Source organism: Paenibacillus ihuae (genome assembly GCF_001368795.1).
GTDB lineage: Bacteria > Bacillota > Bacilli > Paenibacillales > Paenibacillaceae > Paenibacillus_AQ > Paenibacillus_AQ ihuae.
In genome coordinates, this window is the sequence record NZ_LN831198.1 from 2,111,502 (window position 1) to 2,153,806 (window position 42,305).

Annotated in this window: 36 protein-coding genes, 3 pseudogenes and 1 riboswitch; of the genes and pseudogenes, 22 read left to right on the top strand and 17 right to left on the bottom strand. The window is 48.1% G+C overall.

What is annotated here, in order from left to right; all coding sequences use genetic code 11:
- Positions 1 to 195 precede the first annotated feature (195 nt).
- Positions 196 to 1,179, top strand: coding sequence for a diaminopimelate dehydrogenase (locus AQR02_RS09490; protein WP_054940353.1), 984 nt, complete (start codon positions 196 to 198; stop codon positions 1,177 to 1,179).
- Positions 1,180 to 1,291: 112 nt separating this feature from the next.
- Here AQR02_RS09490 and gdhA read toward each other — a convergent pair.
- A pseudogene (gene gdhA, locus AQR02_RS09495) lies at positions 1,292 to 2,666 on the bottom strand (NADP-specific glutamate dehydrogenase).
- Between the two features lie 239 nt (positions 2,667 to 2,905).
- Complete coding sequence (locus AQR02_RS09500; RefSeq protein WP_054940354.1) at positions 2,906 to 4,102, bottom strand: L-threonylcarbamoyladenylate synthase; 1,197 nt, start codon at positions 4,100 to 4,102, stop codon at positions 2,906 to 2,908.
- Positions 4,103 to 4,374: 272 nt separating this feature from the next.
- On the opposite strand from AQR02_RS09500, the gene AQR02_RS09505 reads away from it, so the two are divergent.
- Together AQR02_RS09505 and AQR02_RS09510 are read left to right on the top strand one after the other, a co-directional pair.
- Positions 4,375 to 5,856 (top strand): RCC1 domain-containing protein, encoded by a 1,482-nt coding sequence (locus AQR02_RS09505; protein ID WP_054940355.1) that lies wholly within the window; start codon positions 4,375 to 4,377, stop codon positions 5,854 to 5,856.
- Between the two features lie 76 nt (positions 5,857 to 5,932).
- Positions 5,933 to 6,044, top strand: a riboswitch (purine riboswitch).
- 82 nt (positions 6,045 to 6,126) lie between these two features.
- Positions 6,127 to 7,074, top strand: coding sequence for an EamA family transporter (locus AQR02_RS09510; protein WP_082451953.1), 948 nt, complete (start codon positions 6,127 to 6,129; stop codon positions 7,072 to 7,074).
- 78 nt (positions 7,075 to 7,152) lie between these two features.
- On the opposite strand, the gene AQR02_RS09515 is transcribed toward AQR02_RS09510, so the two are convergent.
- Positions 7,153 to 7,545: a cupin domain-containing protein gene (locus AQR02_RS09515; RefSeq protein ID WP_054940357.1), complete on the bottom strand. Its 393-nt coding sequence runs from the start codon at positions 7,543 to 7,545 to the stop codon at positions 7,153 to 7,155.
- A gap of 20 nt (positions 7,546 to 7,565) precedes the next feature.
- Complete coding sequence (locus AQR02_RS09520; RefSeq protein ID WP_054940358.1) at positions 7,566 to 7,904, bottom strand: cupin domain-containing protein; 339 nt, start codon at positions 7,902 to 7,904, stop codon at positions 7,566 to 7,568.
- 149 nt (positions 7,905 to 8,053) lie between these two features.
- Between AQR02_RS09520 and AQR02_RS09525 the strand changes: the two genes are divergently transcribed.
- Both AQR02_RS09525 and AQR02_RS09530 read left to right on the top strand, forming a co-directional pair.
- Positions 8,054 to 8,728, top strand: coding sequence for a Crp/Fnr family transcriptional regulator (locus tag AQR02_RS09525; RefSeq protein ID WP_245237267.1), 675 nt, complete (start codon positions 8,054 to 8,056; stop codon positions 8,726 to 8,728).
- Between the two features lie 330 nt (positions 8,729 to 9,058).
- Positions 9,059 to 9,973, top strand: coding sequence for a class I SAM-dependent methyltransferase (locus tag AQR02_RS09530; RefSeq protein WP_054940360.1), 915 nt, complete (start codon positions 9,059 to 9,061; stop codon positions 9,971 to 9,973).
- Positions 9,974 to 9,984: 11 nt separating this feature from the next.
- On the opposite strand, the gene AQR02_RS09535 is transcribed toward AQR02_RS09530, so the two are convergent.
- The 4 genes from AQR02_RS09535 to AQR02_RS09550 all read right to left on the bottom strand — a co-directional run bounded on the left by AQR02_RS09535 (position 9,985) and on the right by AQR02_RS09550 (position 15,205).
- Positions 9,985 to 12,327 carry an ABC transporter permease gene (locus AQR02_RS09535; RefSeq protein WP_054940361.1) on the bottom strand — a complete coding sequence of 781 codons (2,343 nt, stop codon included), beginning with the start codon at positions 12,325 to 12,327 and terminating at the stop codon, positions 9,985 to 9,987.
- Between the two features lie 2 nt (positions 12,328 to 12,329).
- Positions 12,330 to 13,103, bottom strand: a complete 774-nt coding sequence (locus AQR02_RS09540) for an ABC transporter ATP-binding protein (protein ID WP_054940362.1) — start codon at positions 13,101 to 13,103, stop codon at positions 12,330 to 12,332.
- Between the two features lie 148 nt (positions 13,104 to 13,251).
- Positions 13,252 to 14,520, bottom strand: coding sequence for a HAMP domain-containing sensor histidine kinase (locus AQR02_RS09545; RefSeq protein WP_054940363.1), 1,269 nt, complete (start codon positions 14,518 to 14,520; stop codon positions 13,252 to 13,254).
- Position 14,521: 1 nt separating this feature from the next.
- Complete coding sequence (locus AQR02_RS09550; protein WP_054940364.1) at positions 14,522 to 15,205, bottom strand: response regulator transcription factor; 684 nt, start codon at positions 15,203 to 15,205, stop codon at positions 14,522 to 14,524.
- A gap of 229 nt (positions 15,206 to 15,434) precedes the next feature.
- On the opposite strand from AQR02_RS09550, the gene AQR02_RS09555 reads away from it, so the two are divergent.
- From AQR02_RS09555 to AQR02_RS09605, 11 genes are all read left to right on the top strand, one after another.
- Entirely contained in the window at positions 15,435 to 16,397 is a 963-nt protein-coding gene (locus AQR02_RS09555; protein ID WP_054940365.1) for an ABC transporter substrate-binding protein, read from the top strand.
- 219 nt (positions 16,398 to 16,616) lie between these two features.
- On the top strand, positions 16,617 to 17,384 hold the full coding sequence (locus AQR02_RS09560; protein WP_159067719.1) for an SDR family NAD(P)-dependent oxidoreductase: 768 nt from the start codon (positions 16,617 to 16,619) through the stop codon (positions 17,382 to 17,384).
- Positions 17,385 to 17,517: 133 nt separating this feature from the next.
- A complete protein-coding gene (locus AQR02_RS09565; protein WP_054940367.1) occupies positions 17,518 to 17,877 on the top strand; it encodes a hypothetical protein in 360 nt (119 codons plus the stop codon).
- Between the two features lie 182 nt (positions 17,878 to 18,059).
- Positions 18,060 to 20,444: a polyprenyl synthetase family protein gene (locus tag AQR02_RS09570; RefSeq protein ID WP_054940368.1), complete on the top strand. Its 2,385-nt coding sequence runs from the start codon at positions 18,060 to 18,062 to the stop codon at positions 20,442 to 20,444.
- A gap of 186 nt (positions 20,445 to 20,630) precedes the next feature.
- Positions 20,631 to 21,077 (top strand): hypothetical protein, encoded by a 447-nt coding sequence (locus AQR02_RS09575; protein ID WP_054940369.1) that lies wholly within the window; start codon positions 20,631 to 20,633, stop codon positions 21,075 to 21,077.
- A 1-nt stretch (position 21,078) separates the two neighbouring features.
- Positions 21,079 to 21,318: a helix-turn-helix transcriptional regulator gene (locus tag AQR02_RS09580; protein WP_054940370.1), complete on the top strand. Its 240-nt coding sequence runs from the start codon at positions 21,079 to 21,081 to the stop codon at positions 21,316 to 21,318.
- Positions 21,319 to 21,321: 3 nt separating this feature from the next.
- Entirely contained in the window at positions 21,322 to 22,047 is a 726-nt protein-coding gene (locus AQR02_RS09585) for a DUF4386 domain-containing protein (protein WP_054940371.1), read from the top strand.
- A gap of 157 nt (positions 22,048 to 22,204) precedes the next feature.
- Positions 22,205 to 23,014, top strand: coding sequence for an alpha/beta fold hydrolase (locus tag AQR02_RS09590; protein ID WP_245237269.1), 810 nt, complete (start codon positions 22,205 to 22,207; stop codon positions 23,012 to 23,014).
- 202 nt (positions 23,015 to 23,216) lie between these two features.
- A complete protein-coding gene (locus tag AQR02_RS09595; RefSeq protein WP_159067720.1) occupies positions 23,217 to 25,130 on the top strand; it encodes a serine hydrolase domain-containing protein in 1,914 nt (637 codons plus the stop codon).
- 395 nt (positions 25,131 to 25,525) lie between these two features.
- Positions 25,526 to 26,497, top strand: coding sequence for an amidohydrolase family protein (locus tag AQR02_RS09600; protein ID WP_245237271.1), 972 nt, complete (start codon positions 25,526 to 25,528; stop codon positions 26,495 to 26,497).
- A gap of 4 nt (positions 26,498 to 26,501) precedes the next feature.
- Complete coding sequence (locus tag AQR02_RS09605) at positions 26,502 to 27,521, top strand: LacI family DNA-binding transcriptional regulator (protein ID WP_054940374.1); 1,020 nt, start codon at positions 26,502 to 26,504, stop codon at positions 27,519 to 27,521.
- Between the two features lie 113 nt (positions 27,522 to 27,634).
- Here AQR02_RS09605 and AQR02_RS09610 read toward each other — a convergent pair whose 3' ends face one another.
- From AQR02_RS09610 to AQR02_RS09635, 6 genes are all read right to left on the bottom strand, one after another.
- Positions 27,635 to 28,429, bottom strand: coding sequence for a DUF975 family protein (locus tag AQR02_RS09610; RefSeq protein ID WP_209444137.1), 795 nt, complete (start codon positions 28,427 to 28,429; stop codon positions 27,635 to 27,637).
- Positions 28,430 to 28,544: 115 nt separating this feature from the next.
- Positions 28,545 to 29,300 (bottom strand): (2Fe-2S)-binding protein, encoded by a 756-nt coding sequence (locus AQR02_RS09615; protein ID WP_054940376.1) that lies wholly within the window; start codon positions 29,298 to 29,300, stop codon positions 28,545 to 28,547.
- A 13-nt stretch (positions 29,301 to 29,313) separates the two neighbouring features.
- On the bottom strand, positions 29,314 to 30,273 hold the full coding sequence (locus AQR02_RS09620; RefSeq protein ID WP_108721992.1) for an ABC transporter substrate-binding protein: 960 nt from the start codon (positions 30,271 to 30,273) through the stop codon (positions 29,314 to 29,316).
- A gap of 120 nt (positions 30,274 to 30,393) precedes the next feature.
- On the bottom strand, positions 30,394 to 32,040 hold the full coding sequence (locus AQR02_RS09625) for an AraC family transcriptional regulator (RefSeq protein ID WP_054940377.1): 1,647 nt from the start codon (positions 32,038 to 32,040) through the stop codon (positions 30,394 to 30,396).
- A 295-nt stretch (positions 32,041 to 32,335) separates the two neighbouring features.
- Complete coding sequence (secA2, locus tag AQR02_RS09630) at positions 32,336 to 34,612, bottom strand: accessory Sec system translocase SecA2 (RefSeq protein ID WP_054940378.1); 2,277 nt, start codon at positions 34,610 to 34,612, stop codon at positions 32,336 to 32,338.
- 455 nt (positions 34,613 to 35,067) lie between these two features.
- Entirely contained in the window at positions 35,068 to 35,445 is a 378-nt protein-coding gene (locus tag AQR02_RS09635; RefSeq protein ID WP_054940379.1) for a PilZ domain-containing protein, read from the bottom strand.
- A gap of 311 nt (positions 35,446 to 35,756) precedes the next feature.
- Here AQR02_RS09635 and AQR02_RS09640 point away from each other — a divergent pair, with 311 nt between their 5' ends.
- Genes AQR02_RS09640 through AQR02_RS09660 form a run of 5 tightly spaced genes read left to right on the top strand, consistent with a single transcriptional unit; the run spans position 35,757 to position 39,088 of the window.
- Positions 35,757 to 36,341, top strand: a complete 585-nt coding sequence (locus AQR02_RS09640; protein ID WP_082451954.1) for a TetR/AcrR family transcriptional regulator — start codon at positions 35,757 to 35,759, stop codon at positions 36,339 to 36,341.
- 20 nt (positions 36,342 to 36,361) lie between these two features.
- Positions 36,362 to 37,183 (top strand): substrate-binding periplasmic protein, encoded by an 822-nt coding sequence (locus AQR02_RS09645; RefSeq protein WP_054940380.1) that lies wholly within the window; start codon positions 36,362 to 36,364, stop codon positions 37,181 to 37,183.
- Positions 37,184 to 37,225: 42 nt separating this feature from the next.
- The gene (locus tag AQR02_RS09650) at positions 37,226 to 37,870 is read left to right on the top strand and encodes an amino acid ABC transporter permease (RefSeq protein ID WP_054940381.1); all 645 of its coding nucleotides are present in this window, start codon (positions 37,226 to 37,228) and stop codon (positions 37,868 to 37,870) included.
- A 19-nt stretch (positions 37,871 to 37,889) separates the two neighbouring features.
- Positions 37,890 to 38,636, top strand: coding sequence for an amino acid ABC transporter ATP-binding protein (locus AQR02_RS09655; protein ID WP_054940382.1), 747 nt, complete (start codon positions 37,890 to 37,892; stop codon positions 38,634 to 38,636).
- Positions 38,637 to 38,653: 17 nt separating this feature from the next.
- Positions 38,654 to 39,088: an OsmC family protein gene (locus tag AQR02_RS09660; protein WP_054940383.1), complete on the top strand. Its 435-nt coding sequence runs from the start codon at positions 38,654 to 38,656 to the stop codon at positions 39,086 to 39,088.
- A gap of 332 nt (positions 39,089 to 39,420) precedes the next feature.
- Here AQR02_RS09660 and AQR02_RS35500 read toward each other — a convergent pair.
- Positions 39,421 to 39,660: pseudogene (locus tag AQR02_RS35500) on the bottom strand (preprotein translocase subunit SecA); the annotation flags it as partial.
- Between the two features lie 424 nt (positions 39,661 to 40,084).
- Between AQR02_RS35500 and AQR02_RS09670 the strand changes: the two are divergent.
- Positions 40,085 to 41,158, top strand: a complete 1,074-nt coding sequence (locus tag AQR02_RS09670; RefSeq protein WP_209444138.1) for an alpha/beta hydrolase — start codon at positions 40,085 to 40,087, stop codon at positions 41,156 to 41,158.
- Positions 41,159 to 41,451: 293 nt separating this feature from the next.
- Here AQR02_RS09670 and AQR02_RS31190 read toward each other — a convergent pair.
- Both AQR02_RS31190 and AQR02_RS33905 read right to left on the bottom strand, forming a co-directional pair.
- Positions 41,452 to 41,739: pseudogene (locus AQR02_RS31190) on the bottom strand (sulfurtransferase); the annotation flags it as partial.
- Between the two features lie 145 nt (positions 41,740 to 41,884).
- Positions 41,885 to 42,305 (bottom strand): alpha/beta fold hydrolase (locus tag AQR02_RS33905; RefSeq protein ID WP_245237272.1); only part of this gene is annotated, 421 nt, incomplete at its 5' end.

A 42,305-nucleotide genomic window follows, 5' to 3' on the forward strand; every position in this document is an offset into this window, starting at 1 on the left:
CAATTATTCCTGGAGTGACTGAATTAGGCGCTAAAAAAAGGGTTCATAGCGGATTGCATGCAGCAAGTCTGGCTTGATCTCTATTGAATTACTCATGAAGTGGCCGGAAAAATGTTTACATTTCATGTAATGTATATATACTTGTAATTTAAAGGAATATAAATCATCCGGAAGCTTCCGGCAGGGAGGATCATCATGAACAGACGTATTAGAGTAGGGATTGCAGGCTACGGCAACTTAGGTAAAGGAGTACAGCTGGCAATTAACCAGAACCCCGATATGGAGCTGGTTGCGATCTTTACGCGCAGAGACCCGGAAGGACTGGCGGAGGAAACGGGGGTAACAGTGGAGCGCCTCGATAATGCCGGGCAGTACATAAACCGGATTGATGTGATGATTCTATGCGGAGGATCGGCGACGGATCTGCCGGACCAGACACCTCAGCTGGTGAAATTATTCAATACGGTGGACAGCTTCGACACACATGCCAAAATTCCTGAATTCTATGAAAAGGTGAACGCAGCCGCTGTGGAGGGCGGGAAGGTTGGAATCATCTCTACCGGCTGGGATCCTGGCTTGTTCTCCATGAACCGGCTGCTGATGCAGGCTGTTTTGCCTCAAGGGAAAGAGTATACCTTCTGGGGAACCGGAGTCAGCCAAGGCCACTCTGATGCGATCCGCCGGGTACCCGGTGTTAAGGCTGGCGTTCAATATACAGTGCCGGTGCAGGAAGTGATAGAACGTATCCGCTCCGGTGAAACTCCAGAGCTGCCGACGCGCGAGAAACACCGCCGCAACTGCTTCGTCGTGGCGGAGGAGGGCGCGGACCAGGAAGCCATCCGCAGTACGATCACCCATATGCCGGATTACTTTGCCGATTACGATACGACGGTGACGTTCATTACGGAAGAGGAGCTTGCCAGGGAGCATTCCGGAATGCCGCACGGCGGATTCGTCATCCGCAGCGGAGTTACCGGCAACGGAAGCAAGCAGATCGCAGAGTTCGGGCTGAAGCTGGACAGCAACCCTGAATTCACGGCCAGCGTGCTGATCGCTTATGCCAGAGCAGCCTCGCGCCTCAGCGCAGAAGGGGCGGCAGGAGCCAAGACGGTGTTTGATATTCCGCTCGGCTACCTCTCGCCTAAGTCACCGGAAGAGCTTCGCCGTGAACTCCTGTAGGAATTGACTTCACATAATGTTGTTAAATAAAGAAGACGCGCCGCTGGTTGATCATCGGCGCGTCTTCTTGTGCTTATATTCAACAACGATGACGTTCTCTTCATCGGCGGTCTTAGACCACTCCCTGGGCCAGCATGGCATCAGCGACCTTCAGGAACCCGGCGATGTTCGCACCGGCGACAAGATTGCCGGGCAGGTCATAATCCTCTGCAGCAAGGACAGCACTGCGGTAAATATTCTTCATAATGAGCCGCAGCCGCTCATCTACCTCTTCGAACGACCAGGACAGGCGCATGCCGTTCTGGCTCATTTCCAGTCCTGAGACCGCTACTCCGCCTGCATTGGCTGCCTTTGCCGGAGCAAACAGGATTCCCTGCTGCAAAAAGTAATTGACCGCCGGCAGCGTGGACGGCATGTTTGCTCCTTCTCCGACAGCCAGTACTCCGCCTGACACAAGAGCACGTGCCGCTTCTTCATCAAGCTCGTTCTGTGTGGCGCAAGGCAGGGCGATTTGACAAGGGAGGTTCCAGATCCCGGAGCTTCCCTCTATATATTCCGCATGCGGATGCTCTTTGAGATATTCGCTGATCCGGCTGCGGTTCTGTTCCTTCAACCGTTTCACTGTATCCAGCTTAATGCCCTGCGGATCATGGATGAATCCCCCCCGAGTCGCTGCAGGCAATGACAAGCGCACCAAGCTGCTGTGCTTTTTCCATAGCATAAATAGACACATTGCCTGAGCCGGATACCACCACAGTCTGCCCTTGGAAGCCCTGTCCCTGTGCCGCCAGCATCTCCTGCACGAAATATACGAGGCCGTAACCCGTAGCTTCTTTTCTCGCCAGGCTTCCGCCATACAGCAGACCTTTGCCGGTCAGCACTCCAGCCTCATGTCCGCCGCGGATCCGTTTGTACTGTCCGAACATGTAGCCGATCTCCCGAGCACCAACACCAATATCTCCTGCGGGGATGTCCGTGTCAGGACCAATATGCCGGTACAGCTCTGTCATAAAGCTTTGGGCAAAAGACATGATATCCCGGTCAGACTTGCCTTTGGGATCGAAATCGGCACCGCCCTTACCGCCGCCGATGGGCAGGCCGGTTAAGGCATTTTTGAAAATTTGCTCGAAGCCCAGGAATTTAACAATCCCGGAGTAGACAGAAGGGTGGAAACGGATACCGCCTTTATACGGACCTATAGCGCTGTTGAACTGAATCCGGTAGCCGCGGTTCACACGAATGGTCCCGGAGTCATCCATCCAGGGAACACGGAAGGAGAGACTGCGCTCCGGTTCAACGAGCCGCTCCAGTATTGCATTCTCCATGTAATGAGGATGACGCGCCAGAACAGGAACTAGACATTCCAGAATTTCCTTCACAGCCTGATGGAATTCTTGTTCCAGCGGATCACGGCGTTTGACGGCTTCGAATACCTGCTGGATATAATTTTCGGCGGAAGCCGAAGCTTCTGATGAAATAGTCGACACTTGAATGAACACTCCCTGTCTGCATAATGTGGTTACCCTTAAACGAATTATTAAAATTTTACTTAAACCTGACATCAAATTGCCAATTAATTCTTTTTTGATAGCTAATCAATTAATTCTATAAAACTAACAGATAGTGTTATATTTATGCAAATGGATAACCCGGGCGGCATGATAAAAAGGCAAACGCAGCCCCATTAGGAACTTCGTTTGCCTATATGTTATGCAGAGCACCGTATTTAATCCGTACTGATGACCGAACCGCCGGCAGCCTTAAGCAGCCTGTTCATTATAGCGGAACCTAGACCCGATTCGGGGCAAGCTTCGGCCAGGATATAGGTAGCTCCGGCTTCATCAAAGCGCCGCAATGCGCCATAAAGAGTGCGCGCACCTTCCTCCAGGGCGTTGAGCGAGCCCAGTGAAACCACGCAGCCGGCGGCAGCGGCGGGATACAAGGCCAGGTGCTCCTCGAACAGTAGCAGGCCGGTCTTCTCACCGCGGGCCTGCGCTGCCTGCAGCAAGGCCGCGGCTTGGTCTGCCACACGCTGCTGGGATGACCCGCTCACGATGGTGAGCGAGCCTTGCGGCGCGTAGTGGGTGTACTTCATGCCCGGCGCACGCGGTGCCGGGCTGTTGCCGGCGGCCAGCTCCGGTCCGCCGGCTGCTTCTCCGCCAGCCGGGCTGATGGCCCCGGATGGCGGAGTAACTACAACACCGGGCACAGCCGCCAGCTGCTCGGCTGTGATCCCGCCCGGGCGGAGGATGGCGACCGTCCCGTCAGGCTGCACCTGCACGACGGTCGATTCCAATCCGACGCCGGTTGGCCCGTCATCGAGAACCCCGCCGATATACCCGGCGAGGTCTTCGCGGACATGGGCGGCTGTTGTCGGACTCGGCCGTCCCGAACGGTTGGCGCTGGGTGCCGCTACGGGGCAGGCAGCCGCTCTCAGCAGGGCCAGCGCCGTAGGATGTGCAGGCATCCGCACAGCGACTGTATCAAGCCCCGCTGTTACGCGTTCGGATAGTACGCCGGCGCGTACAGGCAGCACAAGTGACAGCGGACCTGGCCAAAAAGCATCCATCAAGGCTTCTGCTGCTGGACTTACGCCGGCCACAAATTCAACCAACTGCTCGCGGTCCGCAAAATGTACAATCAACGGATTGTCAGCGGGACGTCCTTTTGCAGCGAACACCGCTTCAACAGCTGAGGTATTACGGGCATCGGCCCCCAGGCCATAGACTGTTTCTGTCGGAAACGCTACCGTACCTCCGCCGGCTAATATTGCTGCAGCTTCCGCAATAGACTGTTTATCCTCAGCAGAATACTGCCGCTCCGCACCAGGTTCGCCGGCAGAACTGAGCTGCCAGTATTGAGTATCACTGTATTCTCCTGTCTTCCTCTGCACAGCAAAGGAAAAGTTATCAGGCTTCATCATTACATCACTAACTTTCTTAAAGAGTTTCTGCGCACCAGCGTACTGAATCCCGGATTCAGTTTATCCTGTAAATAGTAACATATCTATTTTTCAAATTGAACCCAAAAGACTAAAGAACGGGAGAGGCTGGCCCTCAGTTCAGTTTAAGCAGATGAAGCTCCATCCATCCGATAAAGGTTTATATTGCTGGAGATAATTGGTAGAATAATTAAGATTCATTTCAAAAAGGAGGCTATTGTTACAGTTTTTTCAATAATCAAGGAGGAGATCTTGTGAATAGTCATAAAGGAATTATACAGCTCTTGATAATGATGCTCTTGGCCGCGGCAATTGTTCCGTCAGGGGGCAGAGAGGTAAGCGCGGCGGCGGCGACTTATCCGGTAAGTGTATCTGGCGGTTATGCGCATGGGCTTGCTGCCTGGAGTGACGGTACGGTAACCGGCTGGGGCTATAACAAATATGGCCAGGCTGGCGATGGAACCAATATTGATCAATACATTCCGAAAAGGATTGCCGGTTTGACGGACATTGTTCAAGTGGCGGCAGGAAACAATGTTTCTTTTGCATTGAATGCTGCCGGAGAAGTGTGGGGCTGGGGTCAAACCTACGGTTCATATATCAGCGATGACCCTGCTTTGCCTCACCAGAAAAGAGGAGGCCCGGCTAAGCTGGAAGGACTCCATAATGTCTCCTTCATCACTACAGACGGTTCAGCGGGGATAGCAGTCAAAAAGGACGGCACGGCGACATTATGGTACCCGTCCTATGATGAGAATGAGAATATGCGTATGAAGGTCCGCTATCTGCCTCTGCCACGGATTACCGGAATCCGCTCTGTTGTGATCGCTGGCAATGACGCGCTGTTCCTTATTGGCGGCGGCAGTGTGAAGCAATTGAGCATTTATAACAGTATTATGGGCAGAATCCGCTGGGCAAGTGATCCGGTTACCGTGAACACGCTTGCCGAATCAGGGATTAAGCAAATGGCCCCCTCCGGGGATAACGCCTTTCTGCTGCGTGCGGATGGACAAGCCCTGCGCTGGAACAAGACGCTGAAAGTGCCGTCCGAAATATCAGGCCTTAGCAGCGTCTATAAACTTCAGACTGGCTACAATAAGCTGTATGTACTGAAGACTAACGGAACACTCTGGCAATGGAATTATAACTCCGGCCCCCTGAACAAACCGTTTCAAGTCAAAGGCGAAGAGAGTATCACCACTTTATGGGGCAGCACGGGCAGCTTCGGATTTGCACAGGATAAGAAAGGCAGGTTATTGGGCTGGGGGGAAGGATTCAATGGCGGATTAGCCACAGGCAGCGGTACGGTTACGAATGACGATACAATTGCTGTTGCTCCGGTTCAGACTCCGCTGACCTTTCTGGTGAACGGAGAGACCATTGATTTTTATGGAACGACAGGCGTTATCAACGGGAAATTGTATGTTCCTTACAGCAGTGTGTTCAAGGCGCTTGGTGTGAAGGTGAATATGACTCAGTCTAATCCCGATCCAAAGTTCAATAATTACCGCTTTAGACTCTGGTCATTCGTATATGGCAGCACGGTTATTCATATCAAAGCCAGTGATCCGGAACAGCTGTTTATTAACGGGAAGAAGACAGAGCGTGTAATTACGCTACAAGCCTTATCCGATACTACCCAGTTTCCGCTCCAGGATCTCTGCGAGCTGCTGGGAATCAGTCTGAAGTGGAACACTGTCTCTGGTGAGGTTTGGCTGGGGGATAGCGGTGAATAGGAGATAAACCACAAATTTTAAACAATTAAAGGTTGACACCATCTCACTTGCCGTGTAACATATGAAAAGTCGTCATGCTGATCATTATAAAAGTTCTCGTATAACCTCGCAGCCGTTCTGGTATTTATAGGGCGAGGGTTTCTACAGGAAGCCTATTCTTCCTAACTACGATGATAAAGACCATGTTTATGGTGTTTATCCCGGAGTTAGGATTTTTTGCGTGTAACGGCCGATACAGAAGTTTCAGGAGGCATAATAGATATGAAGGATATGAAGTACTTAATTTCGGTTCTGGTAGGAGCGATGAGCTATGGCATCTTGTCAACCATAGTTGTACTCGCATACGGACAAGGATACCAGCTGGGAGAAGTGGTCGGCACGCAGCTGATGACCGGCTGTATACTGGCTTGGATGCTGGCTCTATATACCAAAGTAAGAGAGACACGCAAGCAGCGGAAACAAGGAATTACACCGGAAGAAGCCGGACGTGTATCCCCGCGGATGACATGGAAGCACAGACTGCTGCTTATGCTTGCCGGGGCACCGACAGTCGTCACGGGCCTGCTGTATTACCAGTCTCTCCGCTACATCCCGGCATCGCTGGCGATTATCCTGCTGTTCCAGTTCACCTGGATCAGTGTGCTGATCCAGGCTGTCAGCAAACGCCAGCGTCCGGATAAAATAACCGTATTGACGTTGTTGCTGCTGTTCGGCGGAACACTGCTTGCGGCAGGGGTGCTTGGAGAGAGTACAGCTCACTTCAATTTCTTAGGCATTACACTTGGTCTGCTGTCAGCGGTAAGCTATTCGATGTTCATCATCTTTAGCGGGAAAGCCGTTCCCTCTGTACATCCGGCTTACCGGAGTGCCTGGATGGTTACAGGCGGTCTGGTGCTGCTCTGCATCCTGTTCCCGCCGTATTTCCTGTTTAACGGCTTGCTGTGGGGACAGCTGCTGTTGTTCGGATTCCTGCTCGGTTTGTTTGGAGCGTTTATTCCGCCAGTGCTGTTTGCGATTGGCGTGCCCCATATCGGAGGCGGAATGGCCGGAATTCTCGGTGCGGCTGAGCTTCCGGTGGCAGTATTGCTATCCTCGTTCGTGCTGCATGAGCAGGTGAGCGGACTGCAATGGACCGGGGTAGTTCTGGTATTGCTTGGGGTTGTCATGCCTGAGCTGTATAAACTGCGCTGGAGAAGTGCAGAGACGGTAACCTCATGAGGTTGGCCGATAATTACAATAAGTGATAAGCCATAAGCTGAAGAAGCCCGCATCTAATGCGGGCTTCTTGTTTTCTCATCATCTGTCTTGGGGAGGAAGTCTTTTTTCACCGAGCTTTACTTCTTTTTTATCCGGTTTGACGACAATCAGCAGCATTTGGAATGCCTCTGAAGCATACAGCGCGTGAGGGATATTTGCAGGTAATATAATGCTTTCCCCGGCTTGTACGCTATATTCTTTGTCCGCTATGGTGATGTGTGCCAGGCCTGACAAAATATTAACCATAGCATCACCCGGAGAAGAGTGGCCGCCAATGGATGAACCTTTATCCAGGGAGAGTAGTGTCATGGCAAGATTGGGACGCTGCACCAGGGTCAGGCTGGATACCTGCTGTTCTTCAACTGTGATGATGTTCCGTAGATCTATAACTTCCGAATGCGGCAATTTTTTGATAAATCCTGTTTGCACCATATGGAATACCTGCCTTCATTTTAAATTTTGATTTGCAGAAACTTGCAGCTGCTCTGCGCAGCGAATTCATGCCATGTATCACTCTTAACACATACCGACGCTCCTTGCGGCAGATGACACGGCATATCATCCACCAGCATATGAAGCTCACCTTCCAGTACAAAAATCAGCTTGGACTCCGGAGAAGTTTCCGAACTGATCGTTTCCCCCTGATCCATGGCATACAGCACCCATTCCGGTGCCCCAGCACGATCATCCGCTACTTCTGAAAAGTCCAGCGTTCGGCTTGCAATCCGGTTAGGTTTGATGCCGATCATTTGATCTAAATAAAATACGGTCCCTGATGTAATTCCGCTCATACGGTCCTCCTGTATCTATTGATTGATTCTTGTCCTTTGATATAATAAGACTTAACGTGAGAATCGTTCTCATTTATTGAATTGTAGCAGAGTTTCTCCCATGACTCTGTTGCCATGGCAACAGGAGGCGGATTAAATTGCAGGAATATATGGATAAAATACAAAACACGATTTTATTTAAGGGGTTCGAGAGTCAAGAAGTACAGCAGGCCTTGAGCTGCCTGCAGGGAACCATCAGGGATTTTGCGAAGAAGAAGGTTATCTTTGAGCAAGATGAGCTTCTCGATTCAGCAGGTATAATTCTTTACGGAAACGTGCTGCTGTGCAAGGAGAATGTCTCAGGCAACCGGTTTATTTTCTCTGAACTGAAAAGCGGAGAAATTCTCGGAGAAACAGCACTCCGCCTTGAACGGGAGCCCAGCGGTTATGAAGCGGTAGCAGGTTCGGAATGCCGTATTCTGTTTATCCGGATTAATAACATCGTCCGTCCAGGCCAGGTGACCTGTTATTTGAGAGGACGAATCATTGAGAATATGATGGCTTTACTGCTGGAGAACAACCGGGCGGTTTATCAAAAGCTTGATTTGGTCTCCCACAAATCGCTGCGGGAGAGAGTGCTGCATTATTTGCACCTGCAGGCTCACAAAAACAATTCGCCCCGCTTCGAAATCCCGTTCAGCCGGACCGATCTCGCAGATTATCTGACGGTTGACCGGAGCGCCCTCTCCAGAGAACTGCAGCGGATGGTGCAGGATGGCCTGATCCGCTTGTCACGCAATCAATTCGAGCTGCTGGAAATGGATGCTCAAGTGCAGCCGGACTGATGTTGTGGGATCTATTATTTTAGGGGACGGGCGTTGTTAAGACCAATTCTATTTGAGAATACACAAAAAAGGACAAAAAAAGAGAACCTGAGAGTTCTCTTTTTTTGTCCTAAAACCTATGTTTATTCACCACGGAGGATTCATCAATTCTTTCTTGAAAAAAGACTGTTTATTTTACTTTGATTGTTCAGGCATAAAAAAACGCCCTAAATGTGGCGAAAGTGTGAAACTTATAAAATTATTACCTTTATTATACCATAAAATAACAGAAAAATCAAGTATTGTTTCGCAATACGGCTGAATGGTACAACAGATGTGAGGTGATAATTAATGAAAAATAAAAGCATCACAGCGCTTGTTAGTGCATTTGCAAGAGCTTATCACGCAGAGCATAATCAGATCAAAATTTTTGATGACCGGCTCGCAAGAGAACTATTAACCAATGAAGAATACGCGAACATCTCCAGCAATATGTCGCAGGGGATAACATTCTTCCTGCCGGAATTTACCGGCACACAGGAGGAGTGCCTGCGGGCAATCGTTGATTGGCAGCTGTCGCCGTCTCCGCTGGGGAGGGCCGCCTTTGCGGAACAGGCGCTTAAGAATGCGGTCACACTAGGGGCAAGGCAATATCTGATTTTTGCCGCCGGATACGATACCTTCGCTTACCGCCAGCCGGACTTTGCAGATCATCTGCAAATCTTTGAAATCGATCACCCCGCTACGGGTGATGACAAGCAGCGGCGGATCTCTGCGCTACCTTGGCATGTACCATCCAATGTGCATTACATTCCGGCTGATTTTCTTGAACCTGACTGGCAGAAGGGAGTGCTGTCCTGTTCCGCTTATGACCCGGATCAGATCAGCTTCAGCAGCTTACTGGGCATCAGTTATTATCTGCCCAAGGATTCATTTAAACAATTATTGTCCGCCATTGTGATGCTGCTCCCTAGCGGCAGCAGCATCGTTTTTGATTATCCTGATGAGCTTACCTTTACACCACAGGCGGGTGAACGGACGCAGAAGCAGTTAATGATGGCAGCACAGGCAGGCGAGCCGATGCAGGCAAGCTACTCCTACCGGGAGCTGGAGCAGATGCTGGAGGAGCTTAATCTGCTGATCTATCAGCATTTGACGCCAGCTGAAATTACCGGACAGCTGTTCAATGCATATAATGACAGCCAGCCGGCTCATCCCATTGCGGCCTTCGATAATGTGAATTATTGCTTGGCGGTTAAGCGGTAATAATCAGAAGATTAATCCGTGATCAGCCCATATACACTAAGCTTCCGGATCCGGCTGGATACCAGCATGGAAACGATGAGGGCTGCTGAAATAATAGCTAAACTGAGGGTCATAATCTGAGGCAGACTGACAGCAAAATGAATATTGTAAACACCCAGACTGGATAGAAGCAGCACGAAGGCCCAGTTTGAGTAATAATACCCCAAAAGACTTCCGGCCAGCACACCAGTCGCGATAACCGGAAGCATGCTGAAAGTAATCTGAGTCATCAGATTGAAGGTGGTATAGCCCAGACCCCTGAGAATGCCGAATTCTCGCTTTCTTTTCAAGATCAGAGTTTTGATGACCAGATATAGAATAAGACTGACAACTAGGATCGTGACTGCCGTGATGACTGCTGTCATAGAAGATACTGCGGCATTAAAGTTACTTAGTGTACTTTGCATTATTTCTTGAACATTGGTTACAGACCACTGATCAGAATAGCTTTGCTCCAACTGCTGCAGAAAAGCACCGGGAGCACTTCCGTCCTGCAGATATACGTTGAGCGTTCCAAGAGTATAATCCGGCAGAATCCTTTGCAGACCCGCAATTGTAATAGTTGCCACCATCCCAAGCTGATTGATTTGCTGGCTAAGGCCGGTTATCAGGTAGGTACCAGTAGTCCCATTAATGCTAACTTCAATCTGGTCGCCTATAGTTTTGTGTTCCAGCTTGGCTATAATTCCTGAAACGGCAATTTCGTTATCATAGATGGGCTGCCTTCCTTTGTATACAGTCTGCGTCTCCATTTTATCAAAATCATTGGATACCTTTAGCGTAAAACCGGTATCCTGAATCGAAGCGGCGATGGAGTCCATGAAGGTTATCTTCCGTACGCCCTCCAGGTTTTTCACTTTTTCAATCATCTCGGGAGTAAGTTTTCCGCTTTTCGGTATGAGCATAAAGTCGCTCTGTTCGAACCCCACAAGCTGAAGAACGGCGGTGGTATCATCTGTGAAATTGAAATTCAGGATAGAGCAGGCGATGGATGAAAAGGTCAGTCCTGCAACAATCAAAAGAATCATCACATTTTGTTTGGCCTGAAGGACTAAGGTCTTCAAGCCCAAACCAAATTGCAGACCCAGAGGGAAGCGCTCCAGCGGAATGCGGTTTTTTTTGAAATTATGGGTCATTAAGCCGCTCTGCAGTGCAGCAATCGGAGTGATGATTCTGATCCGCTTACTGGATAAAAAGGTTACCAGCATCACCATACCTGTGATAATGGCCACGCTGAGAGCAGAACTAAGCATTCCAGATGCCGGCGGCCACATTAATCCAATGGAAGTGGATATCAAATTTCCGGCGAAAGGCATAACTAATGTTGTGGCAGCTACGCCCGGAACACCCGCTGCTAGCGTGATCCACATAAACTGTAATAACAGGGCAGAGATAATCTGCCAGGAAGTATACCCGTTAGCTTTCAGCACGCCAATATTCTGCATGTTGTCCTCAATATGCTCGAGTATCTGAAAGCGGATGACAATCAGGGAGATCACTACCATAATGAGTGCGAAGACAATCAGAATGGCAGTTAAAAAGTTAACGAATACACTGTTTCCCGCAATGCCTGATTCCGCACTCATAATGGAAAAGTTACCTTTAGTACCCGAAGCGGTAAGCTCCTCTCCCAGCAATTGGATGAGCTTTTCTGTTTTGTCGGCTTCTGTCATCGTCGCGGATAGGAAAGTGACCCGGGACGTTGTTCCGGTACTCTCCTCGAGCTCCCGGTATGAATCACCTGCAAGGAATACTTTCATCGCACCATTAGTAAAAGTTCCTGTTAACGGCTCCTCGATAAAACCGCCGATTTTATAGGTGTACACAGCTTTTTCATAGGTTATGGTAAGGGAGTCTCCGACATTATACCCTCCACCGACATGGAATATATAAGGGAGAAAGATCTGATCACTGCTGAAGGACTTGACCGGAGTGATGGTATTAAAGGGAGCCATGGTCCGCTGCTGCTCAGCATTAAGTACCAATAGCCCGGTTGTGGTCTCGCTTTGCCCGTACTTGATCTTGACCTCGGACAGCAGCAGGGCAGATTCTTTCTCCCATTGGTCGGTATACGGGTAATTGTTCACCAAAGCTTCGTACTCTTTAAGATGCTCATTGTCGGAAAAGTATGAGATCATGTCCGGAGTTTTTAGCTCAACCATTTTTTGTTCCTGAAATGAATTCAGCTTCAGCGTAACCGACAGTCCGATGTTGAGTAAAAGGACGGCTAGCAGGATTAAAAGGAACAGGGTAGCGGTGGAGCTTTTTCGTTTGCGGATATTGGACCAGGCCAGTTTTGTTTGGACGCTGCGCATCTTTACCACCCCAAATCTGCTAAAAAGGTTTGTAATTGCTCCTGCCGTTCTGGTCCGTTAGTCTCTCTGAACGGAGGCAGCTGCAGCTCGCCAACCATAATTCCATCCCGCAGATACAGAATCCGGTTACCCCGGAGTGCGGTTTTGAGATCATGAGTGACCATTATAATACTTTGCCCGCGTTCATTCAGCTCCGTCAGGACATTCAGGACGCTTGTGCCGGCTGCGCTGTTAAGCGCTCCAGTAGGTTCATCAGCGAACACGGCAGTGGGGGCATTAATTAATGCCCGGACTATTCCTGCCCGCTGTGCCTCTCCACCGGAGATCTGCGCCGGGAATTTCGTCCACTTTGAGGCATCTAAACCTACTTCCGCCAGCAGCTGCTTGGCTTTGGAAACTGCCGCCGTTCGGTTTTTTTGTACCAAAAAAGCACTGGATAACACATTGTCGAGCACACTCATGGTATCCAGTAAATGAATCTGCTGAAAGACAAACCCGCAATGCTTCCGGCGGAAGACTGCAAGCTGGTCATTGCTCATACCCGTAATATCCTGGCCGGCAAACAGAATCTCTCCCAGCGTCGGTTTATCCATCCCGGAAATGGCATAGAGCAATGTGGATTTACCTGAACCCGAGCTTCCCATTATGACTGTGAAATCTCCCTGGTACAGCGTCAGGTCCAGATTCTTCAGGACATGCTGCTGGACGCCTCCGTGTGAGAAGGTTTTGCCCAGCTTTTTTGTTTGCATTAATATGGTCTTTGCCGGTTGACTCATTGCAGAACACTCCATTTAAATTCATACTCATTATTTGGCATACCTTCTGCCGATTTAATAATGGCTGCAGTAAGCGGATAGCTTTAACTGCAAATTAATTCTACGATGAATGTTCTTAACGGGTCTTTGCGGAATCCTTAGCGGTTTCTTAATTTTTTCCGGCCAAAGGAATCAGGAGCTTCACCATGAAGCCGTTCCGGCGGTTGCAGCAGACCATATCCCCATGCATCTTCCGCAGCATGTAGCGGGATATAAATAGACCGAGTCCCGAGCCGCTCTGATGGACAGCGCCGCTTCCCCGGTAAAACTTATTGAACAGCAGCGGCAGCTCCTCCTCCGGGACACCAGGACCAAAGTCCAGGAGCTGTACCTCCAGGAAACCTTCAATGATTACACACTCAATCTCGATGGCTGTGCCGGCATATTTGTAGGAATTGTTCACGACATTATCAATAACCTGCTGCAAGCGCAGGAGATCTGCTGCAATAAGGCAATCCGGGATAGGGGCCAACGTAATCTGGCCATAGTAGTTGGCATTGTCGATTAATTCACCCAGCAGGTGGCTGTGCTCTTCCGTTACATTGACCTGGAGTTCATTCAGCTCCTCCATGGTGGCGTGGAACATATCCGTTACCAGATGATCAATCTGGTTGGCTTTGGCGTACAGCGTGTTTAGCTGTCGGCTGGTTTTGTCATCAGAGGCACTAAGGAGCATTAGCTCTGTGACTGCTTTTATCGAGGAAACAGGCGTTTTTATATCGTGGCTGAGGCTGGCAACCAGTTCTTTTTTACTCTTGTTGGCCAGATATTCACTGTGCCGTGCCGCAGCCAGCTCGTCGCGCATCATGTCAAAGCTTTCCGTAAAGGCGCCAAACATATGATTCCGGTCCATTTCCAGAGGGATATCCAGCTCCCCCTTGGCTATGTGCTTTGCGAAACGCTGCATTTTGCTGAAAGGGCGGAAGATCATCCGGTTTAAATACAGGATATAAGCGAGAAAGAGACAAGCCAGCAGCAGCAGGGAAGCCGCAAAGATAACTGAAAATTGCAGCTTCATCCGGGAAAATAAAGTGTCATAATCGTTATAAATAATAACTTTTCCTACACTAATGCCTTGAACTACTACATCGATCAGTGTATCACGATGGTAAATAGCTTCTTTCTCGGTTACTGATATGCCACTCTTTGTCTGATATACAAGTGTCTCTGACCTGTCAATAATTGCAAAATCATAAGGGATATCAACAAAGTGCTCCCCTTGGACGGTGCCCCAATTCTGCTCGGTAAGCTTTACTAGGGTATTAATAGCCACTCTGTCAGTGGATAATCCATTCTTCATATGGAGCATTGAGAGAAAATAAAAGGTACTGGCACTTGCAATGACCAGCAGCAGGGCAAGCAGCAGTTTCTTTGACATGCTATTTGTCCTCAAAGGCATAGCCGATGCCCCAAATTGTTTTTATGTACTCGGGATGGTTGGGATCCTGTTCGATCTTCTCACGCAGATGGCGGATATGTACATTTAAGGTGCCGTCGCCGGCAAAAACATCACCCCATACAGCAGCGAACAGCTCATCTTTGGGAATGACCCGGTTTTTATGAAGAATGAAGTAACTGATCAATTTATATTCCATTGTTTTTAGTTTCAGCGGGACACCATTCAGATTGACCCGTCTCAGTTCAGGATCAATCTGCACAGGACCGGCTTGAAGGATTGTGGACTCTGGCAGGGCTTCATTAGCATAGCGTTTCAATACTGCCTTGGTTTTGGCCAGTAATACCCGCAGCGTATACGGCTTATGTATGTAATCGTCCCCGCCGATATCCAGTGCAATCAGAACGTCATCCTCACTGGTCCGGGCGCTGATGAACAGGATAGGGATATCTGTCATCTGCCGCAGCTCCTTGCACAGCTGAAATCCGGATTCTCCGCCGAGGTTGATATCTAGCAGAATCAGAGATACTGTATGCTCCTTTAAGAAATTCCGGCAGGCATCAGCGCTGGTAACGAAAGCCGTCAGGACATTGAATAAATTAAAATACTCGCTGGTCGTCTCCGCCAGCTCGGTTTCATCATCTACAATTAAACAATCATATTTCATGGACCTGTCTCCACTTCAAAGGATATAGTCTTGCAGTCTATAAAACCATTTTACAACATATCAACTCAATATTAGCAAACAGAGTTACGACAGGCAGTCTGCAAGATTCTATTGGCAGATCGTCCATGTTATTTACGGAAATAATCCATGTTCAAAAGGAGCAGATTTATCTATGATAATTGTGATAATGATTCTCATTATTAATAAGATCTGAGGTGGGGTAGCAGGCATGTTAAAAGGATTAAAAGGTTTGGTATTAGCTGGTGTAATGGTTTTGGGCATCGGAACAGCTGTAGGCGTAAGCGCGGCACCGCTGAATGTTGGCAAAGCCACCACGTCGGCTACGCAGAAGATTACCTATAAAGGCAAGGTATATACGGTTCCTGCAAAGACAGATAATATTGTGATCGCCGGCGCCCTGGAGGCTCTCGAAGACGCCCTGGTGCTGAATTTCAAACCTAAGGGAGCCCTTACTGTCGGCGGTAAGTTTCCAGCGATGTTCTCCAAGATTACTTCCGGCGTAACACCGGTAGGGGAGAAGATTGAGCCTAACTTTGAGACCATCCTCAAACTTAATCCGGCCGTTATTCTTAGCAGTACCAAATTTCCGGCTGAGACCAATGAGAAGCTGGCTAAGATAGCTACAACAATTCCGGTATCTCATCTCGCAACGGATTGGATGGACAACCTTAAGCTGCTGGCAGCACTTACAGGCAAGCAGAAGGAATCGACAGCGGCCATTCTGAAGTATCAGAATGAATTGAAAGTGGCTAAAGTGAAGCTCACTCCTAAGTTCAAGAACAAGACAGTAATGGCTCTACGTATCCGGACAGGCAACCTTTTCCTGTATCCGAAGGATATCTTTTTTAACCGGTCCTTGTATGCAGATCTGGGTGCAGCCGTGCCAATGGAAGTTCAGCAGGCGAAGGCGCAGCAGAACATTTCGCTGGAGGCGTTTGCGGCGATCAACCCGGATTATCTCTTCGTCCAGTTCTCTCCGGATGAGAACAAGGATAATCCAAAAGCCCTGGAGGAACTGCAGAAGAATCCGATCTGGAAGAGTCTGAAAGCAGTCAAGAGCGGCAATGTTTATGTTAATCTGGTTGATCCGCTGGCCCAAGGCGGAACGGCTTACAGTAAATTCACATTCCTAGAAGCATTGATGAAAACTAAGCTTTATACAGGTAAATGAGTCCATATTCATATTAACCATAATAGTTCAAGAGAGCCGCAGGTCGGCTCTCTATTTTTTTGTGCTAACACTTCTTTTTGGAAAAAATGTAGTTTTTAATCATTTGGTGGTATGGTATAATTTGGTTGATATGTCGAAATTGCTCGCTTGATTAGGGAATGGGTCGAAATGAGTAATGATGCCGAACCGAAACTCTACAACAAAGAAAGTGGTGTTTTGATGAATCACAGATTTAGCGGGAAAGTAGCCATTGTAACCGGAGCGGGAAGCGGAATTGGAAGGGCTTCTGCCATCAGACTTGCCTTAGAGGGGGCTTCTGTTGTTTGTGTAACCATTTCAGACTCCGGAAAAGCTACTGCGCGGGAAATTACTGAAATGGGAGGGGAAGCGCTTTTTATTCAAGGGGATGTTTCAAAAGAAGCGGTTGTAAAGAGTATAATCAAGGATACTATTGATCATTACGGTAAAATTGATTGCCTGTACAACAATGCTGCTATTACCGGAGATAATCAACTAGTGGAAGAATATCCGGTAGAGACTTTTGAAAGAGTCATTAACACGAATCTTATCAGCCAGTTTATGATGATGAAGTACGCAATTCCGTTCATGCCGTCCGGTTCGGCCATCCTAAACTGCGCGTCCCTTCACGGTACCATTGGGATGGCCGGTGATGCTGCCTATTCTGCTAGCAAGCACGCGATTATCGGTTTAACCAAGTCTGTTGCGGCTGAAGTGGGTCCGCGCAATATCCGGGCCAATGTACTTGCGCCAGGGCCTGTACCGACAGTTATGATGGGCCGTTATGAACGGCTCCTTTCGGATGACGTAGAAGGCCTACAATCCGCAATTGCCGGCGGGACAGCGCTTAAACGCTACGGAACTCCTGATGAAATCGCGGCTTTTGTATGCTTCCTGCTAAGCGATGAAGCCGGCTTTATTACAGGCACTGTTCATCTTATAGATGGCGGATATTCCGCTACGAAATAAGCTCCCTAATTTAGCAGAAAAATGTAATTCGTAAAATACATTAATGAATTTCCTTTTTCTCTCAACTCACCGTTAAGAACAGCCGATATAAATTTGTAGGTACATATTTAAATTCATATCTGGAGGAATCAGCATGCCTTACACAATGGAAGTAAACGTACAAAAAAATCAAGTGGTTGTAAAAGCACTAGGACTTACTGAAGCGGACGTGCCTTCCTATATATCTGATTTTGAGAAAGCGATGAAGCAGCTTAAACCGGGCTTTACCGGAATAACCGATGTAACAGGTTCAGCGACAATTCTTTCACCTGAGGTTGCCGGCATGCTTGCACCTACTGGCGATATGGCTGTTGCTAAAGGTCTTGGAGGCTGGGCCTATGTTGCGAACTCTCCAATCTGGAAAATGCAGATGAAGAGACTTTTCGGAAGCTTTGCTGTGCATTATCCAACTTATGAAGAAGCGGATGCTTATCTGCAAAGCTTATCTAAATAATCCTGCTATCCTTAGAGAAGGTCCTAAACGGGCCTTCTTTTTTTGTTGACCCTTCAGATGGGTTCCGTAACCTAACCGCTTATTGTCCGTATAAGGATAAAAAGCTTGAACGAAATGCGTTGCATTCCCCCGGGTGAAATGCAGCTATGTATATCAAATAAGACGTTGAGGTTGTGCATCTTATGAATATAAATTCTACGAATCATGGTAATGAGGGCTATCAACTGGCTGAGAAGAGGGCGGCCCAGTATTTTACAACACTCTATAATCAGGTCAAGAACAAGTCTTATGTGGCAGCCCTCAAAGAGGATATTCAAATATGGAAACGGAAGCATTTGCGGGGTTATTCAGGCTTAAGCTTCTTTTCACGGGGAAAGAACAAGCCGGATACCCGGGATTACTACAGGTACATTCAATGGCTGAATTACACAGGGAAATTGGATGATTATTTGGACCGCAGTGTCTCTTACATTTATTTGAGAGATCTGGGGAAAACGCTGGATTCATCGGTCACCCAGAACCGGATTCAGAGAACTGTGACTGATTTGAACAAACACTTACTAAAGTCCGCTAACACAAACAAAAGTGAGCAGCCGGAATTTATGAATTTAGCAGGGGTGTACAGGTGGGCCCAGAAGGAAGGGACGGAAGCTGCAGTAATCTGGTTGTTCAAAAAACTAAGATCGGTAGCTTCACATATACCAGAGGGAATGAGTGCGGAGCATTCGCAGCGTAAATTGATCAAGATTATTCTGGGCGTTGTTCTGCATGTAATGGATGAGCTGGGGGATGCTGCACCGCCCGGGGAGCGTTCCCGCAGGCTTGATGAAGCGATCAGGCTTGGATATTCCTATGGTCTCACCTATCCATTTATCGATGATCTGTTGGATTCTCAGATTTTGACTCTTCAAGAGAAAGCGCAATATTCCGATCTGATTCGTTCTGCACTGCTTACCGGAGCTGTGCCTGAACTGGGGGTATGGACCGGGGAGAATGCGGAGCTGATTCATTATATCCATTCAGAGCTCACAGAGGCTTTTGAGTATATTAAGGAGCATCGGAGCCCTGACACACAGCAGATCTTTTTCGAGCAGTCCTTCGTCTTTTTTCATGCGCAGGATATCGACCGTGTAAAGGTGCTTTCACAGCCCGATTACACGAATGATGAACTGTACATCCCCGTTATCTTGAAGTCTTCATCGTCCCGGCTGATTGCGCGTTCTGTAATCAGTGCGCCTGAGGATGCCGGCTTTGAAGAGCGGACCTTCTTTTTTGGCATCTACAATCAGCTTGCCGACGATTTCGCGGATATGGAGCAGGATCTGAAGGATGGTGCGGTGACACCCTATACTTATTATTTACAATATCATGAGCAAAGACCGGATTTGATTAATCCCTTCGAATTGTATTGGGTAGTCGTTTCCAATCTCATCCGCAGCGTTTATGATTCCAATGCCAAAGTCCGTGAGGTAATACTGGACCGGGCAATTAATGGACTTAAGCGTTTCAAAGAGCGGGCTGGAGCTGAGAAGTACAACGAGACGATGGGGATGTTTGCAGCCGGCCAACCGGAACTCAATCAGCTTATCCAGAAAATGGTGCGGAAAGCGGATGATGTGGATTTTTTCGATAAGCTGCTGCGGGACCGGATGGTTGAGCATTTGAAAAATGATGCAAAGGAACAGGAAGAATTCCTCGCTACATTCAAAAGTGCCCGCAGTCTGATTAACAGCGAGCTGAAATTCACCAAACCCCAGGGGATTACGGCAATGAAGGAACAGCTGATCGATGCGGCCAATTACAGTCTGGAAGGGGACGGGAAGCGGGTTCGTCCTATTCTGACCTGGGTCATGGGCGTGAATGAATACGGATTGGAGTCTGAGGCCCTTGTTCCGCTTCTGAGATCACTCGAATATATGCATACCGCATCCCTGATCTTTGATGATCTGCCCTCACAGGATAATGCGTCTACCCGCAGAGGGCAGGCGACCTTGCATCAGGTACACAATAGTGCTACTGCCGAATTAACCGGGCTGTATTTGATTCAAAGAGCGATTGGGGAACAAGCCTCCCTAAACCGCTTCAAGGCGGAGACCGTTCTTGCCCTGATCCGTTACTCGGCTCAAAAGGCAGAAGACATGTGTATGGGGCAGGCTATGGACTTGGATTCAAAAGGCAAGAGTTTGACCCTGGAACAGCTGAATATGGTTTGCTTTTATAAAACTGGGGTGGCCTTTGAGGCATGTCTGGTTATGCCGGCTATGCTTGCAGAGGCCAGCGAAGCGGAAGTTATTGCCCTCAAAAAATTTGCCTACCATATGGGGATTGCGTTTCAGATCAAAGACGATCTGCTCGATGTGGAGGGAGATACGAATGTACTCGGCAAACCGGTCGGCAAGGATGTGGCTAACAATAATTCGAATTTCGTCTCGATTCTTGGAATCGAAGGTGCCAGTAAGGAAATGTGGGAACACTATTGTCTTGCTACGGAAGCATTACAAGCGATTCCCCGCAATATACCGTTTTTAAAACATCTGATGAATTATGTGGTGAACAGGGAGCGTTAAGCCCGTACACAGGGTGTTATTTTGTAGGAAATTCAAATCGTCATTATTCCCTATAACAAGCCCGCACAGGTTGCGGGTTATTTTTATTTGGTCTGTAATGTAAAGAATACTTGACACAGAGAATGGTTTGATATACATTGTGTATAACAAACTTAACTTATAATTATTCTATAGGAGGGGTACAGCATGACTTATCAGGAAAAAAAGAGCATCGTATCGATCATTAGCGCCATTCTCATTTTCGTATCTTTTAGCGCGTACAAGTATGTGCAGTATCCTGCGGAAGGAATGGAGCCGACAGAAATCTTTCACTATTGGGGCTCTTTTGTCCTCGTTCTGACTTTGGTTTCTATTTTTGCGCATATCGTAATCAGTATTTTTTTCAATATCGTTTTTCGGATCACGACCGGGGAGAAGGAGCCGAATTTCACGGATGAACTGGATAAACAGATCGAATTGAAGTCGCACCGAAACGGCTTCTTCGTCTTTATTCTCGGTTTCCTTCTTGCCATGGGATCACTGGTCATCGAACAGCCTGTACAGGTGATGTTTGTCATCCTGATTGTCTCGGGATTCATTTCCGATGTCACGGGCTCCGTGACGAAACTATATCACTACAGGAGAGGAGTCTAAAATGAGTAAAAATCTTGTTGGCAATCACATCCGCAAATTAAGATTCGAATATAACGAAATGACGCAGCAGCAATTAGCTGACAAGGTAGGTGTAACCCGGCAAACCATCGTGGCTCTGGAAAAGGGCAATTATTCGCCTTCGCTCGAGCTGGCTTTCCGCATCGCTCATGCATTCAGCTTGCATTTGGAAGAGGTATTTTTTTATGGGGAACAAACTCTCAAAGAAGAAGATGGAGGTTAAAACATGAAATTAGCCAATTCAGTAAATTCAGCCAAATCAGCCGGGAAAGTCGTAGGTGTTCTGTTTATCCTTGCAGCGGCATCATCAATCCTTGCGCTTATTCTTTACAGTCCGATTCTCAAAGATACAGGTTACCTGGATAATGGTGCTGCACACGCGAACCAGGTGATCCTGGGAGCGCTGATGGAATTGATCCTTGTCGTAGCGGCGGTTGGGACGTCTATTACCATGTTTCCATTCTTGCGCAGGTACAATGAAAGCATCGCGCTTGGTCATGTTCTCTTTCGGTTCATGGAAGCAGTAGTCATTACAATCGGTATCGTAAGCATCCTATCGCTGCTAACCTTAAGCCGGGATTATGTAGCTGCAGGTGCCCTGGATCCTGCCCCGTACCTGGCATCCGGCACTGTATTACAAGCCGTTCATGATTGGACCTTCATGCTTGGGCCTAACTTCATGCTGGGGATTAATACATTTATGTATAGTTACATCTTCTATCGTACCAAGCTTGTTCCTCGGTTTATTTCCATCTTAGGAATGACAGGCGGGGTCTCCGTTTTCCTTGCTTCATTGTTGGAAATGTTCGGTGTATTTTCTCAGCTTTCAGTTTGGGGCGCCTTATTCTCACTTCCTGTGGCGGCAAATGAGATGATTTTAGCGGTATATCTTATAGTCAAAGGATTTAATGAATCTGCGGTTGCACGTTTATTCAAGTCGCAGGTTGTTTGAAATGTTGAAGAGACGAGTTTGGAAAATAGCACTCTGGATGTTGGCAGCATGTGTTGCTCTGACAGCTGTCGGAGCCTGTTATCAGTGGTATTGTGCGGTTCAGGACAGGAAAACATACCAGCCGGTTGGAAGGCTGTATGAGGTCAAAGGAAATAAGATGCATCTATATTCGGATGGGGAAGGGGAAACAACCGTTGTATTTGCGTCAGGTTGGGGGACAACGAATCCATACGCTGACTTTTCGCCTTTATACGAAGGACTGAAACAGCATGTGAAAATCGCAGTCTACGATCGCTTCGGTTACGGATTTAGTGACGTGACAGGCAAAAAACGGAATATTGATGAGATTACAGGTGAAATTCACGAACTGCTACAAGTCTCAGGTCAGAAACCGCCATATGTTTTTGTTGGGCACTCGATGGGTGCACTGGAGACGATCCGTTATGCCCAGCGGTATCCTGAGGAAGTGAAAGGAATCCTGATGATCGATGGCGGAAGCCCTGAATATTATGCCCATAGCCCTGAACTGATGTTTATTCCAATCCTCTACAAGGGACTCAGGACAACAGGTGTCCTTCGGACTTTATATCATTTGGACGCCTTTAAGAATTGGGCAGCCAGCGAAAGCAACGAAGAAAGATTGCTTCCTGAAGCGCAAAGGACATTAAACCGTAAATCTATGCTTCTGCTGGCCGGTAACCGGGACATGGTTGATGAAATGCGCCAGAGCCAAGAGAATGCACAGATTGTATTAGCCGGTGAGAAGCCGCTGAATCTACCCATTCGCGTTCTGACCGCAGATTATTTCGGCAAGCTTGCAGAGGATCGGGCATGGGCAGACAGTCAAGCCGAGCTGGTTTCATGGTCGGTTGACGGCAAGCAAGTTATTGTAAAGGACAGTTCACATTACATCCACAGTTATCACCCTGATCTTATTATCAAAGAACTGTTGCAATTGATTGAGTAGTTCACCATACCCTGGTGATAGCGTTGAATATAAAGCAAGCAGCGGTTCTCCAGTACTCGGGGCCGCTGTTTAGTATGTGGAGGAAGTGTGGAGAACCGGAATCCGCATATGGTTTATTTTACAAATTTATGCGCTTTTGAGTGAGAATACTTGATAGAATAGGAGAGCTGCAGGAATTTACTCGACTAAAGGAGAGGTTTTATTGTTAAGAAGAGGATTCACACTTGTGTTCTCGATATTATTATTGTTGTCTTTTAGTATCACAGCGTTTGCATCGGAGAAAGTTAGCGGTGGGGCAGGGGGAACAACCCCTTCCGGGATTCCGCTGGCCGGTCTGGAAGCTTTTGTCGACGATTATGTAAAGGAATACATAGGAAAACATACCGTAGGTACGTCTGTTGTTATGGTGAAGGATGGCCGGGTGGTATTGTCCAAGGGGTACGGTTACGCCGATATGGAGCAGCAAATCCCTGTCTCGCCGGATACGGTAATGGAGTGGGGCTCGATCAGCAAGCTTACTGTATGGACGTCCGTGATGCAGCTGGCAGAACAAGGGAAAATTCATCTGAATACAGATATCCGCAGCTATTTGCCGGAGAATTTCCTAACTAAGCTGAAATATGATGATCCTATAACGATGCTCAATCTGATGAACCACAATGCCGGATTCGAGGAGTATATGTTTGATATGGCTTATCAATCTCCTAAGGAAGTGCGGTCGCTGGAAGAGGGGCTGCAGCTTGCCCAGCCGGCACAAATTTACAGACCCGGTGAGGCTGTAGCCTATTCGAACTATGGCAACTCCCTGGCTGCATTTATCGTGGAGAGAATCAGCGGCCAACCTTATCATGAATATGTTCAGCAGCATATCTTTGATCCTCTGGGCATGAAAGATTCCATTGCCTATTCCGTCGTAGAGGACCGCCCGGAGCTGCTGAAGCATAAAGCTAAAGGTTATTTCTTCCAAGAAGAAGGGTCCTTTACGCAGGGTTCATGGAATTATATGTCTATGTACCCTAACGGCGGGAATAACGGCACTGCTGAGGATCTGGCAAAGTTTGCGATGGCATTCCTACCGGCAGCCGGAGAACAGTCCCCCCTGTTCGAGAAACCTGAGACGCTGAACACGATGCTGGCACGGAGTTATACCTCAGCGGAAGGTATGCCGGGCAATGCACATGGGTTCTGGGAATATCCCGGACTGCACCGGACGTTAGGACACGGCGGGAATACAATTGCTTTTGCCACCAATCTGCAGATCGTCCCTGAAGACCGGTTTGCGATCGTAATTATGTCTAATCAGGCCAGTGAATCCAATATTGTTTATGGCCTGACCAAAGCAATCATAGGCATGCGTGAGAAGGCCGCCGCTGTCAATCTGCCCGATGCGTCTGAGGTTCAAGGCAAGTTTATGGCTGCGCGCCGCCCTGGACACGGCTTCATGAATCTATTTCCTTACCTTACGCTGATGAAGCTTGAGCCGCAGGGAGCAGATCAACTCCGGGTATCACTAGCAGGCATGACCGGAAGCTATAAGCAGGTACAGCCTTATCTCTATCAGAAAGTTAGCGGAGACTCGGCGCTCGATGCCTGGCCTATGCTGCATGCAACAGTCAATGATGGTAAGGTAAAGGCGATCTCAGTGTATACCACTGATTATTTGCCGCTGCCTGCCGGCAAATCGATGCCGGTGCTGCTCTTGAGTGCCGCGTTCGCGGTCCTGGTCGTCGGCTATTTCATGTTCGCCCCGTTTGTATTGCTGGTTCAGACGATCTTAAGCAAGCGGAATGCCAGAACACGCCCTGCTTCTCGTGCAGCCAGCCGCAAGCTGGCTGCAGGCCTCACCTTAACGGGCACCGGCATTGTGGTGAACAATCTGGTCCTGGCCCTGAGGATGATAAGCAATAATGAGCGTGCCTATGCAGAAGTGTATCCGCAGATTATGGTTAACTATGGACTGACTGGACTGGCGATAGTGTTCTTGGCGCCACTTCTGGTATTGGAGAAGAAAAAGCGGCCTGCTTCAACTACCCGTGACAAGTGGTCGGCCATTTTTCCTGGGGCGATGATGGTTGTTCTGGTGAGCCTGCTCGTATTCTGGCAATTCTACAGTTAAGCTGGCAGGGTATACTTGGTGTTGTTCCGGGTTGAAGTGATAAGAAGAGGTGTACCGCCAGCTATTCGTATGGCAGTGAACACCTCTTTTGTTTAAATAATAGCCTTGAAATTTGGCTGTTCCGAAATGATGAATAATTCGGAAACGTTTCCGATATATGGTCTTGTCAGGATGATTTTCGTGATATAATGCGAATAGAAATTATTCATTATATTGGGAGGTTATGGATGATGGATCGCTATAAAACACCCCTGGTTATATTGGCCGCATGTTGTACGATAATGGCTATATCAGGTTGTACGGCAGCGCAACCTGGCAATCAAGTAGAACCAAAAGTGACAGCAACTACCCAAGCAGTAAGCCCTGGGAACACAGTGGCGGCAGAACAGACTGATTTGAAATCGTCAACGGATCAGCCGGATTTTACTCAGCTGGTGAATACATACGGGAATCTGGGACTGATCGACGCTCACAATCATGATGCATCTGGTAAGCAGTTTCAAATGATGGAGGACGTATGGACGAAGTATAAAGTGCGAAATGTCATTCTTTTCGGAGACGTTTCCGAACATAGCGCAATTCTGACCGATTCTTACAGCTGGTATGCTTATCAGAGCAATCCCGACTTCTATATACCCTACTTCTCCGGCTTCGATCTCCATGATCCTGGCAGTCTTGATGTAATCAAAGACAATTTAGAAAAGGGCTATTTCGGCCTGGGCGAGATTGCTGCGGCTTCAACTCATTCTCCGGTACTTTCGAATGTTGAATGGAAGGCGAACGATCCCATGGATGGTTATCTTCCACAGATTTATGATCTGATTGCGAAATATAAGGCTCCAATTCTTTTGCATATCGATCCGCCAGGCGGAGAGCCGGTAGCCAAGCTGGAACAAGCCTTGAGCCAGCATCCGGATACAACTTTTATTTTCGCCCATATCAATGCCTACAACACTCCTGAAGAAGTCGGTCGCTTAATGGCGAAATATCCGAACCTTTACGCTGATTTTTTTGCCGGCTTCTCCGTCTACAATCCAGAAGGGGGGCTGCAGCCGGAAATCTTCATTCCTGTGATTCGAAAGTATCCAGATCGTTTTATGATTAGCACCGATTCCGGATATGGACTTGATGGCGGGGAAGAGAAGGCAATTGAGGGCATGTACCGCATGCTGTATCTGTTAGACGATCCCCAGTTAGCACAGATGATCGCCCGGGATAATCTCATGAATCTGATTCAAGTGCAGTCAGCGACAGAGACGCAGTTGAGAGCAATTAGTGAACTGGAGAAAAGCACCGGTAAGTCCTACGGAAAAAATCTAAGCAAGCTGGAGGCCGGGAAAATACTGGCTCAGGCTGATAAAGGTTGATAACATGGCGGCAACCATAAAAGACTTGTCGAAAAAGGTTGGATGCTCCATCAGCACAGTATCCCGTGCGTTAAACGGGAGCTATGGGGTACATCCCAATACCATTGAAAAGGTTAGGCAAGCTGCGAAAGAACTGGGGTATGTTCCGAATTCCGGAGCGAAACAGCTCGTGACACAGAGGAGTAACCTTATCGGAGTGTTTTTTCCTGAGTTTGGTATGGAGTCGATACGGGATTTTGAGGATTTTTTCGCGCCGCTCCGCAAGGCACTACGCATTTATCGGAAGGAAATGCTGATTTTTTCGGTACCGTTCGCAGGTTATCAGGAAGGGAGCTTACGGGAGTGGGTACATTCGCGAAGCCTGGAGGGTTGCGTGTTTCTCCAGCCTTTCTCTAAAGAGCATCCCCTCATGAAGGAAGCGCTGAAACTGCGGATTCCCTGCGTCAATTTGGGTAATAGCCTGGGACCGTGTTGCTCTCTTGTCGCCTCAGATGACTATGAGGGCGGGCGCTTAGCCGGAACGTTCTTGATCCGGCAAGGACATCGATCGATCGGCTACATTAATGGGCCGGAAGAGCTGTCCATCTGCCAGGAGCGGTACGCGGGATTTCGGGATGCTCTCCAGTCCGCAAACGTCACACATAATCCATCTTGGATTGAAGCGGGAGATTTCAGCGGACTTAGCGGGGCGAAAAGTGCTGCTCTACTACTGGAGAAGGCTCCCGATCTGACGGCAATTTGCTGCGCAAACGACTTGATGGCAATGGGAGCTATGCTGGAGTTGTACCGCAGATCCATTTCCGTTCCCGAACATGTCTCGATTATGGGCTATGATGGGGCATTTTTCACTCCTTACACCACTCCCCCGCTGTCCACAGTTCGTCACTGCTTCGAATGGATCGGTATGCATGCCGCGGAGCTTTTAATCGAACTGCTTAACGGAGGAACCGGTCGAGCAGTGCGCTTTCCGCCGGAGCTTCTTGTCCGCGAGTCTGTAAAGGCTGTGGACGAGAGGGGCCTTTGATAAAATAATGAAATTCCTGCCTATACATCTGTACAATCCAAGACAAAAAGCCCGCGCTTGGCGCGGGCTCTTCATGTTGACTATTCATCAGCAGCTAAGTAGCAGATACGATTCTAAAAAAAAGGCTTCGGTGCTAGCCGGAGTTCATATTCTGTTGTCATTTTATATGTAAGTGCAGTATGGCGTAATTCCAAGTAAAGCTCTGCCTTAGTGGCATTGATGTAGGGCTGAACAAATAAGACGCCGATGCCGAGTGCCAGCAGGCCAAGCAGAATCCATCCGATAAAGCTCAGATCAAGCACAAACATGCGGAACTTATGTCCCTTTGTCATTTGGTTGCTTAATTCTACTGCACGGTTATATCCGATATTCGGATTGTCTGCAAGGATGTAAGGTACCTGACTGTACGCGTAGGATTTAACTATTCCCGGAATGATCAGCAACAGGAACCATAAGAAATTTAAAAAACCTCTCCAGAGCATTGTTAGAACTATAGCCCAATACCGTTCCTTATGAAACGCATAGCCGATATTGCCCATACGGACTTCACCCTCGGCAGCCTGCTTGAAGTAACGCATAGAACCTACTGTGAGAGGAGAACCGATCAGGATATAAAATGCAATTCCAAGTACTGCGATTATGCTAACAATGAAAAATGCGATAACAAGAAAGGGGCCTAAAAACCCCCAATCCATGTCATGAACGGAGTTGGACCATTCTGAACGAATTGATGAAGAGCCTATTCTTTCATTCAAGCTTGGGATACCCGAGCCTTCTCCAAGTAAAACCAGTATTAAACTCACCACAAAAGCCTTCCAGTACGAAGTTCGGAGCACATCCTTAGCCCTTCGCTTTATTTCCTTACGATCCCACATTAAAACCTCTCCCTTTGTTTGCATTTTGTTCATTGACTTACAATAGATACCATAGATTATGCCAAAAAGAAACAATTAAGTTCCTTTGCACAAAAAAACCCGCGGGGGCCGCGGGCTTAACCTGATGACTATTTACCAGTTGCTCCGTTTACTCCGGTGGCAGTATAGGACAGCTGCTGCAGTATCCATGATCCGATCTGAGCTGATAGGCCAGGCAGCAGGTGGCCTTAATAGATATAGTGTTGTGTGGAGGGTTGCGGTCCGTTCTGAATCTGGGAATGATGCGGAACGGATTGCGGGGAAGTCCGAATACCTCCGGTTCGAGTTCCCAGGTCATAGCTTTGAATTGCTCAATAATAAGGTTGCGAGTGTTGTCAACAGTTGCGTTCAGGGCTTCCTCTTCCATATAGGTATATAGCTGATTATAAATATGCTTCCATAGCATTACTGCTTTTGTCTGTGTGGCATTGGCAAGAGCAAGAATAATCGGTCTAACATCATTCTTATAGAACAAACCAAGCTCATCTAGTAATACTTTCCCAGGAACATGTTTGAGGCAGAGGCCTTCCCGATTTTCATGGACATAGAAGGAGAATATGGGGAAACCCTCAGTGCGGATAAGCTGTACAGACATGTTGCTCAGGCACAAGGCATGAGCCATCGGGTGTGCAGCCGTAAGCAGTGCATATTTGGCTCCGCAAATTCCGGCGTACCAGCTGCAAAAGATGGCGGCTGCTAAACGTTTGTCCTCTGTTCCGAGCATGGAAGCATAAGTTTCGAGTAAATATTCAGCATTGGCAGGCAGGCTTAATTCGGTAAGTGAAAAAGTAACCACTGCATTCTCCGCAGCCTTCGAATAGATGAAAAATCGTTCCCCCAATTGCATGTCATCGGTTTCACACATCCTTAAATCCCCTTTATTTCGAGTTACCCTCAAAGGCTTGGAGAACCGAATCCATCGCATAGCGGTTCGCCAGCGGAGACATGCCCACGTTAAACCAATCCTTGCCCGCCATCGTATACACCTGGTTCTTCTTGACTGCATTCATGTTCTTCCACAGAGGACTATCCAGCATATCTTTATAGGTTTGCTTAATCTCAGCATTGTCCTCATTATTCAGCTGAATAATAAGGTGGTCAGGATTATACTCGGGCAAATTCTCAAGTGATATGGATAATGACGGATCTTTGGGGAAGTTAGGAATCATCTCTAGCCCAAGCGTCGTATGAATAAACTTACCGCGATCAATCTGATCCCCATAGAGGATGAGACTGTTAGGCATAACCATCATATACAACACGGTTTCGTTGCCAACCAGATCATCAAGCATCCGCTTGGCTTCAGCTTCCTGTGCTGCAAGATCTTGAATGACCTTCTCTGCAATCTCCTTCTTGCCTAGGACTTCGCCAATATCCTTCAGTTCATCACGCCAGTCATCGCGCTGTGGCAGAAGTACCGTCGGTGCGATCCCGGATAACTGATCATAGTCCTTGTCAGACCACCAGACGGGAGCAAGGATAAGATCTGGTTCAGCGGCCAATATCATTTCAAAATTCGGGGTTTCTGCAATGCCCATTTTAAGAGTATCCTTGAGCGGTTCCCGCAGATAGGTTGGCAGATCCGTATGGTAATTCTGTACTGCTATGGGTGTAACACCTAATGCTTGCAGAAACTCCGGATAGACCACGGAGAGTCCGATGACTTTGGTTGGATTGGCAGGGATTTTAATCTCGCCTTTTTCACTTTTCACTACACGAATGTCCGCTGCAGCTGAGGCGGTATTCTCGGCCTGTCCACTGTTATTTGAGCAAGCTGCCATTACCAATACCAGCACAATAGCCATACAGAACGCGATTCCTGTTCTTATCTGTTTCATTTATTATGTAACCTCCTGATTTTTGATACCTTAAATCTCACTTGCGAGTGAGAATCAATATCATTGTTAGGAGTATAAAACAATCTTTCAGATCCGACTATTGACAATCTCGCCAACATTTTATGTTCGATTACGCCAAAGAGACAACGCCAGGTCGAGTATCAGCTCCTGTGTGAACGATGTATACTCTGTCCATGGGAAGGGAGGGAGATGGTCAATACGCGAATATCCGGCGGGATCAGAATGCTTCCACGACTCCCTGTCCCGGAGTTCAGACCAGACGGCCTGCGATTGGACATCCTCATCCACAATCAACAGGAGCCTGTCCGCATCCGCAGAGTCCAGCTCTTCCAGCGTCAATGTCTGATGGTTAAGCTTGCGGTTAACAACGGACGCCGGGAGCAGATGCAGATCATCGTAGAGCACTTCACCCAAGCTTCGATTAGACATTACGGTAATCTTCTGAGCGGTTATTCGGGCAATAAGAAGCTTGTCCTTAGTGAGTTCATGATCTAAGTCTGCCCGGACAGCCTCGGCTTTGCGCTCATATTTGTCTAACCATGCCGCCGTTTCCTTTGACTTGCCCAGGCATTTTCCGATGAATCTTAATTGCGTCCGCCAATCCCTTCGGAGCCAGGACACGAGATATGTGGGTGCAAGCTCTTGAAGCTGCTGATGTATGTCTGCACTTAATGATTGCTCCAGCCCCAAAATATAATCAGGTTGGAGGAAGGTGAGCTGCTGTATTCGGGCATTGTCATCCTGTGCAAGAGGAAGTACCGCACCAGGCTCATATTTACGGCGGTAATACTCAGTCCAAGGATGGTCAGCCGGAGCTGCGCAAGGAATAATATTCAAGGTAAGCAGTGCCCCAATCAGGCTGCCGTGGTAAGCAACAATTTTCAGCTTGGCGTTTCGCATGAATGTTGCCGGAGCTACACCGGTAATTTGCTTGAACTTCCGCCGGAAATAAGGGATGTCCTTATAACCGATGTAAGTTGCGATATCCTTCAAATCATAATTCGTTTGCGGCAGCATAAGGCTCCTTGCTTGTCGGATACGGAATTCGGTCAGGTATTCAATCGCACTGATACCATATTTCTGCTTAAACAGTCTGATGAAATGCCTTTCGCTGGTGCCTGCCTCGCCTGCCAGCAGACGGATGGTGAGCTCTTCGCGGTAGTGTTGCTCTATATATGTCTTTACCCGCTCCATCACAGCGTCTGTATCGCTTGGCTGAAGCTGGCCGGCATCGCTAAGCAGACTATACAGCAGCTCATAGAATCCGCTCTGGGCACGCAGCCGCTGCAAGGGATTTATGCTTTCCATGGAAGCGGCTATGACCTCACAGTATTTGCTGTATGTAATAGTTGATGAAATCGCTGCTTCTCCTTCCAAGGGGAAGGGAATATGTAGCTCCGATGAGCTTGTCTGTTCCTGATGTTCAGGCAGATCACGCCGACCAAATACGTCAAACCGAAGAATGTATAACCTCTGGTCTCCTGAACCCTCTAGACGGGCTTCGATCAACTGCCCCGGCAGGCATACAAACACAAATCCCGCTCTGAGTTCAGCGTATTTTCCATCTACCGTTATCCAACCCCGGCCAAATATTGGAATCAGGAGCACATGCGATTCAAGAAATTGCAGCCGAAGTGACCACTCTCCCTTGGGATTGTTGTTCTGTGTGATGCTTCGAAGCCTGAACCACATTTGATCAATCTGTCCGAATCTTCCCGCTGGCGGTATGCCATCCTTACTGATCATTCATCGCCACCACTTTCCAATATACAGCAACTCGCAAATACTAGCATCTGAGGCCGCGAGCCACTGAGATAAGATATCCTTTTCCCGGTTGAAGCCTACGAATCTCTGAGCAGAATATCTGCTGTAGTGAGAGATTCATGCTGCACACTACTTTCCATTCAAAATGGTAACAAAAACGGGACACTTATAATCTATTCGTATATTATACTATTTTTTAATCCGTAACTAACTACAAGCTCTGGTTAAGCATTGAAAAGAGATTCAACGAAGGGACGAAGCTGAATAGTTCAGGTCTTCAATATTTGGACAGCTTGCATACAGGCTTCATAATCATGCGGATCCAATAAGCAAATACAGTCGTCCCGGTCCATGAGCTGCGCTTATTCTGTAAGTATTGATCGTTGATAATATAAGTCCTGGTGGAGGCAGGGCTCTTCAAACCGAGCTTTTCCCACTCCGCCGGGTCATTCGAACCTCCGAGCCGTTCAAGCATTTTTTCCGACGCACTATTTACTTTAGAAGGAATTTGCTCGTAGGCTTCGGTGATTTGCGCATGAAATTCGTCGATCGGATTACGGCTGGCAAGGCTCTCCAAATGGATGCTCTCGCGAAGGTAAGAAATATACGCAAGATGTTCAGCCCAGAACTCGTCGATATAAAAAAGCCTGACTCGCTGCTCCGAAGGACTCATCGGCTTCTCGCCTTTCAAAATTCGGAGCCGCTCCTCGTAAAGAAGCCGCCTCTGATCTTCCACCATATCTGAATAGCAATTCAGTTCCTTGTGGATATCGAAGTTTTGACCCATAACAATACGCTGAATACTTGTGATCTTGCTGCTGAGTACTGGCTCTTCAAGAGCCTCATCCTGCTTTCGATCGCGAACCGCTTTGTGGATGCCGAAGCGAAGCAGCAACTCGTCCTCCATACTTACATAAAAAACGGATGCTCCCGGGTCGCCTTGGCGGCCGGAACGCCCGCGCAACTGGTCGTCGATCCGCACGCTTTCGTTCACATGGGTGCCAATTACGTATAACCCGCCCAGCTTAGCGACTGCCTCTGCTTGCGCGGGGTCGCCGCCGCCGAGCCGGATGTCGACGCCGCGCCCCGCCATATTTGTAGACACCGTCACTGCGCCGGTTTCTCCCGCTTTGGAGATGATATCGGCTTCTTCCGCGTCGTTTTTCGCATTCAGAACATGGCAAGGTACACCGGCAGCCGCTAACGCCTCAGCCAGCATGGCTGACTCTTCGACGCTTGACGTACCCATGAGAATTGGACGTCCCGTTTGATGAACGGATGAGATTTCTTGTACGAGTGCCTTAAGCTTGGCTTCTTTATGGGTATAGATCCTGTGCGGATGGTCGATACGGATATTTGGCCGGTTCGGCGGGATTTGCACGACCTGCAGCGCATAAATATCTTGGAAGTCCAGTGCGGAAGCATGCGCAGTAGCCGTCATTCCGCAAATCTGCGGATACAGGCTGATAAAGTGTTGAATGGTGATCGTCCCGAGAATTTTTCCGCTGTTCGTGGAGGACAGCCCTTCTTTGGCCGTAAGTGCCGCTTGCAGCCCGTCCGGCAAATACCGGTTCTCCGCCACGCGGCCGGTGTATTCTTCGATCAGCTCGATTTTGCCGTCCCGGACGATATAATCGATGTCTTTTATTAATAACGATTCCGCATGCAATGCGCAATTTAATGACGTCAGCAAGTGACTGTTGTGAATATCGTACAAATTTCCGCATCCCAGCAGCGATTCCGCTTTCTCAGCGCCTGCTTCATTCAAGTAAACGTTCCGCTGGAACTCGTCGAAGTCGTAATGCTCTGCTTGCTTGAGCTGCCGGGCCACTTCTGCGAAGCGAAAGCTGTCGCTCCTGGAAGAGGCTGAATCGCCGCTGATGACTAACGGCACCCGCGCTTCGTCGAGCAGCAGCGAATCCGCTTCGTCGACGATAACGTAGTGGAAAGGACGATGCACGGTAGCGGCTTCACTTAGTGCAATGGTATCGCGCAAGTAATCGAACCCCGCTGTTTTAGCCGTAACATAGGTTATATCCTTGGCGTATGCTTCCCGTTTCTCGTACAGGCTCATGCCTGCTTGAACCGAGTTTACCGTTAACCCGAGAAAACGATAGACCGGGCCCATCCAATCCGCATCCCGCTTAGCCAAATAATCGTTAAAAGTTAGCACATGAACGCCTTTGCCGGTCAGTGCATTTAGATATGCAGGCATAACAGCAGAGAGTGTTTTTCCTTCACCGGTATGCTGCTCGATTAAATTTCTCTCGTGCAGAGCGATGGCAGCCATAATCTGGACATCATAAGGCTGTAGTCCGAGCGTTCTCTTGGCTGCCTCGCAGACTAACGCATAAGCATCGACAAGCAGTTCGTCCAATGGTGTACCCGAACGGGCTTCTTTTTGCAGCCGGAGGGATTCCGCTTGGAGTTGCTCGTCATCCCAGGCTCCCATATTCCGTTTCCTAATGAGCTCCGTTTTGTCCCGGTAGACCTTGAGCTTATTCTGGTTATCAAAGTTTTTGAATTTTTGCATGAACTTGACGGCTATATTCATAATAATTTGATCTCCCCTCGGTAGATATACGCTTAGTTTTGAACAACTTTTGCGCTGATCTGTTGCCTACCCGTTTAATAGAATCAGATGTAGCTAATCCGAAAGTGATTAAAGTATAAGGTAAAACAAAGGCAATGTACTGAGGAACTATGTGGTTGGAAGGAATGGAGAACTTAGAGGTAGTTCCCAGTTATTGGTTGTGAGTGATTGTAACTTATGGATTTCACAATGTAAATACTATATTGCATTCTTGGGAAGCTTCCTAGAATCAAATAGTAGAAAGCCAAGGGATCCCAATCCAGCTCGGAGGCTATTTCTGTTGCGATGCGGATGTTATTGGTTTAAACATGGCCTATAGTTTTATATAGATGGTAAGGATAACATTACAGGTTAAACCATTCTGGTGTACAAAAAAGGAGCATTCCCTTACGGGGAACGCTCCTTTTTTGTATCTCTCAACGAACCAATATTTTACCTTCACCAGCCAGTGTGCGCAGCATTTTTGGAAGGCGATCCTTGTCAGCTTCAGGAATGTCCAATTGAATGCCGTAGTGAAAGGTATCAGATTCCTCCGTATACCATCTCAAAGTTCCTTCTAAGTACATGGATTCTGAGGAGAGGGCCATATCCATGCCTATGCGCACCAGGTTAACATCCGGATTAATGTTCAAAGGAATCGATAATCGGCATCCCGAACGGCTAATGTCATACAGTTGGGCACTTACGGGTTTGGGGGGGACGGGGATTCCGTTAATGGTAAGAATATGTAGATCAAATGTAGCAGGTTCTTTTAGAGTATAACGAAAAGGTTCAGTTCTGCGGTTTCCGTTCATATGCTCCTCCATACTTTTCCATGTGTATTTAAAATTTATCGACACGGAAGCAGGATTAGTGAAGAGCTATAATCCCGGTGGTCCCAAGTTTAAGCCGTCATGCCACAGGCTGGCTGAATAGCACTTGGCATATCGCTTGATAAAAAATGTCGTGTATCTGACAAAAGGAAGAAATATCAAGAATCTATTGACAATAACATAGTTATCCTATAGGATTTAAAAAAGACAACTGACTGACGAATCAATCGGGAGGGGGAGATGGATTGCCCATAGGTGAAAACAACGAAAACATAGATCGCAGAACTCAGCTGATGCAGATCGCTTTGGAGAAGTTTGCCAGGCTGGGATATCATCAGACGAAAATATCAGACATCGTTCAAGAAGCGGGTGTAGCGCAAGGAACCTTTTACTGGCACTTTAAGAGCAAGGAAGCCATTGCGCTGGAGATTATCGAAACGGGCAAGGAACAGCTGCTGCAAGTGATTGCCCAAGGGTATCGTCAAGATCCGGGAGATATAACGGATATGGTAAAAGCTTCAGAAGCACTGTTCCACCGGTTGTTCATTTTCGCCGCAGAGAACCGCCATCTTATGGAGATCCTCCTGATGGGAAATGGAGCCGATCAAACGATAAGGAAGCGTATTTCGGCTACCCGGAATGCGATGGAGCAAGCTTTTCGCCGCAATATAGAAAGAGCGATAGAGCTGCAAATGCTGCCTGAGGGTATAGAGGTTGAGCTTCGCGCTGCTCTGTTGATGAGTATGTGTGACGGCTTGCTCTCACGCTGGTTATTTGGTTCCGAAGATATTCATTCTAAGGTTGCAGAGGCTTCGGCACAGCAATTAGCGAGGGAATTGGCCAGTTTCGAATTTTACGGATTGTTGGGAAAAATATAGATATAGGGAGAGAAACAATAATGATAAAACGTAAATTTGCTATGGTTACAATAACTGCTCTGGCAGTGTTCGGTCTGGTTCTAAGCGCTTGCGGTGGGAATTCAGACTCGGGAACTACGGCTGCGAATGAACTGGAACAAATTAAAAAAGCGGGCGTGATCAAGGTCGGTACCATGGGAACCTATCCGCCGTATACCTTTTTAAATGACAAGAAAGAAGTAGACGGTTTTGACCCTGATATCGCCAAGGAAATTGCCAAACGTCTTGGAGTGACAGCAGAATTCACGACTCAGGATTTCTCCGGGCTGATCCCAAGTCTGCAAGCGGAGAAATTCGACATCGTGATTAGCCAGGTTACAATTACTGATGAACGTAAGAAGCAAATTGATTTCACGGATTCTTACATCACGAACAATGTCAAAATTATCGTCAATACTAAAAATACTGATATCACAAAGCTGGAAGATTTCAAAGGGAAAACGATTGGGGTGGGGCTCGGAACGAACGATGAAACCTACCTGCGTACCGAAGTGCTGCCAAAAGTAGGTGATTTCAAGATCAAGACGTATGATGATGTGATTACCTCACTGAAGGATCTGGATGCAGGACGGATTGATGCGACCATTAATAATCTGTATGCCTTGAAACCGATTGTGGATGAGAATGGCTTCCAGATTAAAGCGGTGGGCGAACCAATCAAATCCGATATGGCGGGTGTTGCTCTTCGCCAGGATAATGCAGAGCTTCGGGATGCCATGAATAAAGCCTTGGCAGATATGAAGGCAGACGGCACATACGACACTCTTTTTCAGAAATGGTTCAATGAAACACCTGCAAAATAAATGTTGGAGCGTGCGCCTTACGGCGGGAAGGGGGTAGGTTTAATGCAACTCGTATTCGACAATCTGCCCTTCTTGCTGAAGGGCGCCGGTTACACTTTACTGTTGACGATTGTCTCTATGTTCTTCGGTCTGATGATCGGACTAGTGGTAGCAATCGCCCGCCTCAAAGGGAATCCGCCGATTCGGTGGATTGCCCGTTTCTATGTATCGGTCATCCGCGGGACACCGCTCCTTGTTCAGATTGTTATCATATATTATGGACTTGTAGATTACGGGATTACGCTTGGTTCCCTGACAGCAGCCTATATTGCGCTCAGTGTAAATGCCGGGGCTTACTTGTCTGAGACGTTCCGTGGAGCCATTCTGTCGGTTCCGAAGGGACAACTGGAGGCTGCTTATTCAACCGGAATGACGCCATGGCAGGCGATGCGCAGAATTGTGCTGCCGCAGGCCATGCGTATTGCTATTCCACCTATGGGAAATACGTTCATTGGTATGCTGAAGGAGACCTCACTCGTTTCAGTAATCACGGTCAGCGAACTCCTGCGTCAAGCACAGCTTCTCATTGCCCAGTATTATCAATATATGCCTTTTTATCTGGGGATCGGTGTGATGTATTGGATTATGAGTACAGGGCTGGCCTTCATCCTGGAGCGGTTCGAACGCAGATTGGCCAAAGCTTATTGAACATGGAGATGACGTTAACATGATAACGACTACAGGCTTATCGAAGCATTTTCAGGATCATGAAGTGCTGAAGGGCATTAATATACAAGTGGCAGCACAGGATATTGTCGTTGTCCTGGGACCGAGCGGTTCCGGCAAAAGCACATTACTTCGCTGCTTAAATGGTTTGGAGGACATCTCAGGCGGCAGCTTTGAAGTAAATGGGATTGTGGTAGATGCCACTGCCTCCAGACGTTTGCGTCAGCAGGCCACCCGGAATATCCGTAAGCAGAGCGGGATGGTGTTCCAGCAATTTAATCTATATCCGCACAAAACAGCGCTCGGCAATGTGATTGAAGGTCTGATCACCGTGAAGAAGCTGCCGAAGGAACAGGCTGTAGCTATAGGCCGGAAGCTTCTGGACCGCGTTGGACTGGCAGATCGTGAAGAATATTATCCTTCCCGGCTCTCCGGCGGGCAGCAACAAAGAGTGGCGATTGCCCGTTCTCTGGCGATGGAACCCGCAGTAATGTTATTCGATGAACCCACTTCTGCGCTTGATCCTGAGCTTGTGGGTGAGGTGCTGAGCGTGATGCGTGAGCTGGCTCAGGAGGGAATGACTATGCTGGTCGTATCACACGAGATGAAGTTTGCCCGTGAAGTGGCGACCAAAATCATTTTAATGGCAGACGGTCATATTATCGAGGAAGCGGCTCCGCAGCGGTTTTTTGAAGATCCCCAGGAGGAACGGACACGCAGATTCTTGCATCAAATCAACGAAATTTAAGGAAGAAGGTAAATATAATGAAAGTATCGACCATTTGGAAAGGCAAACGGATGTTTGATTCAACCGGTCCTTCCGGCTATTCCGTGGGGATGGATGCAACTCCTAAATACGGCGGTAACGGCGAAGGCATGACTCCGATGGAATTGCTGCTAGCAGGGTTAGGAGGCTGCATGGGTATCGATATCACAATGATTTTGGACCGGTTCCTACCGGAAATCACACGACTCGAAATTGAAGCAGATGGAACCCGCAAGGAAGCGAATCCTTCCGGATTTACAGCGATTGATCTGTTTTTTCATATTGATGGGAATGTCCCCGATTACCGGCTCTGGAAAGCCATCCTGATGGCTGAGGAGAAGTACTGTGCCGTCTCGGATTCGCTTAAGGCAGAGATTCACCCCCATCTAATCCTCAATGGAGTGGAAGTAGAGAAACCAGAGAAAACAAGCTAAGGCTTGGATTGGACTGAACCAAGAGCTTTATGTGTACTCAATGTCTCCCATGCCTAAATCCTGCAAAGCGAGAGGATACATCACACGAAGCTGCTCTGTAACTACTATCCGACCCGCTTCGGCTCATTTGTGAGACGACTGTTGACTTGAGATATTTCTTGGCATTCTGTACGAACCCTACATGGATATAACTCCAGCACAAAAGGCCCGCGCATGGCGCGGGCTCTTTGTGTTGACTATTCCCCCGTAGCCACCTGATTCTCCTCATAACTAATCCAGTCACTCCAGCTGGATCACTATCAAAACTTCTTTCAGAGATAACTCTTGAACGCCGCGTCGTTTTTCGCATTCAGAAAATGACAAGGTACGCCGGCAGCCGCTAGCGCCTCTGCCATGCTGGCAGCCGCTAGCGCCTCTGCCATGCTGGCAGCCGCTAGCGCCTCTGCCAGCATGGCAGACTCCTCGACGCTTGAAGTGCCAATGAGAGTTGGACGTCCCGCCCTATGGATGGACGTGATTTCTTGTACAAGCCCCTTGAGTTTGGCTTTTTTTTGGGTGTAAATCCGGTGCGGGTCAAGCTGATTACGCAAAACAGGAAGGAATATGATGATGGCAAGCTGTTTGACACACTGTCTGACCCGGAGGTATGGCGCATGCTCACCAAGCGGACCCGGCAAAGATTGCAAGCTTGATCAAGCTGAACGTAATATCGGATGACAAAATCAGGCATACCTGTTCTTTAAAGACCGTCACATTGTTGCAAGTAGATAAACAATAGGCAGATGGAATCGTTTGCGCTAAAATAAGAGATATGATGCGGAAGCGTTGCGGGAGGTATAGCAATAACCTCTAGAATAAGGGACATGGCGCGGATACTGTGAATTTGATGAAAGCGTTTAACTATTAAGAGGAGGAGACTGGATGATCAAGAATTGGATTTACAAGTGCAGTTGCTGGGGACTTATAGCATTATTAATGTTAGCACTCACAGGTTGTATGAAAGAACAGGAGCCAACCGCTGTTCAGCCTTCGCCAACCCTGGAGGGAAATGCTGCTCCAGATGAAACCAAAGGTACAGTGAGCATAGAGAAACTCGGGGAACGGAGAATCTTTGTTTACCTGCCGCCTGGTTATGAAACCGGCGAAGACCGTTATCCTGTAGTGTATATGAACGACGGGCGGAATGTGTTTAATACCGGCACCAGTTCTTTTAATAAAGAATGGCTGGTTGACAAGAAGGTAGACCAGCTTGTTAAAGACGGCAAGATGGAGAAGGTAATTGTAATTGCAGTCGATGCAGGCGAAGGCTCAGACCGGGGGAATGAGTATGTCCCTTTCCCTAATGATTCTATTCCTACGGATGGAACCGGGGCGGAGGAATTTACCCGCTATTTTATTGAAACCGTCATTCCCTTTGCGGATTCAACATACAGAACGATCCCAGACAGGGACCACCGGATGATCATGGGCTCTTCATTTGGCGGAGTGCAGGCGTTCTGGATGGGCTATCACCATCCTGAGACTTTCTCGATGATCGGTGCGCTGTCCGCCTCCACATGGGTAGCTAACGGACAAGCGTATGAAGATTGGGCGCAAGAAACCGGAAAGCCGGATGTGAAGATTTGGCTGGATATGGGAGCTGAGGAAGAAATGGTAATCGATCCACTGGTAGATTTACTTTTGTCGAAGGGATTTAAATATGGGCAGGATTTATTTTTTCAGATGGATCCTATTGGTGAGCATAACGAGATTTCCTGGTCCAGACGAGTACATAGTCCACTGATCATGTTCGCCGGGAAAGCACCCGGTCAAGCGGTTAAGCTGGAAGTAAGCGACTATTTGTCAATTTCAGGGATGGGGGAATCTTATCTCCGCCTCAATCCGGTAGCAACCATGGACAATGAAATGGATTATTCTGTCTCCTTCGAAGCCTCATACAAGGTGCTGAATTCCGAGGTTGGACAGGTGGATCCATCAGGGAAAGTGACCTTTTTGAAACAGGAAGATTTGCGTGTTGAAGTTACATATCAAGGGATGACTCAGTTGTATGACATAGATAATGATCGTTAGGCAACCCTTGGCATTACACCCAAAGTCAACAGTAGTTGTGTACAAGAAGTTCCGATCTTCTCTGTCATGCAACAAGTCATCCGCGTCATTTTACCGCCCGACGATACCCAAGCATTCAACACCAGCCTATTTCAGTTGCTATCGAGTCGATGTTTCTAGGTATTTTGCAACTATTTTCTTCGACTTCTTATTTGCAGATTGTTTGCAAAAGAACCCAAAAAGGACTGAAGAGGGTGACTAAGTTCGACCCTCTTACAGTCCATAAACCTGTTTCTCAAAGTTCCTCGTGGTTCTTATTCTTCCCAAGTAGCCACTGCATTCTCCTCATACGAAATCCAATCACTCCAGCTTCCCGCATACAGCCGCACATTTGTATACCCGGCCTTTTCGAGCGCCAGCACATTCGGGCAGGCGCTCACGCCGGACGCGCAGTATACCACGATCTCCGCTTCTTCGTCGATTCCTTCGAAGTGCTTCTCCAGTTCCTCCGCGCTTTTCTACGAGCCGTCTTCGTTCAGCAGGTCTTTCCAGAAGAAATTGACCGCTCCCGGAATATGGACGCCGACCGGGTCCAACGTCTCGCTTCGCACCTGATCGAATGAGCCGCTTCGGGCTTCGACAGATCCTCCGGAATCCAGATGCGTTCCACGCTGTCTTGAACGTCCGGACTGACTGGACGACTCCGCGACACCAACCACATACGATCGCCTTGTCGAGGCAGGCTTCTTACGTCCCTATAAATTCGTCTAGAAAAGAATAAAAAAGGTCGGGATCGCTCACATGCACATTATGATCCGAACCCGGCATTTCGCGCGCGGTACAGTCGGCAATCCGGGCCTGCGCCTTTTCCCAGACTTCGTCCGGCATACTTTCGCCGTCACGCGCCCGAACCAGCAGCACGGGACACGTAATCTCGGACAGCCGCCCGTACCAGTCGACGTTGTAGGCAATGTTCGCAGCCATGGCTTGACCGCTGAACATCATTCGGTAGCCGTCGGGCGTTTCGATCAGACTGTTCATGAAATAATCGACTGCAAAAACGCTCTCCAGCTCCTCGCGCATAAATTGACGGGCTTCGGCAAGATCGGAAAACGGAAGCGGCCAACCGCCCGTCAACGGATCTATATGAGAAATCTCTTCCAGCGGC

Excerpts from the sequence above, each read along its gene's own strand:
- AQR02_RS09490 (WP_054940353.1), top strand. The coding sequence starts at position 196 with ATGAACAGACGTATTAGAGTAGGGATTGCAGGCTACGGCAACTTAGGT.
- AQR02_RS09500 (WP_054940354.1), bottom strand. The coding sequence starts at position 4,102 with ATGATGAAGCCTGATAACTTTTCCTTTGCTGTGCAGAGGAAGACAGGA.
- AQR02_RS09510 (WP_082451953.1), top strand. The coding sequence starts at position 6,127 with ATGAAGTACTTAATTTCGGTTCTGGTAGGAGCGATGAGCTATGGCATC.
- AQR02_RS09515 (WP_054940357.1), bottom strand. The coding sequence starts at position 7,545 with ATGGTGCAAACAGGATTTATCAAAAAATTGCCGCATTCGGAAGTTATA.
- AQR02_RS09520 (WP_054940358.1), bottom strand. The coding sequence starts at position 7,904 with ATGAGCGGAATTACATCAGGGACCGTATTTTATTTAGATCAAATGATC.
- AQR02_RS09525 (WP_245237267.1), top strand. The coding sequence starts at position 8,054 with ATGGATAAAATACAAAACACGATTTTATTTAAGGGGTTCGAGAGTCAA.
- AQR02_RS09530 (WP_054940360.1), top strand. The coding sequence starts at position 9,059 with ATGAAAAATAAAAGCATCACAGCGCTTGTTAGTGCATTTGCAAGAGCT.
- AQR02_RS09535 (WP_054940361.1), bottom strand. The coding sequence starts at position 12,327 with ATGCGCAGCGTCCAAACAAAACTGGCCTGGTCCAATATCCGCAAACGA.
- AQR02_RS09540 (WP_054940362.1), bottom strand. The coding sequence starts at position 13,103 with ATGAGTCAACCGGCAAAGACCATATTAATGCAAACAAAAAAGCTGGGC.
- AQR02_RS09545 (WP_054940363.1), bottom strand. The coding sequence starts at position 14,520 with ATGTCAAAGAAACTGCTGCTTGCCCTGCTGCTGGTCATTGCAAGTGCC.
- AQR02_RS09550 (WP_054940364.1), bottom strand. The coding sequence starts at position 15,205 with ATGAAATATGATTGTTTAATTGTAGATGATGAAACCGAGCTGGCGGAG.
- AQR02_RS09555 (WP_054940365.1), top strand. The coding sequence starts at position 15,435 with ATGTTAAAAGGATTAAAAGGTTTGGTATTAGCTGGTGTAATGGTTTTG.
- AQR02_RS09560 (WP_159067719.1), top strand. The coding sequence starts at position 16,617 with ATGAATCACAGATTTAGCGGGAAAGTAGCCATTGTAACCGGAGCGGGA.
- AQR02_RS09565 (WP_054940367.1), top strand. The coding sequence starts at position 17,518 with ATGCCTTACACAATGGAAGTAAACGTACAAAAAAATCAAGTGGTTGTA.
- AQR02_RS09570 (WP_054940368.1), top strand. The coding sequence starts at position 18,060 with ATGAATATAAATTCTACGAATCATGGTAATGAGGGCTATCAACTGGCT.
- AQR02_RS09575 (WP_054940369.1), top strand. The coding sequence starts at position 20,631 with ATGACTTATCAGGAAAAAAAGAGCATCGTATCGATCATTAGCGCCATT.
- AQR02_RS09580 (WP_054940370.1), top strand. The coding sequence starts at position 21,079 with ATGAGTAAAAATCTTGTTGGCAATCACATCCGCAAATTAAGATTCGAA.
- AQR02_RS09585 (WP_054940371.1), top strand. The coding sequence starts at position 21,322 with ATGAAATTAGCCAATTCAGTAAATTCAGCCAAATCAGCCGGGAAAGTC.
- AQR02_RS09590 (WP_245237269.1), top strand. The coding sequence starts at position 22,205 with ATGCATCTATATTCGGATGGGGAAGGGGAAACAACCGTTGTATTTGCG.
- AQR02_RS09605 (WP_054940374.1), top strand. The coding sequence starts at position 26,502 with ATGGCGGCAACCATAAAAGACTTGTCGAAAAAGGTTGGATGCTCCATC.
- AQR02_RS09610 (WP_209444137.1), bottom strand. The coding sequence starts at position 28,429 with ATGAACAAAATGCAAACAAAGGGAGAGGTTTTAATGTGGGATCGTAAG.
- AQR02_RS09615 (WP_054940376.1), bottom strand. The coding sequence starts at position 29,300 with ATGTGTGAAACCGATGACATGCAATTGGGGGAACGATTTTTCATCTAT.
- AQR02_RS09620 (WP_108721992.1), bottom strand. The coding sequence starts at position 30,273 with ATGAAACAGATAAGAACAGGAATCGCGTTCTGTATGGCTATTGTGCTG.
- AQR02_RS09625 (WP_054940377.1), bottom strand. The coding sequence starts at position 32,040 with ATGATCAGTAAGGATGGCATACCGCCAGCGGGAAGATTCGGACAGATT.
- secA2 (WP_054940378.1), bottom strand. The coding sequence starts at position 34,612 with ATGAATATAGCCGTCAAGTTCATGCAAAAATTCAAAAACTTTGATAAC.
- AQR02_RS09635 (WP_054940379.1), bottom strand. The coding sequence starts at position 35,445 with ATGAACGGAAACCGCAGAACTGAACCTTTTCGTTATACTCTAAAAGAA.
- AQR02_RS09640 (WP_082451954.1), top strand. The coding sequence starts at position 35,757 with ATGCAGATCGCTTTGGAGAAGTTTGCCAGGCTGGGATATCATCAGACG.
- AQR02_RS09645 (WP_054940380.1), top strand. The coding sequence starts at position 36,362 with ATGATAAAACGTAAATTTGCTATGGTTACAATAACTGCTCTGGCAGTG.
- AQR02_RS09650 (WP_054940381.1), top strand. The coding sequence starts at position 37,226 with ATGCAACTCGTATTCGACAATCTGCCCTTCTTGCTGAAGGGCGCCGGT.
- AQR02_RS09655 (WP_054940382.1), top strand. The coding sequence starts at position 37,890 with ATGATAACGACTACAGGCTTATCGAAGCATTTTCAGGATCATGAAGTG.
- AQR02_RS09660 (WP_054940383.1), top strand. The coding sequence starts at position 38,654 with ATGAAAGTATCGACCATTTGGAAAGGCAAACGGATGTTTGATTCAACC.
- AQR02_RS09670 (WP_209444138.1), top strand. The coding sequence starts at position 40,085 with ATGAAAGAACAGGAGCCAACCGCTGTTCAGCCTTCGCCAACCCTGGAG.